Below are 53,438 nucleotides of genomic sequence, written 5' to 3'. Positions count from 1 at the left end.
TGTCGGTAGTTACCGCATTGTTGATTATCTTATCAGTAGTAACTGCATTTTCTTGAATTTTATCAGCACTAACTGAAACATCTTTCAGTTGTGGAGTTCCCACGGCATTGTCAACCAATTCTAAAGAATCAACTGAGTTATCCGCCATTTTAGCAATGGTGATTGCGTTGTCAGCGATATCTATTGTTGAAACTTCACCATTTTCAATATCTTCAGACTTAATAGATTCGTTAATAATTTCATCAGAACCAACGGCATCTACGTCAATCTCATCAGAACCAACGGCGTTGTTCGAAATCTTATCGGAATTAATTGCATTGTCTTGAATATGTAAGTTTTGGATCGATAAAGTTGAAATTTTATCACCTCCAATGGTGCTATCAGCAATTTCAGAAGAAGTTACTCCACCAGTTGCAATATCCACTGTATATGGATCTGCATTGGTACCCGAACCATTTCTAATAAGTGTTGCATCCGAAACATTTGTGATTTCGTTTCCTACTATCGTATCATTTAATAAGCCACCTATATAAATGGCGTTTCCGTTTGATATTTTAATAGAATCATTTCCGACGAAAGAAAGAAATTGTAATTCATTATCTGCTAAAGTATCATTGTCGGCATATCCAAGATAAATGGACGGCGAATGACTCAATTTTAAGGAATCATCTGAGTAAGATAGCGTTTGAAACGGAAATGAGGAAGACGTTGATAATTGTTCCCAAGCACTTCCATTCCAGAAGTAAAAACCAGAAGGAGATAAACCTCCGCTTCCTGTGTTGTAAATTAATAAACTAGTTTCTGGATTAGCAATAGTAGTTATATCATTAATACTATTTAGATTAACTCTTGGAATTAAAAGTCCCTTGTCGTTTGCAAAGATATCTAGTCTTGCAGATCCATGTGGGGAAGTTGTACCTATTCCTACCTGCGAATAGGAATTTTGTATGCCAAGAAATAGCGCAAGCATAATCGCTGCTAGTTGGAAAAATCTAAGATTGTGCATCATTTGTATTTTCTTTTCTCCTAAAATTCAAGCTGCAAATTTACATAAAAACTTCTGAAACTATCTGATTTGAAAGTGTTTCATCATAGCTATTTTAAAACTTAAACCTTTAGGAACTCTGTTTAATTTCTATTGCTAATGTAATTATTATAAAAAAAGATAAATCGCTTTATTCGATTATTAAATAAAGCGATTGTTGTAATAATAAGTGAGAAAATTCAACAACACACTATTTGCATGAAGTACACATAATAGTGTTTTTGTTTATTTTCCAAGTGTTTCCAATTAATTTTTGTTCGATTTTTTGTTTTTTGATATTATCTAATTCTATATATTTTAGATTTTTTAATGATTCGTCGAAATGCACTTTTTTGTCGTTCGGTAGATAAATTTTAAATTCAATGTTTTGTTTCCTGTTTTTATCACTTTTGGGAAAGTAATAATAAGGAGATAAAAATAAAGTATTATCAACAATTGAATAATCAAGTTTGATGTTGTTTGCGAATTTTTTTGCATTTGAAAGATTATTAGCCTTTGCTAAATACTTAATTTCATAAAAAGCTATACTATCATTGGAAGAGGAAATTGAAAGTGGAATATTTTTAACAATCATATCATTTTCCATCCCTAGTAGATCATTAGTACTATTTTGGTAATCTACAATCAAACTATCATTTTTGATCGTAATAAAGAGTAGGTCATCTAATTTTTGTTCGATAAGGTGTTTTTCTTTTATTGTGGTTTCAACTTGAGCAGTCTGTTCTTTTTGAATCAGTAAAAATATACTTGAAATCCCTATAATGACCCAGAATGTTGTTAAGCCAATTACCCAAGGAGACATTTTTGTTTTATAATTCCAAAAAGTCATTTTTATACCAGCAAATAACATAAGAATTAAAGGAATTATCACTAGAACAAAAATACCAAGTAAAAGAATCCAATTTGGTAATCCCCAAGTATTGTTATAGTCAAACTCGGCAAAGAAAAATGAATCTATCATATTAAAAATTCCACCGAAAATAAAAATAATCAGAGAGGTAACAATAGCGATACTTGCCAATATAATAAATATCATACCGATAATGGCAAGAAAAACTTTGATGATTCCAAGAAGTAGAGAACCTCCTTTGTTCACAGCCTTAGATGTCGAATTCTTAACATTGTTTCCAAAAGACTCGTAGTCGGCATTTCTTACTTTATCTCCAAGTTTATTGGCTTCATTATTAAATTTTTTGATACCATCTTGGACTGTCTTTTCTATATTGGAAACATTAACGGGCTTTCCCCGCATTCTCAGTTTATCACTTGAAGTGACTGCCTCTGGTACGATGATCCAAAGAATGAAATAAACAATGATTGGTGTTCCAAAAGAAATAAAGTTTAAAAAGATAAAAAGAAGCCTTGTAATTGTTACTTCAATCCCCAAATAATAGGAGAGTCCAGATGCAACTCCAGCAATCATTTGTTCCTCTGAATCTCTAAAAAGTTTCTTTTTATAAGATCTTTCTTCTTGTTTTTGTTGATGATGTGTATTATTTCTAGGGGCTTCTTTCTCTGTGAAATCTTCTTCTTCGTAAATTTCTTCAGGTTGCCCCATAACAGATATGACATAATCTACATCAGAATTATTGACAACTTGCCTAGTGTTTGTTAATTTTTCTGTAAATAGTTCAGCAATTCTGTTTTCGATGTCCGATATAATTTCTTCATTACCTGGAGTGTCCATAAAGGATTTTTTTAATAACACCAAATAATGCTGAAGCCTGTCATAAGCTTCTTCGTCTATATGGAAGAATATTCCTCCAAGATTTATATTGATTGTTTTGTTCATGGTTAAGATGGTTTTGAAGTAGTCAATTGAGAAACGGCGTTATTTAGTTCGTTCCATGTCGTTTCTAGCTCTTTCAAGAAAAGTTGTCCGTTCTCTGTTAAAGAATAATATTTTCTTGGCGGACCAGAAGTAGATTCTTCCCACCGATAATTGAGCAATCCTCCATTTTTTAATCTTGTAAGTAAAGGGTAAATGGTTCCCTCAACCACCAAAAGCTTGGCGTCTTTTAGCGATGAAAGTATTTCGGAAGCATAAGCATCTTGATTTCCTAAAATGGATAAGATGCAATACTCCAAAACTCCTTTTCTCATTTGGGCTTTTGTATTTGTTATCTTCATACGTAAAGTACTTGTTAATGCAAATATATAAACAAAAGATAGTAGTTTGCAAAACATAGTACTATATTTAATTTTTATTAAGAAAAATTAACAAAGTCAATGAAAAATATGTAAATTGCTAATCTATTGATTAATAGTCTCAGACATTTTTTAAGTATCAAATAAGAATAATATGAAAAAGCAATTATTAGTGATGAGTACCTGTTTGCTCATGTTTTCAGGAAGGGCACAAGTGGATACTTCCTATCAGTTTCTAGATATTAACAACCTCAAAATTCCGGTTTTCCCCACGGGAGAAATTTTTGGATCAGGTTCTTATTTAACAGTTAAATCTGAAATGCCAATTAACTCTGGGAAGAGTAGCAACTTTACAAGTTCTTTATGGCTAGGTGGCTTAGACGATGCAAATACTTTACATCTTGCAGCCAATACTTATCGTCAAGTAGGAGAGAGCGATTTTCAGGCAGGACCTAACACGGCTAACTATGTTCAGCCTACGCATCATCGGGTGTATAAAATAACGAAGGCTCAAATAGAGCATCATGCCAATAATTATAACCAGCCAGGATATAATATGATTGATGTAATCGCTAAATGGCCAGGACATGGAAATGGTTTTAGCCTTGGTTTAAATTTTCAAGCACCTTTTAAAGATAAAAACCAAAACGGAGTTTATGACCCTGCAAATGGTGACTTCCCAGAAATACGAGGAGACCAAGCGCTTTATGTAATGTATAATGATAATATCCCACATACAGAAAGTGGAGCTGAGATAATTCACGCACAAGTGAATGTGATGGTGTATGGATACGATACTTCTGATGTAACTCTCGATAATACCGTTTTTGTACATTATGATATTCATAATATGAGTACGGCAAATTATAAGGATTTTTATATTACCAGTTTTAATGACTTTGATTTAGGGTTTGGCTTTGATGATTATATAGGTACCGATTCAGCTTCTAATAGTGTATTTGTGTATAATGGTGATTCATTGGATGAAAGTTTATCAGGCTATGGGGACAATCCTCCAGTCTTTGGAATGACTTATCTGAATCATACATTGAATAATAGTATGTATTACAACAACAATTTTTCTAATTTTGGAAACCCTACAGACTCCAGTCATTATTATAATTACCAAAAAGCTTTGTTTAAGAACGATTCTACACAAATGCAGTTTACCCAAAGTGTAAAATACGCTTATGAAGAGAGTATTTTAACAGAAGCTCAAGCATTTACTACACCTGACGATAGGCGAATATTATCCAGTATATATATGCCCTCTTTAAAAGCTAGTGAATCTATTTGTTTAGATCTTGCTTATGTATTTGCTTATGATACAACAAATAATATTGCACAACAGAAAACATTGTTTAAAAATAGAGTAGCACAGGTGAAAAACTTCTATGATGATCAATATGATAATTGCCAAGATTTATCAGATCTAGATCCAAATTTAAACACGAATTTGTTTGATGAAAAAGCATTTGAATTATGGCAAAACAACTCTGAACTTTTTATAAAATCACCTAAAGAATTCAGAAGCATAAAAGTGATTAATGTTTTAGGGGAAACCGTATTTAATAAAAATGGAAATGTGAAAAGTATTTCTCTCAATCACTACCCAAAAGGAACCTATATTTTACAGGTAGAAACAATAGATGGTTTAATCGCTAACCAAAAATTTGTGTTAAAGTAATACCATTTTTGGTGTTGATTTCATGGTATATTGTTTTAAGTTGATGTAAACTCCAATATAAATCAATAACAAAAGTCCTTTTTAAAACTAAAGAGGGCTTTTGTTTTTTTCTGTCGGGAAAATATGCTTATTTGTGTAGGTGATGTTATTCTGGATTTTCCGTAAATACTCCAAGGCTTGTGGTCCTTTGCAAAACAATAAATCTAGAATCGATAAGTTTCCAATAAAATCATTTTTATCAAAAAAAACTTGTTGATAGAAGGGGAGCTTAAAGGTGTTTCGATTTTTAGGAAAAAAAGAAAAACGATAATCTTGTTCAATGTTTTTACTCTTCATGGGGATAAAATCCTCAGTAATTTTAATGGAGATTTTTAATCCTAATTTTTCAAACAACCATTTCAAAATCAAAAGATTCATTTCAAACAAATTTTCGTATTTATCTGAAAGCAATTGAGAGAATTCCTCTTGATAAAAATAAAAAAAAGGTGATGATTGATAAGCTGAAACCATGCTTTTTAGATGATCAGATTGCCAGTCTTCTTTATAGCTGATTTTTATTTGATCCACAGGGGTTCTACTATTTTTTTCAACAGGAACAGAGAGTGAAATGAGTCCTTGAGCTCCTGCAATTTCACATCTATTTCTATAAGATTTTCGAGAATAATGTTCCTTGCCTTCAAGGTGAATTTCTCGATGATTTATTGCCGCCAAAAAAAAAGCGATAGGAGGGAAGTATGCGGTGCTAAAAAGGTTCATGAGTAGTGATTTCGGAAATATACTTTTTGTGCAGAACGAAGAATTAATAATTCAGACAAAGCTTCTTCTATCTTTGTAAAAGACTTTTTTGCAAGGTGTTCACTCACTTGTTTTTCTGAGATATCTACACGATATAAAAAGTTATAAAGTTCAGATGAATGAGCAATCTTATTTTCAACAAAAAAATGGGTGATACATAATTGAATTTCTATCCAATTATTCACTTGTTCCTCTAGTTCTGTATTGAAATAAAGATGTATTTCCCTTCTTATTTGCTCCCAACATTGGGATAAAAAAACATCAGATTCTTTGAGTTCTTGGTGAATATAAGAAGGAAAATTTAAACTCATGAATTTCTACTAATAATTGATTGATTGAGCGCTATTAGGATCTCTTTGTAGTGTTCATCGATATCAAGTTTTCTTACCAAATCATTGGAATCTTGAAGAAGCTTAGAAGTCAATCCATCTACATATTCTGGAATTCCATATTTATTAAAAATGTTGATGACCGTTTCCACCTTCTTATGATCATTCATATCATGAGTGCGGTAGAGTTCTAATAAAGTGTTACGATCCTCTTCATTAGATTGTTCTAAGGCATAGAGATAAAGTGCCGTTTTTTTATTAGAAAGAATGTCTCCAGCTTTTTGTTTTCCTACTTCTTGATCACCATAAACATCAAGGAAATCGTCTCTGAGCTGGAAAGCCAAGCCTATTTTTGTCCCATAAGTTTCAATAGATTCAAGTTCAGATTCCTCCGCTTTCGCAACCATGGCACCTAGTTTCATAGAGGCAGCCAAGAGAACCGCTGTTTTGTTCTTGATCATTTCTAGGTAAGCATCAAGAGAGACAATTTCTAGCTTTTCGAAATCCATATCATCTTGCTGACCTTCGCAAACTTTTAGAGCAGTTGCATTAAAATAATTCAGGATTTCTTTTAGATTATTAACCTCCAATTTTAATAATTCTTGGTAAGCCATAATCATCATACTATCACCCGAAAGAATCGCCGTATTTAGATTCCATTTGGTATGCAGTGTTTCTTTTCCTCTTCTTAGTGGAGCTTCATCCATAATATCGTCATGGACTAAAGTGAAATTATGAAAAATCTCAATGGAGTGAGCGAGGGGTAAAACAGCATTTTTGTCAATCCCATAAGCTTCTCCAAACAACAGAGCCATACAAGGTCTGATACGTTTTCCTCCCAAGTTCATGATATAATCAATAGGAGCGTAGAGTGTTTCTGGTTGCTTTACAAAAGCATATTGAGTCAGTTGTTCTTTATAGAATTGGATATAGTCAACAAAAGTTTTTTTCATTTTTTTGAAATTATTTCAAGTTTGTTTTCTCTCTTTTTTCCATGGCAACATCTACAGACATGAGCATGGTGGGGAGTAAAATCAAATTGGCAATCATTGCAATTAGCAAGGCTATAGAAACCAACATTCCTAGGGCTACGGTTCCTCCAAAATCTGATGCCATAAAGATAATAAAACCGAAAAACAAAATAATCGAAGTATAAATCATCGATACGCCTGTTTCTCTTATGGCCGCAAGTGTGGCTGATTTTAAAGAGCGTCCTTTTACTTCAAGTGCTTGTTTAAATTTTGCCAAAAAGTGAATCGTATCATCTACCGAAATTCCAAAGGCAATACTAAAAACTAAAATGGTAGAAGGTTTAATCACAATACCTAAATACCCCATAAGACCTGCGGTAACCAGTAGCGGCATAAGATTCGGAATTAACGATACAATAACCATTCGCCAAGCTTTAAACATAACCGCCATAATAATAGAAATGATTATAATAGCTAATCCTAAGCTTTGGTATAAATTATTGACTAGATATTTGGTTCCCTTATAGTAAATTACCGAAGAGCCAGTCATGGTAAAATCATATTTATCTGAAGGAAAAATATGTTCAACTTCTTTCATTACTTCGGCTCTCAATTCATCCATTCTTTTGGTTCCAATGTCTTTCATTAACAAAGAAACTCTTGCAATTTGAAAATTGGAATCTACCAGTCCGTTTCTCCCAAAACTTTGATCTCCTTCAATTTGTTTTGCCGTATTTTTTATATCCGCAAGGATCCAGTTTTTCTCCGAAGAATTGGGTAATTCATAGAACTCTGGAAGACCATTAAAATAAGCTTGTTTGCTATACTTTAGGAAGTTTACAACAGAGCTGGTTTTTGAGAAATCTGGATAAGATTCTAGATGTTTTTGAAGTTGATCAATCCTTTTTAAAGTACTCGTTTTTAATACTCCGTTTTTCTTTTTGGTATCAATCATTATTTCTAGAGGAAGAACACCTTTCATGTGTTTTTCCACAAATTTCATGTCTTGATACATGGCAGACTCTTTAGGAATATCGTCTGTGAGCGTACCACTTGTTTGAATTTTACTAACTCCCACCAAACTCAAGAATAGTAAAAAAGCGGATGCAGCATAAATTCTTGTTCTTCTTTTTTGAACAATTCTTATCATCCAATCAATGATGATATTCATCCATTTTCTTTTAAGATGTCTTAGATGTCTCGTTTTTGGAGGCTTTAAATAAGAATAGAAAGAAGGAATGATTATTAAAGAAATAAAGAAAACCAAAATAATATTCAGGGAAGCTACAATCCCGAATTCTACCAATATATCAGAATCCGTTAAAATGAATGTGGCAAAACCTAAAGCGGTAGTCACATTGGTCATAAATGAGGCATTTCCTACCTTGGTAATTACTCTTACAAGGGCTTTTATTTTGTTTCCATGTTCTTTAAATTCATAATGATATTTGTTGAGTAAAAATACACAGTTGGGAACTCCAATGACAATAATTAGTGGTGGAATCATGGCTGTAAGGATGCTAATATCAAAGCCCATGAGAACCATAGAACCAGTACTCCAGATTACCCCAACACCTACTACGATCAACGAAAAGAATGTAGCGGTAAATGATCTAAAAAATAAAAACAAAATAAATCCAACAACCAGTACTGCTAGTCCGATGAAAATTCCAATCTCAGCCTTGATCTTTATGGCATTGATGATGCGGATAAACGGAGACCCTGTTTGGTGAACTTCAATTCCCGTTTTCTCTTCAAATTCTTCTACCAGCTTGATCATATTCAGCATGAGTTCTTCTCTGTAGTCTTGCTGAATGACATATCCGTGGATATTTACGGCGGTGGCGAATATGTTTGAATTGTCTTTAAAGACAATATCTCTATAAAAAGGAAGTGTTTTAAGATGAATAAATAAAGAATCTAATTCAGCTTGATTTTGTATATGATCAAATGGGTTATCAAATTCAAATACTTTTTGTTCTTTATTGTGCTTTAACTCTTGGATTTTATCAAATGATAGAACATTTTTAACGCCTTCCAATGCTTCAATTTCATCCACCATTTTTTTCCAATGGCGATATGTTTCATAATCTCGAATTTTTGCATCGTCAAATGCTAAAACAAAGATTTGAGCTTCACTTTGAAATTCATCCAAAAATTCTAAATAATCAACAACCGCGGGATCGGTCATTGCCAAGGGAGGTTTGAACTCCAAACTTGGTCTTAATTCTTGGGAAAGAAATCCCATCCCGATAGTGATTAGGAAAATGGCTGAAACCAAAAAAATCCTAAAGCGAAGAATAAAATTCGCAATTACGTGCCACATAGTATTTAATTCTGCAAGTCTTTTGACTTGTTTGTCTTTCGTTCTATTCTTTTTATCCCAAAAGAATACCATAAAAAAGGAAGGTATTGAGGTAGGGGAAAAGAAATTGATCTTTTCTAAATCTTTTACCACCAAATAAATTTCTAAGCAAGTTTTGAAATTTATTTGGTAAACAAATTCGGTGATTTACCCCAAAATACGCAATGGGCAAATCTACTAAAATTTGAAGACCTTTATGGAGCGAAATGTTTAAAATTTCTTGAAGTTTTTTGAGCGTAAAAACCGATCGATAATGGGGTTGTTTTTTTATGAAAAATGAATTTTTCTGTTGAAAAATCTATGAAAATTCTTCTCGAATTTCTTCTAGAATTCTCCTTAGTTTTTTAAGTTCCATAACCAGTTCGGCATTCTCAATGGTTTCTTGTTTGTGTTTGTTGAGCTTTGTTTTGGCTCCCGCCAAGGTATAACCTCTTTCTTTAACAAGGTGATGAATGATTTTTACAAATTTGATATCTCTTTCCTGGTAAACTCGATTTCCTTTTTTGTTTTTTTGAGGTTTAATAAAGTTCGGAAACTCTTTTTCCCAAAAACGCAAAAGCGAAGTATTGGATTGAATCATTTCCGCAACTTCGCTTATGCTATAATATTTTTTTTTAACTTCCAATGTCTTAGTCAAATGATTGATTTTCTTGAGAAGCTAATTTAAGCATTAAGTCGTATTCTTCAGGGCTTAAATCATTAAAATAATAATTGATAGGGTTTACCCGATCTCCATTTTTGAAAATCTCATAATGCAAGTGAGGTGCTGTGGAAAGTCCTGTGTTTCCTACAAAACCAATGATGTCACCACGCTTGATCTTTTGTCCTTTCTTTACCTTAAAACTTTGCATGTGAGCATAGAATGAGTCATAACCATAACCATGGGCAATTCTCACAGAATTTCCATATCCTCGACTAAGTCTTTTTATTTCTTTTACAACTCCGTCTCCTGTTGCATAAATAGGAGTTCCTCTCGGTGCTGTAAAATCCATTCCTTTATGGAATTTTCTCGTTTTATATACAGGGTGAATTCTCCATCCATAACCGGATGCCATTCTTGTTAAATCTTTATTATGAATTGGCTGAATGGCAGGAATTGCTGCAATCATTTCGCCTTTCTTTAAGGCTAGTTTTACAACCTCATCAAAAGATTTACTTTGCACATACATTTTTTTGGATACTTTGTCAATCTTCTTTTTGGTGTTTGTCAGTAAGTCTGAATACTCATAAGCTCCGAGTTTTTCATATCTTCTTGCTCCACCATATCCTGCGTTTCTTATTGAAGCATCTATTGGTTCAGCTTCAAAAATTAATCGATAGATATTGTCATCTCTTTCTTGAATATCACTCAAAACGGTGTTCATTTCTCCCACTTCTTTTTGCATGATTTCATATTGTAGTTGCATAAATGAGAGTTCTTGTGCGAGTTTTTTCTCTTTAGGCGAACCAACAAAGTAAAATATTCCAACAACAAAAAGCGTAGCCATAGCGGCACTTGCTCCAAAAAATCCTAAAAGTCTAAACCATTTTTGGCGACCATTTTTATGGATCTTTACATAAGCATCCGTTTTGCTGTCATAATAATACTTATCCTTTATCATAAATCGTTTTTTCTGTTAACTTTGCGAGCGTGGAAAAAAGCAAGAATTATTCTGTATAATTCATGAACTTTTAACCATCAGTTAACAAGTTTAGGCGACAAAGTTACGAACTTTTAAGTTTAATGAATGTTAAAAAGAGCTTGTGTAACAAATGATTAAATAACAAAACATCTAAAACGTCAGCTATATGATGCTTTCAGCCAAAGATATACGTGCAAAATATTTAGAATATTTTGAGGCAAAAGGGCACAAAATTGTCCCATCTGCTCCATTAGTTATTAAAAATGACCCCACTCTGATGTTTATCAATGCTGGGATGAATCCTTTTAAGGACATTTTTCTTGGAAATTCAGAAATAAAAAACCCAAGAATAGCCGATACGCAAAAATGTCTAAGAGTTTCGGGTAAGCACAATGATTTGGATGAAGTAGGTTATGATACCTACCATCACACGCTTTTTGAGATGCTCGGAAACTGGTCTTTTGGAGATTACTTTAAAGAAGAAGCAATTGAATGGGCTTGGGATTTGTTGACAAATGTATTTGCTTTATCAAAAGATCGGTTATACGTTACCGTGTTTGAGGGAGATCAAAAGGACGGGACAGCATTTGACCAAGAAGCCTATGATTTTTGGAAAAAATGGATTCCTGAAGATCGAATTATAAACGGGAACAAAAAAGACAATTTTTGGGAAATGGGAGAAGTGGGACCTTGTGGACCTTGTTCTGAAATTCATATTGACCTTCGTTCTGATAAAGAAAGAAAGGAAGTAGATGGAAAAGGTTTAGTGAATGAAGATCACCCGCAAGTTATCGAAATCTGGAACCTAGTATTCATGCAGTTTAATAGGAAAGCTAATGGTTCATTGGTGGATTTGCCGAATAAACACGTGGATACAGGGATGGGATTTGAAAGACTTGTAAGGGCTATTCAAAACAAAACTTCTAATTATGACACCGATGTTTTTATTCCTATTTTAAATAAAATAGAGGAAATATCAGGTTTTAAATACGGAAAAGAAGAAAAAATAGACATTGCAATGCGGGTAATCGCAGATCATTGTAGAGCCATTGCTTTTACAATCGCAGATGGACAATTGCCTTCAAATAATGGTGCTGGATATGTAATAAGAAGAATTTTGCGTCGTGCAGTTCGATATGGTTATACTTATTTGAATCTCAATGAAGCTTTTATTTATCAATTAGTAGAAGTTTTGGATCAAGAAATGGGAGCTTTTTTCCCAGAATTGAAGCAACAGCGCACTTTGGTTGAAAAGGTTATTAAAGAAGAAGAAACGACTTTCTTAAGAACCTTGTCTAAAGGAATACAATTATTAGATGAAGCTTTGGCGAAAGCTAAGGAAAAGACTTTAGATGGTAAAGAAGCATTTGTATTGTATGATACATTTGGGTTTCCAATAGATTTAACACAGCTTATTGCTCAAGAAAAAGGTTTTGAAGTAGATATGGAAGGTTTCCAGAAATATCTAAAAATCCAAAAAGACACTGCTAGAAACGCCACTGCAATTAGTACCGAAGACTGGATTGAAATCCTACCTGCACAAGAAACAGAATTTGTGGGTTATGACTCACTTACCAGTGAGTCTAAAATTCTTTCTTACCGAAAAACCATTCAGAAAAAGAAAGAAATTTATCAAATTGTATTAGATAAAACACCATTTTATGCCGAAGGAGGAGGGCAAGTAGGAGATAAAGGAATGTTAGTTTCAGATGAAGAAGAACTTCCTATTTTTGATACTAAAAAGGAAAACAATCTTTGGATACATTTTACGAATAAAGCACCAAAAAATCCGCAGGCAACTTTTAAAGCTGTGGTTCATGATTCAAAACGTCAAGCTACAGCTTGTAATCACACTGCAACCCACTTGTTACATTTAGCATTGAGGGAAGTTTTAGGAAGTCATGTGGAACAGAAAGGATCTCTTGTAAATGCAGATTATTTACGTTTTGATTTTTCTCATTTTTCTAAAGTTACAGAAGATGAACTTGAGCAAATAGAAGCAAAAGTAAATGAAATGATTCTTCAATCTTTGCCTTTGCAAGAAGATAGAACAGCTACTTTATTAGAAGCAAAAGCTCGTGGAGCAATGGCTCTTTTTGGAGAGAAATATGGAGATACCGTTCGTACGATTCAGTTTGGAGACTCTATTGAGCTGTGTGGAGGGATTCATGTGAAGAATTCAGCAGATATCATGTTGTTTAAAATTAAACTTGAAACTTCTGTAGCCGCTGGAGTAAGACGAATTGAAGCCATCTCTCAAACAACAGCTATCGCATTTTTGAATAAAGAAAAGAGTCTTTTAGATGAGCTAAGACAAAGCTTAAAGAACCCTAAAGATTTACTGAAAGCTGTAGTATCTCAACAAACAGAACTTTCGGCTTTGAGAAAAGAAGTTGAAGGACTAAAGAAGGAAAAAGCACAGCAATTAGAGCAAAGTATCAACGCAAGTGTTATAGAAAAAGATGGATATAAATTTTTGGCAGAAGTTGTAGATTTAGATCCAGCATCTATAAAATCTATGGCATTTTCATTGGAAAGAAAAAACGCACCCTTTTGTGGTCTTTTTGCATCAAAACAAGGAAATAAACCGAGCTTAACCATTGTGATCAGTAAAGATTTAGCTGCTGAAAAAGATTGGAATGCAGGAACTATGGTAAGAACACTTGGGAAACATATCCAAGGAGGTGGAGGAGGTCAGGCTCACTTTGCCACTGCAGGAGGTAAAAACCCAAATGGAATAGAAGATGCTCTTAAAGCATTTATAGAAATTGTGGAATAGGTATTTATCTACTAAAATAAAAGGAAAAAGACGGATTGCATGCAGTTCGTCTTTTTTTAGTGTTAAATTTTGATACGTAGGAAATATTCAAATGATAATTTGGTACATTTGGGTAAATTAATTTTAAAAATATAAAAAGTATGAAAAAAACAATCTTATCAATGGTCTTTGTTTTAGGAGTATTTTTCTCAGCAAATGCCCAACAAAGATCCACAACAAAATCAGATCTTAAACTTAGTTTACTAGCTCCTGAACTTATCTACGAAATGGAAATTGGTAAAGCAGCTTCTTTAAAGCTTGGAATTGGGTATGGTCTTATTGGTGAATACAGCAACAATAATGGGCAGGTTACTAAGAATACTTTACAGTCTCATGCGGTAATACAAGCCATGCCTCGTATTTTTACCACCCGTACAAAGAGAATGAGAATGGGTAAAAATATTGACCATTTTTCTGGAGGATATGTTGCATTTCCTTTGGATTATAGAATAGGGATTGGTTATAGTGTAGGTGTCGTTTATGGAACTCAAGGAATGCTTGGGTCTAGTAAATGGTTCTATGATTTGTTTATTGGTTTGGGTTATGCAGATTTAGATCTTGAAAAATCAAGCAATGTTACTGGAGCTTACCTTCCTAATGGAGTTAGCTTAGGTTTTATTTTTTAACAGAATTCAAGACCGGTGGGTTTAAAATATCCAACGATTACATATTAAAAAAGCTATGTTTTTGCGCAAAAAACATAGCTTTTTTTGTTTAAAAAAATGAATAAGATCACTACTGTTTAGAACTTTCTTTAAAAGCAGTAACGGTAAAACACTCAGGGTAAAAGACACTATCAGTTTGTTGATGTTCTTGGAGTATTTTATGATAAATACTGTTCTCTGGGTCTATAAATAAAGAGCCATCTTGATAGTAAATAATATGATCATATTCTTTGTTTGTCTTTTGTAAATGCCTCTTTACACCTTTCCAGCCATAAATAGGGAGGATGTCCGCTTTGTTTAAATGAGCTTCGCAACTGTCTAAGGATTGAAATATTTCCTTATCATAATAATAAGAAAAACCTATAAACGCCCAATGTGGATGTATGAGCACAAGGCTGTTGTCATTTTTATTTTGTAATTCTTTTACTTTCTCAACTGCATTTTTAACTTCTCTATAGAAAAATTGTTTAGAGTTAATTTCTAAAGATCTATAAAATAGTATCACCATTAAAAACCCTACAAAAATATTGATTAACTTAAAGTGAAATGATTTGAAAATTAGATAGACTAATGAGAGATAAAACCCGATACTGGTAAAGAGTAAATACCTAGCGTAGAACATGGGCATTTTGAATGAAATGGCAAACATCGCAAAATATGGAATAAGCCACCAAAGAAAGATAAACCCTACTGTTTTATCTAGTTTAACGATCTTCAATTTGAATAATACTATTCCACAAATTAAAGAAGATAACAATATGTATGTCATCCAATTTAAAGTGTGGTTATTATTGGTGAAGTCACGTAAAAGATATAGATAGTCCTTGTTTTTTGGAGGGCTCAAAACAGTACCTCCCGTAAAGTGAATAAAATGTTCATAGAAAACAATAACCATTGGTAGGAATAGTATACCTGTGATAACTAATGATTTTATTAATGTCCAAAAAAGCTTTTTATCTTTCCAAAACATGAAGCTCAATAGAAATTGAGTACCAATCATAAATAATCCAAAATAGTGACTATATAAAATGAGGAAATTGGATGCAATTAATATAAAAGTCCATTTTTTTCGATGTTGATAATGATCATTGGCAATTAGTTTCAAATAACTTAAGAGGCTTAAGCTCGTGCCAAAAGAAAGCATGGAATACGCTCGGGTTTCCATTCCGAAATAGAAATGAAGCGTAGAATAGATAAATACTAAACTCGCAATGATTCCTGTCCATGAATTTCTAAGATGTTTTCCTACCAAGAAAATAACACCTGCCGTAAGGGCGTTGAAAATAAGTGGTAAGGATCTGATAACTTCCACGTCATTTCCAAATATTTTCATCCAAAAATGAAGCAATAAAATAAACAAAGGTGGGTTAGGCTCACCAGAAATGGGTAGTTTAAGTATGTCTAACCAATTGTTTTGAGCCATGAAAATGGTAAAGGGTTCATCTACACAAATATCTCGAGTGTCGATATATTGATACTTGCTGATAAAAGCAATTAAAAAAATGGTAATAAAAAGTAAAATCGTTTTGAGATTTCTGAGATTTCGCATTTTATGTTTTTATTTGTCGCAAATATAATACTAGTCTTTTTCCTTACAATGAAAAAACCCCTTTTCTAACGTAGAAAAGAGGCTTGTAGTATATTTCGTTTTTGTATTAATACACAAATTTCTGGACAACTTTTTGACCATTTATTTCTGCTATTAGGAAATAAATTCCCTTTGATAGTCCATCCAATGAAATGGTGGTGTTTTGTGTCGTAAGAATTGTTTTCCCTTGAATATCAGTTATTTCAAAAAGAGCTTTTTCATTTGGTAAATGATGGATGCTTAATACATTGTCTTTAATCAATAATTCAATATTTTCTACTTCTTTTTCCTCTACAGAAAGTCCTTCATAGCCACAGTAGGGTAGTCCTGGGATTTGGATGTTTTCATAATCAATTAAGTCATCTTCATAAGCGCAAATTTGACGATTGAATTCATTCATTGGATAAACATCTGTAATATAAAACTCACTTGCTAAAAAGGGGAAAATAAAAGAGCTTGATCCAAGTAATATATTTGCTGAATCTTTCTTAGAATAGTTAAAGTTTTGATAATCTTCTTGGCTTACAGTAATATTTGGTAAATGATCTAATGAGTAATGATAAGAAGGAGTTAAAACGCCATCAAGGTCTTTTTGGTAAACAGAATCGATGGTGATTTTTAGTGTGTCAGTAAGGAGAACGATACTGTCTGGGTCGATGATATAATTATAATCGATATAAACGTTCCAAGAATAGCCTACAGGTGCATCAAAATCCATGATCTTCTGAAATGTATCCATTCCATTATTTCCAAAATAACTATAGATTTTTCCACCTTCTTGGTAGAAGTATTGGAGATTTGGGTAAACATTGGTGTGATGAGGATTAATATTTCCTATAAGTACTTTGCACAATTTTCCATTTTTTGTAATAGTGTCTGCTACTTCATAGAGATCGCTGGCATGGCAAAGGTCTTGGTTATTATTGGCGCATGGCGTACGGTAATTCACTGTCCATTCGGCATCTATTGGTCCGAACTCCATTTGCTGTGCCTGAGTGATTTGAAAAGCTCCTAAAAATAGGAGAAAAGATGTAAATGATAAAAGATTTTTCATAAAGAGATATTGATTTATTTATAACTATTTGACTGTCAAATATAAATAAAAAAATCCCAAAACAGATTATCTGTTTTGGGATTTAAAGTCAATATCAAAAAGGAAAACCTTAGTCTGCCAAGATGATAATTTTATTGTTATTCATTTCTAGAACGCCTCCTTTTACCTCAAAAGTTTCGGTTTTATTGTTGGCATCTATAACACGAATAGTACCTTCGTCTAGAGTAGATACAATAGGCATGTGGTTTGTAAGAATCTCAAAAGATCCTTTTTTACCTGGTACACGTACAGAGATAATTTCTCCTTTGTATAACTCAGCGTCTGGTTTAATAATCTCTAAAAACATAGTACTTCTTGCTTATATTATTCAGCCAACATTTCTTCTCCATGCTTGATAGCATCTGCGATAGATCCTTTCAAGTTGAAAGCTGCTTCAGGAAGGTGATCTAGCTCTCCATCCATAATCATGTTGAAACCTTTGATTGTATCTTTGATATCTACCAATACTCCTGGGATTCCTGTAAACTGCTCGGCTACGTGGAATGGCTGAGAAAGGAATCTTTGTACACGTCTTGCACGGTGTACAACAAGTTTATCTTCTTCAGATAATTCATCGATACCAAGAATGGCAATAATATCTTGAAGTTCTTTATAACGTTGTAGAATTTCTTTTACTTTTTGAGCACATCCGTAGTGTTCTTTTCCAAGTACTTCTTCAGAAAGAATTCTTGAAGTAGAATCCAATGGATCTACTGCTGGGTAAATACCAAGCTCTGCAATTTTACGAGACAATACTGTTGTTGCATCCAAGTGGGCAAACGTTGTTGCTGGTGCAGGGTCAGTAAGGTCATCCGCAGGTACATAAACGGCTTGTACAGAAGTAATCGATCCTCTTTTTGTTGAGGTGATTCTTTCCTGCATCGCACCCATTTCTGTAGCTAGTGTAGGCTGGTAACCTACGGCAGATGGCATACGTCCTAATAGGGCAGACATCTCAGAACCGGCTTGTGTAAATCGGAAGATATTATCTACGAAGAAAAGTACATCTTTTGGTCCGCTTGCATCGTCGTCTCCATCACGGTAGTACTCAGCAAGTGTAAGTCCAGAAAGGGCAACACGAGCACGAGCTCCTGGTGATTCGTTCATCTGTCCGAATACGAAAGTTGCTTTAGAATCTTTTAGTTTTTCTTTATCAACTTTAGAAAGATCCCATCCACCTTCTTCCATAGAGTGTAGGAAATCTTCACCATAAGTAATAATTCCTGATTCCAACATCTCACGAAGTAAATCGTTTCCTTCACGTGTTCTTTCTCCTACTCCTGCGAATACTGAAAGTCCACCGTGTCCTTTGGCAATGTTGTTAATCAATTCCTGAATTAATACGGTTTTACCTACTCCGGCACCACCAAATAATCCAATCTTTCCTCCTTTTGCGTAAGGCTCAATCAAGTCAATTACTTTAATTCCTGTAAAAAGAACCTCAGTTGATGTTGATAAGTCTTCAAACTTTGGCGCTTCACGGTGAATTGGAAGACCGCTTGTTTTGTCAAGGTTACCGATACCATCAATTGCATCTCCAACTACATTGAAAAGACGACCTTTGATCTCCTCTCCAATAGGCATTTTGATTGGCGCACCAGTGGTGGCTACTTCTTGCCCTCTTTTAAGACCATCTGTTGAGTCCATAGCAATGGCTCTTACAGAGTTTTGTCCGATGTGTTGTTGACATTCCAATACTACTTTAGAACCACCTTCGTTAGTGATTACAAGTGCATCGTAAATTTTTGGTAGTTCGACACCTTCGTTAAATTTGATGTCGATTACAGGTCCAATTACCTGTGCTATTTTTCCTACGTTTGTAGACATGTTTATACCGTTTTAAGCTAATATAACTGTACTGAAATTTGGTGCAAATGTATGTTTTTTTTCAGAGTTTTAGACGGAAATGTTTAATAAATATGAAAATATTTAATCTAGGTGGTTTAGAGTGTGTTTTAGATCGTTTTGTGCTGCTTTTTTATGAATCATTTTTTTTGTCAATCAACCCCTAGATCTTCAAGTGCCTTGAGCAATCCTAATGTACTATTTTCGCCAAATTTTTTAAAAATATTCTTTTTGTGAGCTACAATCGTATGATAGCTGAGTGCCAGTTTTTCTGAGATTTCTTTGCTTGTCATTCCGCTCTTAATCAATTCAATGACTTCCCATTCTCTATTAGATATTTTTATGTTTAATTGATTATGGGAGCGTTCATGAAGGTTTTTTTGAATCTGTGGACTTATAAATTTCTTGTTTTTGAGTACTTCGTTGATCGCGTTTTGAATTACTTTACTTTTGTCTTGGTTAGCAATAATTCCATCAAAAAGACTATAATCAATCATCGGGTTTAGTTTCGCGTGATCGTCCATAAAAAGAATCGTTTTGGTAAATACGCTTTTGTTGGTGATGAAGGCATTGATCTTCGTTTGTTGAAAATCTCGGTAATTAATAAAAACAATGCCAGGTTTGAGTAATTGTAAATCACTTTTCTGACTCGATTGTACTTTCTTAATGTTTTTTGAGCGATAGTAGTCATACACTAACATTTCTATTCCACTCTCAAAAAGCGTATCGGTACAGTAGGTGTAGAAATTTGTCATTATTCTTATTTAGACTGATTAAAAACAAAGGTAAAAAAATGATTCCTTTTTCTAAAGTAATTTGATAGAGAAAGTGGGATAGCCTTTAATTCCTTGGTCATTATAAAAATCTAAAAATTGTAATGCCCAATAGAGATTTTCTTGTGTTTTTACGATAAAAACAGTTTTAGAATCAACGCTGTATTTTGCTTCATCTATATTATAGTTTTTCCAATCGTGCCCTATAAAATCAATTGTGTTGCTGAAAATGAGAGATTCAGCTTGTTTTTCGGTAATTTCGTTAAAAGCGAAATTTTTAGTTTTGGAAAATTCTAAGAAGGAATTCTGTTTTAGAACACCATGAACTAAATATTCCAAATCTTGCTCAGAAAAATAAGTGAGATATCCTCCAAAGTATAAATCAAATTCTTCTAAATTTTTCCTAAAAGAACTTTGTTTTTGTAAATCAATAAAAAGATTTTGATCGAAAGAAAGCGAACTGAATATTTTGCCCCAATTGTTGTTTTGAAAATGAAATATTTGAATAGTATCATTGTTTTTGATGATCCTGTATACTTTACGATCTTGTTTTTTGCTATCTATATCTAGTCCGTGATAGAATATGAAGTTTGCCGTGTCATTTTTAGAGAAGTCTAAGAGTTTATCAAAAGTATTTTTCTCATAAAAATCGGATTTTAGTTGGACTGTATTTAGATTTTCCATTTGAAAAGTGTCTATGCATATCTGAAGGATGCTACAAGTTCTTCCTGAGTTGATTCTTAGATCCCCGTTGGGAGAAAACCATAAATCCCAATCAAATTTTGAGATAGAAATGGACTCACTTGGATTTTCGAGATCATAAAAAACTTGATTATCATAATTCTCGCCCAAAGAAATTTTTTGGATAATATTATCTGTTTGATAAATAGGTTTAGGAAGCTCTTCTTTAATACAAGAGAAAAAACTAAACGAAATGATTAACGAAACTATAAGGATTCTCATAATCTAAACTGTATTTTTACTTGAACTAATCGACCTCTAGCGATAAATTGATTTGAAGAACTATGAGCACTTCCTGTGGAATTCGCTAAGTTTTTTACATCTAAGATGTTTTGAAGCCAGAAAAAAGCCTTCCATCTTTTTTGAGAATTAAATTCGACTCCAGAATCCCACCAAGAGTAGGGTTCTTGGTTCACCAAGACTTCTGAATCTTTTTCTACACGCCATATTTTTTGAGTTCCATAATGCATGATATTGCTAAAAAATGCCCATTTTTCGTTGGCTTGATATCGAATATTTCCGCCTATTTGGATATTTCTATTCCAGTTATTTTTAGTTCTTCCAGGTTCTATAAACTGATCAAAAACCCAATTGTTTTTCAAACCAAGACTCCATTTTTTGTTTCTCCAATTGACTTCAAAATTGAATCCTGTTCCTCGGTATTCATGAAGATTGAAATAGGTGAATTCACCATCATTTTCTGTAGGAGCTAAACGAATTGGACTCAGAATATGATTGTAAAATGTTCCGTAACTTATTTTCCAATTCTGAAGATTATGGTGCATAGATGCTAAAAGGTGACTGGAGTTTTCGGGTTCAATATTTTTATTTCCAATGATATGATGATTGTTGTCAATAAATTCGAAAAATCGCTCTTTTAGACTGGCTATTCGATACCCTTTTGCAATACTAGCTTTTAACAAATGTTTTTTAGAGAAATTATGTCTCCATGCCAATGAAGGGATTAATGGAGTCCATTTTCCTGCAAAAATATTGGCTCTAAGCCCAAACAAGAATTGGTTTTTATCATTGAGGTTCCAACGATATTTTGAGAATAAACCAATAGCAGTTTGTATTTGTTCTTTGTTTAGAATTCTGTTTCCCAAAATACGCTCATATTGAAGGTCTCCTCCATATTCTAGTTTTTTCCAAGCACCTTGATATCGAACTAAAAAAGAGCCAAAATTAGTGGTGTCTGTAAGTCCTAGGATTGGTTTTTCTTGGAGGGTGTTCAAATCCGTCAAAACGCCTTTTCGAACTCGGTTATAAGATTGATAATTGGTCTGAACTTTAAAACTGTGCTGTTCATTATAGTCTCCATCTAGGATTATTTGCCCCAGCCATCTATCTGAAGATATTTTACTATCCCGAGCTTTTGAATAGGAGGGGGGAGCAAAGGGATAACCTCTTTTTAGGATGAATTCATTGTTGTATTGTCCTTGAATTTGCCAATGAATTTTATCTCCTTGATAGTCGTATTTTAATTTTGCTTGGTAGGTTTCTTTTGGTGCCCAAACTCGAAATCTTGAACTATCAGCAATTTCTTTAGAAAAACCAGAAAAGAAAGGATCAGAATCTGACCAACCATCAAAAAGAAAGCGCTGAAGATATAGATTGTAACTGTGTTTTCCTTTAGTTCTAAATCCATGTAGGGAGCTTTGATAAGTTCCCGTATTATCTATCAATTGATCAATTTTTAAACCCAAAGTATCTCTCTTATGTAGGTCTTTGGTAATAATATTTACCACACCACCCAATGCATTAGAGCCATACTCAATGGACGATGGACCTTTGATGAGTTCAATTTCCTGTTCTCCTTGCATGAGTAGTTGATCTAGGTCAATAAAACCATCTGAGCGACCGTTGAGTTCCACTCCATCGATAAGTATTTTGACATGTTCGCCAGACAATCCGTTTATAGAAAGTGAAGCACCCAAAACAGCATCTCTTTGGATACTTAAACCCGATTGCCATTTTAAGGCTTGTCCTGCATCTTGTGCACCATATTGTGCGATTTGTTTGGTAGGTATTTTTCCAATGTTTTTAATAACTTCCTCTGCTTTTCTCCCCGTCATTTGAGCACTTAGAATAATTTCTCCAAGTTTTTCTTCTTTAGGTTTCAATAAGATTTTTTGAGAAGGAACTTTTTGTTTGACCACCCAAATTTGTGTTGAAAACAAAATATGTGACACTTTTAGCGTGTCATTTTCTTGTATATTGGGAATGGTGATGGCTCCTTTTTCATTGGAAACATAATATCTTTTTCGATGCTTGATATGAGCATTTTCAACAGGTTCTTGAGCGGTAGTTAGAATGAAGAATTCTGTGTTTTGAGCCCAAAATAATTGAGAAATCAGTAAAAAGAAAAAAAGAAACTTAACTTTCATAGATGATTTTTTCTATTTCTTGTAAGAAACAAGTGGTTTCTAATGCCGAGTCGAGTTCTTGTAGCTCTTCGCCATTTAAGAAAAATGTAATTGACTCTATTGGATTCCAAAGAAAGGGAGGGTCTTGGTGTTTGATTTTTGGGAAATGCTCCTGAAGAAAGGATAATTCATTTTTGGATAATCGAATGTCGAGCCCGCGAAAATGTAAATGATACTTTTCGCAGCGCTCGCATTTGAATATTTTTACATAATGTCCTTCGTAATAGTTTTTCATATAATACCGTTTTCTTATTTCTCCCATATTTTTTTTCTTTTTGGCGTATTTCGTTGTTGAATATTCCCTTAATCTCTTCCCGAAAAGTCGGAATAAGCTCTGTAATTCAAATCCCCTTCAAAGGGGGAAAAGGGGGGTGTTGCGTCTTAATTCATGATCGAATAATATTTTTTTTAGTTTCTTTTTTCGGAGGTGTTTACTTTGTGTAACATCCCCCTTCCCCCCTTCAAAGGGGGATTATTTCAGTGAGTAGATCAACACCATAAGTGGTATATACTATTTCCGATTATGTATCGGTTTTACTATTCAGACATCATGTCTTTTACAATTCCTGTCCATCCTTCTAGTTCTGGGATTCTAGGCTTACGTTTTCCAAAGAATTGAACAATCATTTCTTTGTTTTCATCATAGGCTTCAATAGAATGAATAGGTCCGTCTTCAGAAGGTCTTACTACCGCAAAAAGACTATTGATTCCTTCCATATTAAGATGTAGGTTGAAATCTGGATCCATAATATTAATCCAAGGTCCTCTGTAGAGAATATTTTCTCCTAATCCGCTATGAATTTGAATAATACTCTTGTTTCCTGCAAAGACCATGATTTCCTGTTTGTTTTCAGAAAATTTCTCAAAAAGTGTTTTGATTGCTTCATTGTCCAGCTTTTTTGCAAAACCATCAGGGGCGTTTTCTACAGCTTGCTGTCTGTGGAGTTTATATTTTCTATAAAGACCGAAGAACTGATGAGTATCCGTAATTTCTTTCCACTCTTTTTGGAAGGCTAATTTATTTTCTTCGGTAAAATCGATATCCTCGTGAATGATCGCTTGAGGATTTTCGCCTACAAATGTCACTTCTTGTGTTTCGTTTTTGAAATCAGAAACTAATTGATCAAAAGATTCAATTTTTGATTCAGGTAAAAGAAAAACCTTGTGAATGGCAAGTCCTTTTTTATCAAAAAATTGAATGGATCTTTTGGTTCCTCTTTCAGTCTCTTGAACCACGGCTAAAGCAGAATTCCAAGATTGAGGAAAAATTCTCAAATCAATGTCTTTTCCTACAAATATGATGTGCCCGTGTTGTGCATTCATATTTTTATAAATACCCTTTCTTTCGTGTACGGCGTATTCATTTCTTGTGAGAGCCATTACTTTTCCTAGTTCTCGAAGTCTTCCTAAAATTCCTTCGAAGTCAGGATTTAATACAGTGGCAGCTTTTCCAATTTCTAAAGCCAATAAATCTAATTCTGAAACTTTTAAATCTTGGGCAGCTCTGTATAAGTATGCCTTTGGGTTTGCTTCTTTATAAGTAGCAAATTCATTAGATAATACTGTGGTGTTCATGTTTTTTTGTTTTAAATTGAACGTATGTCTGGTTGTTGTTTTTGTTTATAGAAACACTTTGCTGAAATACATCAAAAATGAGTGATTCATTCATGATGTTTTCTGTTGTGTTATAAGAAATCAGTTTTCCCTCTTTCAAAAGACCGATATAATCACAAAACTGACTGGCAAAATTGAGATCATGCATGATGATGATCACCGTAAAACCTTCTTTACTTTTTTCTTGGAGGTATTCCATTAGGAGAAACTGATAACGAATATCAAGATTGTTTAATGGTTCATCTAGAATGATAGAATATTGTTCCTCTTTGTGAACAAGTGCTTGCAAAATGGCTTTAGATATAAAAACCCTTTGCTGTTGTCCTCCAGATAAAGAATTGAGTGTTTTGTGTAAAATACTTTTAAGGTCTAAAGCTTCAACTAATTCTTGTTTTTTGTTTTGATACTGAGAAGTATTGAGATATTGCGAAAAACTTAAATCCAATAATTCATCTGCAGAAAGTAATAAGTTTTTTGAAAAAAATTGTCCAAAATAGCTTCGTGTTTTTGCAAGTTCTTCAGAAGAGAGTAAACGAATATTTTCCCCAAAAGAATGAATATTTCCTTTGTAGTCTACCAAATGTCCTGTCATGATTTTTGCAAGCGTAGATTTTCCAGAACCATTAGGTCCCAAAATACCAGTAATACTACTCGAAGGAATAGATAGCGATATTTCGTCAAGAATCATTTTCCCCTGAATAGAAAAAGAAATACCTTGTAGTAAATATGCGGGTAGAATACGACTCATAAAATCAATTTTTTGTTTTTGATAAGAATCCAAAGAAAATAAGGAGCTCCAAGAATCCCTGTGATCACTCCAATGGGTAATTCTGTTGGAAGAAGAAGGGTTCTTGCAAGAAAATCTGAAAGCACTAAAAAGAGCGCTCCAAGTAACATAAGAAAAGAGAAATTGTTACTCATTAAATCCCCTTTTAACAATCGTGCTACATGAGGGGCAATCAAAGCAATAAAGCCGATGACTCCTGTTTGAGAAACTAAAATTGCCGTGATAATTGCGATGAGGAAAATCATGAGATTTTTGAGTTTTTTTACAGAAACCCCCATGCTAAATGCTTCTTCTTCTCCTAAAATATAAGTGTCTAAGGCATCTTTCTTTGTGTATATCACGATGAGACTCAGGGCTAGGGTGATACCTGTTATTACAACATTATCCCACCCAACATTGGCAATAGATCCCATAGTCCAGAAAGTGATGTCTCTCAGTTCTTCATCATTGCTCATAAAAAGTATAAGACCTAAAAATGCAGCACTCCAAAGATTTAAAGCAACGCCACTTAATAAAAGAATAGGTGTAGAGGTTTGTCCGTTTTTCCTTCCTAATCGAAAAACAATAAAGCTTACAAGTAAAGCTCCAGAAAATGCTGCAATAATCATCCCAGTGGTTTTTGATATTTGGGAAGAAAGCAGAACAGTTCCTGATAAAAGAATGAACAAAGCAGCAAATAAGGAAGCTCCAGTAGAAATACCTAGAAGTGATGGCTCGGCCAAAGGATTTTTGAACAAACGTTGACTTAGAAAACCTGAAATAGCTAATAATATACCAACCAAAATAGCCATCACGAGTCTAGGTAATCTGATATTCAACAATACAGTTTTTTTCATTTCGAATAAAGGTGTTGAAGAATCTGGAGCAATTAAAATATCAATCCAGTCTGAGAAACCTAAAGACAGACCACCAAAACTCAGACTGGATACAGAAACAACAAGAAAAATTATCCACCAAAATAGGTTTTGCATCTGTTTTTATTTTGTTTTTTCTATAAGGGTTTGAATAGCCGTTGCTAATCGAGGTCCAAAAGAGCTGACTAAATTAGCATCCATACTAATCAACTGTTTTTTCTTTCCGGCTGTGGTAAACTGCATACCTTGTATTTTCCACACTTCTTCTTTAGATTTAAAATGTCTTAAGCTGTGGCTAAAGAAAAATACATAATCAGGATTGTACTCTATTAAAGATTCGGTATTGAGCGGTTTATAATCATTGATATTTTGAGCCACATTTTGAGATCCACTTAGCTCAATTAATTTTGAAACTGCGGTATTTCCTCCTGCTACAAGTAGCATTCTTGGTCCACGAGAGTAAATGAATAGAATTTTCTTTCCATTTTTCTTTAAGGATTGAATTTGTGCGAGTTCTTTTCGGAGTTTTGAGGCTTCTTTATGAGCAAGTTTTTCTTTGCCAAATGCTTTCCCAAAATCTAAGATGATTTGAATAGCTCCCTCTGTCGAGAGCTCTTGTTGGTACTCAAAAGTGGCTATTTTTAAACTTTCAAGTCTTTCAACGATTTTTTGGTTGAGTTTTCCTTCTGGAAAGGTTACCATATCTGGTTTTGTAGAAATGATGGCCTCTAAGGTAATTCCAGAAAGATGTCCCAATTGTGCTTTACTTTTGACACTTGCAGGGTAGGTACTAGTGATATCTACACCTACAATTTTGTCTTCTAACCCCAAGGTTGATAATAGCTCAGTAGAAATAGCTCCTATGGACACAATTTTTTCTTGTGCGTTTACACTCTGGCTTAGTAAACCCAAAAATAGAATGAAAGCCCAAATAATTCTTGTTGTTTTTTTCATGTTACTTAGTTTTAAAGTGCAACTTTAATGATATGTTGAGCTTGGTTTGTATTGGTGATTTTCAAGATATACACCCCTTTTTTAGGTAAATGGAGCGCGATATTATTTGTCTGAATTTGTTCCTGAGAAATCAATCGTCCTGTTTGATCAAAAATCTCCGCTTGAGTCATGGTGGTTTCAGAATCTAGAATAACTTGATTGTTCACTGTTGAAAACCATTGGATTGTTTGTTTTTGATCCATTTCTGAAACAGATACATTGTGTTTCTTTACTTTAAACTTTAGTTTTCCTGTTGAACTTCCTTCAAAGGCGGTGAAATATAAATGATAGAGATCTCCATTCTCAAGTTTTAACACATAACTCAAATCTTCAGTGAGGTCATAAGAAAAAGAACCCATATTGAAAGATTTCCAATCATAACCAATGGCATTTGCTGTTGAATCGAAATCCAATCCTGAGTAGGATACTTGATTCACGGGTGTGTTTTCTACTTTGGCTACCTTTATTCCTGGTTTTGTTCTCACTCCTGTAACTCCATAAGCAGTAGGGATCATTTCAATATATTTTCCAAACCAAAGTTGCCATTCTTCTTTTTTAGGTTCAATCTCTTTTGTTTCGTGATCTTTTATGCTGTAATAGGCGAAAAAAGCATCTGAATGATTCGTTTTTTGTACTGTTTTTTGATGTAAAGTATTACCTGTACCTATTTTTTCATATTGAAAATGATAGCTTCCACTTTGAAGTTTTTCAATAAATAATTTAAAGAAATCATCTCCAATTTTAGCGATATATACCTTGTCTCCAGAAACAATATGAGTAGCCATATCATAAGCTCCCCACCCAAAATTTGTTGGATTTCCGTTTCCAGCACCATTAAAAGCTCCTTTGTTCCAGTCTGAAGAACTGTTGTACACAGGCGACCATGTACTTATTCCGTTGGTGTCAACGGTTGCCCAGTCAGAATCGGCAAAGCTTGTTTCATACAATTTATCTCCTCTAGAGGAATTAAATCTTATCGTGGCTGATATTCCTCCTGTTCCAAAGGCAAGATTCCAATCTTTTCCTGCAATGTCTTCAGTTTCATCATTCGTGATGTCATAAAAGACTTCATCGGAATAACCAGATTTTAGTTCTACTTCTTTTTCTTCAAAGCTTTGTGCATTTGATAATAGGCTCGTGAGTGCCAAGATAGATAATATAGTTTGTTTCATCTTGTTTAGAATCGTTTTAAATAACAGGGCAAATGTCGAGTTTATTCTCTTTTATATCAATACCAAATATTTGGTATTTTTATTTAGAATGAATTAAAATAAAAAAATATTACCCAAAAAAGCTCCTAAATATAACTTAGGAGCTTAATCGTTTTTAGAAATTGTCCTTTCCTAAAATAGGATGTACAATTTTTAATACTATTCCTTTGTAGCGATTATTGATATATGAGTTTTCTGACAAAAACTTTTTTCTGTTCATTTTGGATTCTGATAAAATAAACACCAGGCAAATAGTGCGATAATGAAAAAGAATCATTTTGCCTGTTTAAATAGAGTTTTTGCCCTTTGTTGTTAAAAAGAGTGATACTCCAAGGGCTATTATTTTTATTGAATATTTGATAATTTCCGTTTCCTAAATGAACAAATGAGAAGGATTGTTCCCATTCATCAACAGAAATTTTTTGTAATTCGAAGTTCGCATGAGTGCTAAAGAATTCATCAATCCAATCTAAAATGTCTGAATAATTTACAGAATCTGCAATAATAAGTTTGTTATCTTGCATCCAAACTACACATTGATCATAAGTGTTTTGGAATTCCGTAAGATCATAAGTATAAATTTGATGATTTTGAATTGCAGTAAGCTCCTCGGCATCTGTTTTGAAGTTTTTTAGATCGAATACTTTATTAATTCCGTTAGGAATATCAATACTATAATCCATGTCATCTCCTGCTATTATTGGAATAATGGTATCTATTAATTGTTTTGCCATGAAAACTGAAAGATCTTGCCATTGTGTGGATAGAATGATTCCTAAATCTTTACCTTGTAGTTTCTGTGTCAGATTTAAACAATAATCATACTCGGTGGTATCAGAGATCGTATTTCCCCAAGTGGACATAGCAAGAAAACCTAGGCTATTAGTTTTTGAGGTGTCTAAAAGATCTTGATAGTTTTGAATAATACTTGGATCTAGCTGTGCATTAATTCCGAAAATGTTTTCAATATCTTCTTGACTAATGTTTTGAGGATTTCCTGTAGTATCAACTGCTGCATTGTTCCCAAACTGAACCATGGTATTATTTCCAAAGTTTATTTTGATTTTAAATTTCACTTTGTTAATGGGGTTTTCCCATAGTTGATCCACTATTTGTGCTTGCAAACTTGAAACAAAAATGAGCGAGATGATAAATGTGAATATTTTTGTTTTCATAATTTAGGTTTTTAAAAGGTCATTTTGAATTGCTTTCTTGATGAGTCCTGCTGTGTTTTTTGCAGAAAGCTTTTGCATGAGTCTTTTTCTGTGGCTTATGACTGTTGTGGGAGAAACAAAGAGTTTTTCTGCTATTTCCTGCATGGTGAGTTCTTCAGCAATGAGTAGAAGCACCTCGTTTTCTCTTTTAGAAAGTTTTATAGATTCTGAATTTACCGCTTTCTTGAGTTCTTTTTCTATATCAGTACAAAAGTATGATTCATTATTCAAAATGGTATTCAAAGCTTGTTCATAATCCTTCTTTTTGGCATCTTTTAATAAATAACCAGAAATTCCTATTTCTTTTAATTCCATTGTGATATGGTTTTTATTTAGCATAGAAACTACCATTATCTTTATTTCAGGAAACAATTCTTTTACTTCTTTAGAAAGACGAAGTCCCGAAATATTTGGCATATCAAGATCAGTCACCAAAATATCTACCTCATTATTTTTTATAAAAGGAATAACAAATTCTGGTTTTTCAAAGGTTCCAACAACTTCTATTTCATTTATTTCATTCAATACATTTGTTAATGCAGAAAGAAATAAAGGGTGGTCCTCAGCAATTACTATTTTGATCGTTTTTTTCATGCGCTAGGTATGGTTAAATGAATAATAGAAGAACGCCCTTTCATGCAGTCAAATTCAATAGAGCCTTTTAAAATCTCTACCCTTTTTTTCATGTTTTTAAGTCCAATTCCTAAGTAAGCTTGAGAAGGATTGAAGCCTATTCCGTCATCTTCAAAGGTTATATTGAGAATGTTTTCTTCAGAGGAAAATACAATTTCAATTTTATGGGCGTTGGCGTGTTTAATGGTGTTTTGAATGAGTTCTCTAAAAATTCCAAAAAGTTCTCTTTGTTGTAGATAATTTAGGTTTTTTAGATTACAGTCTGGTAAAATTTCCAAATCAAAATCAAGACCAGTACTTTTTTCAATATTTTCTAAATAAGTAGTGAGTACTTCCTCAAAAGTATTTTGGCTTTCGCCAAGAATCGTAAGGCTATAGCTGAGGTCTTTTACTTGATGATAAGCTTCGCTAAGAAGTTCTTGTAAATGTTGATCTTTCTGGTCGTTTAGTGAAAGCTTGATTGCTGCCAAATTTGCCCCAATATGATCGTGTAAATCTCTAGAAATACGTCTTTGTTCTTCTTTTTTAGCTTCAATATTGCTATTAATTATTTTGTATTCTTCTTCTCTTTCAGCTTGATTTAAGGCTAGTTCAAGTTCAGTGTTTTTAGCTTTTAGACTGAGCCATTTTAGTTCATTTTTCTTTTTGTTTAAAGACTTTTTGAATAGAACACTAAGAAGAATAGCTATAGAAATAATTGCCAATAGACTAATCAATAAGAGATTATTCTTTAGTTTTTCTTCATTTTTTAAGCTAGATTCGAGTTTTTTCTCTTGCTCTAGGATATCCATTTTGTATTCCGCCTCTTTTAATAGGCTGTTGATTTCATATTGATGACCTTGATAAATTTCAATATTTCTTTTGTTGAACAATTGTTTATTTATTTCATTAATTACCTTGTATTCTGTAGATGCTTTTTGGTACTGATCATGTTTCTCTAAGTATTGGGTATGTAGAGATCTTGCTTGTAATTCTGCTAGTAAATTGCCACTTTTTTGTGCATCTACAATGGTGTTTCTATAAACAGTAATCCAATTTTCAAAATGGTTTTCTTTTAATAAAAAATTGAGATATTCAATATAAATGCTAGTTGTTTCTTGTTTATACTCTTTGTTTTGATTTAAGTTTTGGAAAAGCTCACGGTATGCCTTGTATGCCATTTTGGATTTCCCATTCTTTGCGTAGAGTAAAGCCATGAGTCTTTTCTGCTGGAAATAAAACTCATTAGATTTATAATCAGAAGAGGTGTTCCCAATAAGAGTAAGATAGTTTTCAGCCTTTTTAAAATTATTTTTATAAATAAAAAGTTTAGCTAATTCTTGATAAACACTTAAAAGATGAGTTTGATTATTGTTGGTGTTGTTAAATTTTTTTTCAGCAACTTGAAATCCAGTTATCGCTTTTGAAATATCATGATGATAATTGAAGTGAATTCCAGCCAAGTTTTTTTCAAGAATGGCTTCTTGTTTGCTGTTTGGGCATTTTTTTACTAATTCTAACGCTTTTTTGTAAAATGAAATAGCTTGATTAAAATGGGAGCGTTGATTGTAAATATTTGCTGAGTTATTATAGCTTTTTACTAAACCTTCGCAATCCTCTATTTTTTGAAAATGCATTTTAGCATTGGAATTAGAAAGGAGAGCCTCTTGAAATTCCCCCAAATTTTTATAGGCAATACCTTGGATAATCAATGCATTTCCAATGGGTCTTCTTAATGAATCTGAAATGATTGTTTTCAGAGGGATTAACTCTGTTACTTGAATCGCTTCTTGATAATTTCCTTCGTTTTTGAGTTTTTTAGCTATGTGATATATTTTTTCAAGAGTAGCTTTATTCTGCGTTTTTGATAGTTCAGATATCTCATGCTTTGTGAAATATTTTCCAATATTTTTGTCACCCAAAGAATGCCCCGAATTTTGAGCAAAAATCGAAAAACACGTCAATATCGTGAGGGAAAGAAAGATTTTGAGATTAAACATATAAATAAGTCCTTCTATTTTCGCCAAGAAAATAGTTTATATTCTTTGAGTCACTAGCAAAAATAATCATCATATTCTAAATGAGTATTCCTCATTTTTGAGGATAAGCGAAATAGAGCCAATTAAACTGTGAAATTTAAAATAATTTTAGTCGCAATATGAATCAAGGATATGAAAAAATGTTCTGTATGAATGTACAAATACCTTTTTAAATAAGATCGATAACTACTGTTCTTTTAAACCATAATCCTCGCTTATAATCGAGTAGCTTAGTTTTAATTTTCCGAAACATTTTCAATAATTTTGTTGTTTCTAAATAGTCCTAAAAATATGAAAATACTCCTTTCTGCATTAGTTGTTGTAAGTATGTTGTCCTGCCAAAACAACAAAGAAAACTCAGGTGATAGCCATAAAAAACAAAGTGTTTTGACTGAGAAATCACCAATAGACTCTTTGAATACTTTGATCAAGCAACAACCCAATGAGTCTTTTCATTATTTTAGTAGAGCTAAGGCGTACTTAACTAAAAATAATTATGTACCAGCTATTGAAGATATCAAAAAAGCACTGTCAATAGACTCAACAAATATTTCATATCATTTAGAGTATGGAAATATGCTCATGCTGGTAAATAAGACAAGAGAAGCAAAAGAAATTTGGGAAAAATGTGCAGAACTTGAAGGAGATCATTCAAGTTGTAAGTTGAAATTAGCAGAACTCTATCTTTTTGTTCAAGATTATAAACAAGCAGTAACCTTTGCTAATGATGTTTTACGAGAAGATGCCACAAAAGATCTGGCATATTTTTATAAAGGAATCTCTTATGCAGAAATGGGAGACACAACTAAGGCACTTCAAAACTATCAACAAGCCTTGGAACATAATCCTGAAAATATTCAAATACTTGATGCTTTAGCAACTCTTTATGCGCATAAGAACAATTTGCTAGCAATAGACTATTATCGTTTGATACAAAAAAAACGCCCAAATCAATCCAAAGCATATTTTGATGAAGCCTATTTCCATCATCAAAGACAAGATTGGCAAAAAGCAATTAGTCTATATGAGAAAACTCTTCAAATAAATCAGAATCAAAAAGGCGTGTATTACAATCTTGGATATGTGTATTTTATGGTGGGAAACAACGAAATAGCTATTGATAATTTTAACAAAGCCATTGAACTAGATAATAATTATTTAGATGCATATTTTGCTCGTGGATATGTTTTTGAAATTTTAGGAAATAAAGCACAAGCAAAGAACGACTACAAAAAATGTATTTTGTTAAATGCAAAGCATAATCCAGCTCACATTGGTTTAGAGAGATTAAACGAATAAAATTCGTATCTTAGCCTTTTATCCAAACAAATTTAGATTATGTATAAAATTCTGTCTTATTTTTTTGTTTTTAGTGTAATTACCAGTTTCTATAGTTGTGATACAAACTCTGATATAGAAGAGCCACAGCCCAATCATAGTTTTAGAATGTCAGAAGGTAAGAATAAATTAGATATTGCTAGTTACGATGCATTTGTAACAAAGAATGACCAGGTGATAATTACCGCTTATTCCCCCAAATTATCAGAAGGAGAAAATACAGATTTGGATAAAACGAGCTATTTTAAAACCAATTTTATTTTTGCCTTAACATCTACAGAAACGGGAGAACATAGAATGACTTTGCATCCAACAAAAAATGTTTTTGATGCTCAGTTTTTTATTGATTCACTTTATTATACAGGAGATAATCAGCTCTATAAAAATACACGGTTTACACCAGAGTTAGATTCATTAGATGCTTTAAATTCCTTTGTATTCATTGATGAATTTGATAACGAACAGGAAACGCTATCTGGAATTTTAAAAGTAAGAGGTGTGCGTGTTGTAAGTGGAGTGATCTCTACACAATTCATTTATGAAGGTGAATTTAAAGATATTCCTTTTAGTCGTCAAGAATAATACCTGATACTTTCTCCTCAGTTTTTTTTATTTCTCTTAAACCTAAATTTACTTATGAAAAAAGTTATTTTTCCAGTGATTGCATTGTCAATTATCGCTTTGTCCTATCAGTTATTGAAGTCAGATAATGCAAAAGATTCTCAGCTTTCTGAAGAAGTAGTAGCAAGAATAAACAAGAAGAAAAAGAAAAAGAAAGGTAGAATTGTACTCGACGGACTTGCAGCCCCAAGTATGAAACATTCTGTTCTAAGAGCTGAGTATATTAGTAAGCTCGCAGATCCAAAAACAGGAAAAATACCTCAAGGGATTCGAGCAAAGGAATTGGCATTTGTAAATAATATGCCCATCTCAAATTCTGTGATTGATTTTGAACCAAGAGGTTATTTTAAGATTGGAGGAAGAACACGAGCTTTAGCGTTTGATGTAAATGATGAGAATACAATCATTGCTGGTGGAGTTTCAGGAGGAATTTTTAAATCTACGGATGGAGGTCAAACTTGGGTTAAAAAAACCATGGGAGATCAATTTCATGGTGTTACGTGTATTGTTCAAGACAAAAGGCCTGGGAAAACGAATAATTGGTACTTTGGTACTGGAGAAGGCTATGGAAATTCAGCATCTGCACCTAGTGCTTATTATTTTGGTAATGGAATGTACCATTCAGATGACAATGGAGAAACATGGAACGCGATAACTTCTACAAATTCTAATACTCCAAATACTTTCGACCTTAGTTGGGATGTTATGTGGAATATCGCATTGGACCAAAGCGTAGATAGTTTAACCATTCTTTATGGAGCATGTCATAGCTCTATATTTAGAAGTGAAGATGGAGGAAATACATGGAGTGCTACGACTTTAGCTTCTGGTGGAAATAGCTCTGCATATACCACCAATATTTTGGTAACACCTTCTGGAGTTACTTATGGAGTGCTTAATTCAGATGCACCTTCTAATAAAAGAGGAATTTGGAGATCAAATGATCATGGAAATACTTGGGAAAATATTTTGCCAGATAGTTTTCCTGGAGTTTATGAAAGAATTGTAATGGATTATAATCCACAAAATGAAAACCAAGTGTATTTCTTTGCTCAAACTCCAAATTTTGGAAAACATACCAATACATTTTTTGATGGAGAAGATTGGAATAGTCTATGGCTATATGAATATGACGAAAATGATACGAATTCTGTAAGTGGAACATGGACAGACTTATCGGATAATTTACCAGATGAAGGAACGAGCTTTGCAACATTATATACTCAAAATGCCTATGATATGGCTATAGCTGTACATCCTGATAGTGCTAATGTTGTGTTTATTGGAGGAACAAATTTATATCGTTCAACAGATGGATTCACTTCAGATCAAAATACCACAATGATAGGAGGGTATAAGCCCACAAGTATAGATACAAACTGGGATATTTATGAAAATCATCACCCAGATCAACACTTAATTGCATTTTCACCAACAAGTCATAAGTTTTATTCTGCAAACGATGGAGGAATCTTTACTACTACAGATGAATTTGCATCAAATGTAGTGTGGGATGATTTGAATAATGGATATTTTACTACCCAGCTTTATGCTGTGAGTGTAAATCAGAAGCAAGTAACAAACACCATTGTAGCTGGTTTTCAAGATAACGGAAACTTTGTAACACGTTCTGCAAATATTACAGACAAGTGGAATATGGCATATAATGGAGATGGAGGGTGGTCTTATGTAACCGAAGATGAAGATGATATTTACCTATCAATCCAAAGGGGTAAAGTAGCGAAGTTCACGCTTGATGCACAAGGAAATCAAGTGTCATTTAGAAGAATGGAACCTGCAGGTTTGGATCCAGATGATGGATTATTTATTCATCCATTTGCAGTAGATCCAGTTTCTGAAAATACCATGTATTATCCACACAAACATGACTTATACGTATATAATAATATATCAAGTATACAAGAAACAGGAGAAAAAACCCCATTAACTTCGGGATGGAATAAAGTAACAGGTTTCGATATCGCCAGTAATAAAAAGATGGTATCTATACATGTTACTAAGGCAAACCCAGGAAATGTTGTCTATATCGGAACAGATGAAAGAGCCGTTTTTAAAGTGGAGAATCCAAATTCTAATAATCCTATAATTACGGAGCTTCCTTATAAAGATATAAATAATAAAACGGCTTATTATAGCGGTTTTACAATTGATATTGCTTCAAACCCCGATAATGGAAATGAGTTGATTTTTGTGAATTCTAACTATACATCAAGAAGCTTGTTTTACACCAGTGATGGAGGAACAACTGTAGCGAAAATAGGAGGAAACTTAGAGGAAAACATTGATGGATCAGGAAATGGACCATCAATGAGAAGTGCTGAGATTTTGACTTTTTCAAATGGGGAAAAAATGTATCTAGCAGGATCAAGTGTTGGTTTATTTGGAACAGCTCATTTAAATGGAGACAGTACTAAATGGTATAGAGTAAGTCCAGAGATTATTGGAAACACAATTATTGAAAGAATCGTTTACCGAAAAGAAGATGGACTTCTATTAATAGCGACCCATGGAAATGGAATCTACTACGCAAACGTAAATAGTGTCTCAGATTTACTTTCAAATGAAGAGGTAATTGTCGATAAAATTAATACCAATAGTCCTAAAATTAAAATTACAGAAAACCCAGTAAAGGGTCGAATATTGAAATTTGAATTGCTCGATAAGAATTCTATTGACCAAGAAGTAGCATTGTCATTTTATTCAGAAGCGGGACATCTAGTGAAAAATTTGAAAATATTTTTAAATTCTTCAAATTCTGTTGATTTGAGTAGTTTTAAGGATGGAGTGTATTTTATGAGAGTTCAAAGTGAAGATTTAAACGAAAGTGTAAGATTTGTTATTTATTAACGATTAGTATTTGATGTTTTTTTTTAGTAAATCACTTGTGTAATAAAATTTTATTACTACATTTGCCGAGTAGTGTAGTCTGATTTAGCGATTAGACATTTTAAAAGATTAAGTAAAAATTAAAGAAATGAGAAAAAGTTTATTACTAACTTTTTTAGGATTGATGGGAGTTTCCGCTTCAGCACAAGTAGTTGGAGTTGGACCTATTGCGATTCATTTAAGTACTGCTGCAGATACTTTTTACACAAACTTTCAAGTGAATGCGGGTGTTAAAGTTACGGGGCATACAGATGCAATCTATTGGGTAGATACAGTTCAAGGTGATTTGAATACGACTGTTACAGGAGTTACTCAAAATTCTGAATGGGATAGTGTTATTTTAAAGCTGTCTGACAATATGCAATTTGATCTTTCACCAGGAGCTAATGCAGCTTTACATCCAAAAGTAAGAGGTGGATTATTCATTGGAACAAGTACGGAATTATTGAATAATGATAATGGAACAGTACATGACTTTCCATACGGTCAACAATATCGTTATGAAGAACAATTCATTCCAGGAAGAACACATCTGTTTACAAATAGTACAAAAGATGCAAGAAGAAACTCTCTGAGAGTAAAGATGGATACAACTGATGCAAGAAATGTATACTCTATTCACTTTTGGGATAACAAAACTGAATCTTATGTGACAGGTTTTGTAACTGGAGCCACAAATACTGCTGGACAATCAGGAACGATGCCTCTTCACACGGCTGTACCAGCAGCCAATTCTGGAGATAGTATTAAATCTTATGGTGGTACAAACGATATTACTTCTTATAATGCAGCCGATGATTCATATCAGCACCACATTTATGAAGACGGTTTGAATTTTGGTGACGGAGATGCTGTACCGAATGAACTAATTGCAAGTTCTCCAACATTTGATTCACTATTGAATGTTGATGGACGTGGATACGCCATTAGATACGGATCAAATGCTGTATCTTATGATGCAAATGCAACTAAAGTGGTTGATTCTGTCTATTCAGTAGATGGTTTCTTTGATGGAAATGTTGTTGTAAATGTAGACCAAACAAGTGACATTAATGGACGTTTCAGTGCATGGCACATGATTGGTAACCCTTATCGTCAAGCATTAAATGTTCTTTCTTTCATTGATAATAATACCACAATTGATGACAATGACGGATTCTATGGAGATAGTTATTTATTTGCAGAAGGAACAGTTTCTATCTATACAGATATAGATAAGTCATCTGCAACTACATTTAATCCTGGATTTGTTGTAATCAACAAGTCAGGAGATATAGTAGGGATCAATGATCAATTTACGGGAGCGTCACCATCGCCTTCATTAGATTTATTACACACAAGTACCACAACTGATGTGACTGCTGCTGAATTAACAACAGTAGCGCCAGGGCAAGCTTTCTTTATCTGGCACAGAAAAGGAAATGCAAATGTTACTTTCCAAAACAGCATGAGAGTTGATGCTACAGACGAGGTATTAACAAAAGAAGCACAGGAAGATAAGTTAATGATTTATGTAGATGCTTATCAAGTTCATGAAAACGAAAAATTGAATGTAGGTGACTGGGGTCAGTTAGCGATCACAATTGACGATGAAGTAAACCCAAGAGGTTATAACTTGATCTCAAATGTTACAGATTTTGAAATGAAAGATGTAACACCAGATAGATCAGTAAACATCTATACACAAGATAACCATAAAGATCAACAAGGAACAGCGCTTAGAGTTGTTAGACATAATATGGTAAATAAACTAATCCCAATGGGATTTGATTCTAGAGATGGAGATGCAGAATATGTATTCCACTTGAGTAAAGATTTAAATAACGATAAATACGATGTGTATGTTGTAGATAGAGCCTTAAATGTTGAAGCTAAAATTTCAGATGACGAAATGTATCGCTTTAGAACATTTGAACGTTCTGCACAACAAAATAGATTCTTCTTGAAGTTTAAGCATAAAGAGGATGAGAGTATTTCTTATGAACCTGAAGTGTATTTCGATGGTCAAAATATCACTGTTGATATTGAATCTTTAAATGCAGAAATTCAAGAAATGAGTATCATTGATGTAACAGGTAGATTAATTAAAAGATTTGAGCCAGGAACATTCAAGATGTTTTCAACTCAAGTTACTCTAAAACCAGGTGTTTACTTTGTAAGAACAAAAGTAAACGATAGCTTACACAGTTCGAAAATCGTAAAAAACTAAATTAAAACAAGTCATGAAAAAGTTCATACTAACCCTTACATTCAGCTTGTTTAGTCTAGCTGGACTAGTGGCACAACCAATGCCAAACACAAATCCAAATAACAACCCAGAAGGAACTCTTGGTAACTCAACGCAAATGTCTATTTCGACAATGAGTATTGATCAAAACCAATGGTTGATGATTATGGGTGTTATGGTGATTGCTGCTACAGTGTTTTATGTAGCAAATAAGAAAAAAGGATATAATTCTTAATCACACATACACACTACACACACTTAGGCGGTTGATTTTTCAATCGCCTTTTTTTTGTTCATAATTGTTTGAATTTTCTTTTGCTTTTCTTTAAATTGCTTACCAAACTAATTTTATGGAGAAAACAAAAATCCCCTTTCATTTAGCACTTCTGCCATTCCTAGTTCTAATTGTTCTACTAGCTTTAAATGTATTTCTATTTGCAGACAATTCATCTTATGGCTACAACCAAATTGCACTTCTTTTAAGCGGACTTATAGTTGCTGGAATTGGTGTAAAATATGGTTTTAGCTGGAAAGAAATTCAAAATGGAATTGTAGAAAACATTTCAACTTCTATGAAGGCCATTTTAATATTACTATTTATTGGAGCTTTAGCAGGTACTTGGTTGATTAGTGGAATTGTTCCTGCTATGATATACTATGGTTTGGATCTTCTTTCTCCAGAGTTTTTTCTTTTTGCTTCTTGTATAATCTGTGCTTTAATCTCTTTATCAACTGGTAGCTCTTGGTCAACCATCGGTACTGTAGGGATAGCCTTATTAGCTATTGGTAAGGTATTAGGTTTTCCTGAAGGTTGGATTGCAGGAGCCGTAATTTCTGGTGCTTATTTTGGAGATAAAATGTCGCCACTTTCAGATACCACAAACTTAGCGCCAGCTATGGCAGGTACGGATCTATTTACGCATATTAGGTATATGCTCTATACCACACTCCCTTCCATTGGAATCAGTTTAATTATATTTTTGGTATATGGTTTTACTCAAGACTATTCTGGACAAGTGGAGGGACTAGAAGCTGTTCAAACGGCAATTACTCAAAATTTTAAAATCCATATCGGACTATTTATCATTCCATTGTTTACGATTGCTCTTATCATAAAAAAAGTAGATGCTTTATTAGCTTTGTTCCTTGGTTCACTAGCAGGAGGCGTCTCGGCAGTTTTTTTTCAGCCTGAACTCATGACTCGTTTGGCAAGTCATTCTACTAATGCCTTTTTAGCTCAGTATGAAATGATTGTTGAGTCAATGGCAAATGGAGTAAAAATCCCTTCTGAGAATAAAATAGTTGCCGAGTTATTATCCTCTTCAGGAATGGCAGGAATGCTCAATACGGTATGGCTCATACTGTCCGCCATGTTTTTTAGTGGAACACTAGAGGCAACAGGAATTCTGAAGCAAATAAGTGAGAAAATATTGAGTGTTGTAAAGTCAAGATTTGGTTTAGTCTTTTCTACTGTTTCGTCATGCGTATTCTTTAATATCACTGCTTCAGATCAATATTTAGCGATAATAGTACCTGGGAAAATGTTTTCAAAAGCTTATCAAGATAAAGGTTTAGCACCAGAAAATTTGAGTAGATCTCTTGAAGATAGCGGAACGGTAACCTCCGTATTAGTACCTTGGAATACCTGTGGGGCTGCACAAGCAAATATTCTAGGAGTAGCCACAATTTTGTATTTACCTTATTGTTTTTTCAATTGGATTTCTCCATTGATGACTTTAACATTTGCTTTATTCAAAATAAAAATTAGAGAACTAAAAGAAACCAAAAATGCCAAAGATAATTCCCTTTAAAGGAGTCCGTCCTCCTAGAAATATTGCTCCTTTATTACCTTCAAGATCATTTATTGATTATACAGATAAGGAAATCAAAAATAGAATAAAGGACAATCCATATTCTTTTTTGCAAATTATAGAACCTGATTATCTTTCTTCAATAGAAGAAAAATTAAAAGGAATTGATAAATATCACGCTATTCATGATGCCTATGAAGGATTTAAGAATAACGGGTTTCTGCTAAAAGAAGAAAATGAAGCTATTTATGTTTATAGACAAAGTTATGAAGGCTTTTCATTTACAGGTTTTATCTTAGGAGTGAGTGTGGAGGATTATGTAAACGATCATATCAAAAAACACGAGGCAACTATACCAAAACGAGAAGAGATATTTGCAAATTATTTAAACATTTGTGGATTCAATGCAGAACCTGTTTTAATGAGTTATGAGTCTAATAACGACTTAGACTTTATTCTAAATGAAACATGTGAGAAATTACCTATTTTAGATCATAACACTACCGATATGATTCGGCATGAACTATGGGTGATAGAGGATAAAGAGGTGATTACTCGTTTACAAAAATCATTTGAAAAGATTGATTCATTTTATATAGCCGATGGGCATCATCGTTCTTCTTCGTCTGCAAAGGTTTATCAGGACTTTCATCAGGGAGAAACACATCCCTCAGCTCATTATATGGCCTATGTAATCCCAGAGACCCAACTTTCAATCTTCTCTTATGATAGAATAATAGAAATGGAGGCCAACTTGATAGAGGAGGACTTTATTGCACAACTTCAAGAACATTTTTGGGTAACTATTGCAGATTCTCATCAAAAAGTATTGGATGATAACTGCATTCAAATGTACTGGGGAAAAACATGGTATATTCTTCGTTTGAAGTTAGAAAATTATACCATAGAACAATATGTAGACGAATTAGATTCTCAAATCTTGAGCAATACAATTTTGCGTCCTATTTTGGGAATTTATGACGTTAAGAACGATAAAAGAGTGAAATTTGTACCTGGAAATACAGATTTTAGAGAAATCGAAAAAAGAATCGGTTCTGATAACAGTAAATTGGCATTTTGTTTAAAACCTGTAAAAATAAACCAACTGAAAACAGTGGCAGATAAAGGTTTAATTATGCCTGCAAAAAGTACTTTTATCGAACCAAAATTACGATCAGGATTAGTGATTTATGAGTATTAAAGAATCGCATGCTATTAATCAATCAATAGCAAATATCAAAAAAGAAATTGGTGAGCAAGTCACTCTTGTTGCTGTTTCGAAAACCAAACCCTCTGAGGATATTATGATTGCTTATGAAGGCGGTCAAAGAGTTTTTGGAGAGAATAAGGTACAAGAATTAAGAGAAAAGCACGAGCAATTGCCAAAAGATATTCAATGGCATTTGATAGGTCATTTGCAAACAAATAAGGTGAAATATATTGCCCCTTTTGTTAGTTTAATTCATTCTTTGGATTCCGAAAAACTCGCTAAAGAAATACAGAAACGAGCAGTGACCAATGAACGAGTAATCGATTGTTTGATTCAAATTCACTTGGCAGAGAATGAACTGTCAAAACATGGATTTAGTTTCCAAGAAGCACAATATTTCTTCGAAAAATCGTTAGAGCATTATCCGAATATTCGAATCAAAGGAATGATGGCAATGGGCTCATTAACATCTAATGAAGAGGTCACCAAACAGGAATTTAGAAAAATGAATACTTTCTTTCGAGAAATGAGATCAAAATTCCCTCAATTAGAGATTTTATCTATGGGAATGAGTGGAGATTACCTGTTGGCTATTGAAGAAGGTTCCAATATGATAAGGGTAGGATCAACCATTTTTGGAGCAAGAAACTATAAGATATGAGAAGAATACTACTGTTGAGCTTTATTTTCTGCATTGTCGGAATTTCTACCGCTCAAAATAGACGAGACAAAGATAAAAAACGACAAATACACCGTGTAAAGAAAACGCAATTTGGAATTCGTTCTGGTTTAAACTATTCGATGACAACTGGTAATGATATCATCGGTAATGAATCGAGAATAGCTTACCATTTTGGTGCTTATGTTCAGTTTCCTTTATCAAAGAAGAATAAAGATTTACTGATTGAAACAGGACTTTTCTATTCCCACAAAGGTTGGAATTTAGGATTTATTGTTCCTGATAAAATGAACGAATATATGGGAGCCGTAACTGGTTTAAACAAGTTAGACTACGGTCAGTCTTCTGCTAAGATGGAGTTTTTGGATATCCCAATCATTCTTAAAGATAATCAATCTGAGAAATTTGTACCATTTGGAGGACTGGAATTCTCCACTTTATTGAAAACCGATTTTGAATATGGTTATAAATATGTAGGAGAAGACGGGAAAGAAGTTTTTAAAACAGAAAGAACGCAACCCAAAGATAATCTTCAAACATTATTTATAGGAGTTATTATGGGAATGGAATACCATGTGAACCATTTTCTAAATCTTAATGCCTCTTTTAATTACCCACTTACAAACTTAGATAACAAGGGATTTTCAGATATTAAAATCTTAAATATTAAACTGGCAGTAGGTTTCACTTTCTAGTGAAAAAATCCATTTTCGGAAACTAATTTGTTACTTCCTTTGAGAATCTCGAATTTTACTTTATTAAATCCCCAAAATAACTTTATTTTGTAAGAATATTTTTGGGGATTTTTTTGTCTCCAATTTAAAGCGAATGTATGAACAACAATGATGTTCTCAAAAGACTGAGATATACCTTTAATTTTAGTGATCAGCAAATGATTTCTTTGTTTGAAGAAGCGGGTAAAACCGTGAATAGATCCGAAGTGTCAAATTGGTTAAAACCAGAAAAAGATGAGGAGTTTAAAATGCTTTATGATAAGGATTTGGCTTATTTCTTAAACGGATTTATTATGCTCAAAAGAGGGAAAGACCCGAATAGAGAAATGAAAGCAGAGTCCAAAATGAACAATAATTTAGTACTCAGAAAACTAAAGATTGCTTTAAATTATAAAGATACAGACATGTTGGAGGTATTAGATTTAGCAGATTTTAGAATGGGTAAAGGAGAACTCAATAACTTTTTTAGAGCACCGAGTCATCCCAAATTCATGAAATGTAAAGATCAAATTTTGAGAAACTTTTTAATGGGACTTCAGCTAAAACATCGACCAAAAGAACAGAACTAAAAGAACATGAGAGAAATTATAGAAAGAGCTTGGGATAACAGAGCATTACTCCAAGAAGAAGACGTACAAAATACCATCAGAGAAGTTGTAGAACAACTGGATAAAGGGCTTTTGAGAATTGCAGAACTAACAAATGATGGTTGGCAAGTGAATGAATGGGTGAAAAAGGCGGTGGTTATGTATTTTCCAATCCAAAAGATGGAGACGATAGAAGTAGAGCCTTTTGAATTTCATGATAAAATTCCTTTGAAAAAGAACTATGCCGAGCTTGGTGTGCGTGTGGTTCCTCATGCAATTGCACGTCATGGAGCATTTCTTGCCAAGGGAGTAATTATGATGCCTTCTTATGTAAATATTGGAGCTTACGTGGATTCTGGAACCATGGTGGATACATGGGCAACGGTAGGATCTTGTGCTCAAATAGGAAAAAATGTTCACCTTAGTGGCGGTGTAGGAATAGGAGGTGTATTAGAACCACTTCAAGCAGCTCCTGTAATTATAGAAGACGATGCTTTTATAGGATCAAGATCTATAGTGGTAGAAGGAGTTAGAATAGGAAAAGAAGCCGTTTTAGGGGCTAATGTAGTCTTAACCGCAAGTACCAAAATTATTGATGTTTCTGGAGACGAGCCAAAAGAGTATAAAGGGATCGTTCCTCCAAGATCAGTGGTTATTCCTGGTTCTTATACCAAGAAATTTCCTGCGGGAGAATTTCAAGTTCCTTGCGCATTGATTATCGGGCAAAGAAAAGAAAGTACCGATAAAAAAACCAGCCTTAATGATGCATTAAGAGATTATTCTGTTTCTGTTTAAAAAAAAATATCCAAATGATACAAAGAGTACAATCTGTTTACCTTTTGATGTCCATCTTTATGACATCACTTTTTGTTTTTGTTTTCCCTTACGCTAATTTAGTAGATGGAGGAAAAGCTTTTGCTCATGGAGATTATCTAATATTTGGAGCTCCTTTATTGAGTATGTTGGTGAGCTTAATAACAATTTTATTGTTCAAAAATCGTAAATTACAAATCAACCTTTGTAGTGTAAATCAAGTAATGGTTTTACTTTCTTTTGGAGGATTGGCATACGGTTTTGATAAAATAGGAGATCAATACGAAGGATTAGGTTTTGGAGTTTATGCCATTGCACTTTCCTTTATCCTGATCACTTTTGCAAAGAAAAATATTAAAAAGGACAAAGAATTAGTAGATTCTGTTGATCGAATTCGATAAATAACAACACATTATTTTGGCAAAAAAGAACACCCAAAAGACTCCTAAGGTTACGCCTTTGATGAAACAATACAATCAAATAAAGGCTAAATACCCCGATGCAGTATTGCTTTTTAGAGTTGGAGATTTTTACGAAACCTTTGGTAAAGATGCTATAGAGGCTTCTAAAATTTTAGGAATTGTACTCACCAAAAGATCCAATGGAGGTTCTAATGAAGAATTGGCAGGTTTTCCTCATCATTCACTCAATACCTATCTTCCTAAACTGGTAAGAGCAGGAAAGCGTGTGGCAATATGTGAACAACTTGAAGATCCTAAAAAGACCAAAAAAATTGTAAAAAGAGGCGTTACAGAACTTGTTACTCCAGGTGTTTCCTATAACGATCAAACCTATGATGCTAAAAATAATAACTATTTGGCATCTATTCATTTTTCGAAAGATCAAGCAGGGATTTCTTTTTTGGATATTAGTACTGGGGAGTTCTATGCTTCAGAGGGTTCATTAGAATATATTGATAAACTGGTGCAAAGTTTTCAACCCTCTGAGATCGTTTACCAAAAACAGTATAAGGAAACTTTTGAACATCTTCTTAAAGATCAATTTTATTCCTATAGAATGGAGGATTGGGCATTCACCTACGATTATGCCATTGATAAGTTACGTGCTCATTTTGGAATAAATTCTCTTAAAGGTTTTGGATTAGAAAAACAAAATCTGGCAATTACTGCAGCTGGAGCGATTCTACATTATTTAGAAGAAACCCAGCATCAAAAAAGTAAACATATCCAGAATATTCAAAGGATAGATTCCGATGATTTTCTTTGGATGGATCGTTTTACCATTAGAAATCTAGAGCTTTTTCATTCCCACAATCCCGATGCCATTACCTTAATTGATATTTTGGATCAATGTAAAGGTGTTATGGGGTCTAGGATGCTCAAGCGTTGGTTAGCATTTCCTTTAAAAGAAAAAACTGCCATAGAAAATAGACAAGAAGTTGTCGATTATTTTTTAGGGGATTTGGAAGTAAAAGAACAAGTTTGCCATAGTATACAGCAAATAGGGGATATAGAAAGATTGGCTTCTAAAATATCCACGGCAAGGATTTCGCCAAGAGAAATTATTTTGCTAAAAAACTCATTGAAACAAATGAGTCCCATTAAAACTCTTGCTGAAAATTCTACCAGTGATGCACTTAAAAAGCGTGCTTCAAACATACATTCTTGTGAAAAACTGATATCGGAAATCGAGCAGAAAATTGTGGAGGATGCTCCCGTAATGCTTGGTAAAGGTGTTGTTATTCAGCCAGGAGTTCATCCAGAATTAGATGAATATCGTCAAATTGCTGAAAATGCTCAAGAACATCTCAATCAAATATGCGAAAGAGAAGCCGAACGCACTCAAATAGCAAAATTAAAGATTGGTTATAATAATGTATTTGGATATTATCTAGAAGTAAGAAATACGCATAAAGCAAAAGTTCCTGAAGAATGGATTAGAAAACAGACTTTGGTTTCTGCTGAGCGTTATATTACGGAAGAACTCAAAGAGTTGGAGGCGAAGATTTTGGCTTCTCAAGCCAAAATTGAAGAGTTAGAAAAACAACTTTTTGATCAAGTATTGGTGTTTCTCTCCACTTATATTGATATTATCCAAAGAAATGCTTTAGCGATAGCTGAAATAGATGTTTTACTTTGTTTTGCAGATTTGGCTTCGCAAAACGAATATCAAAAGCCTAAAATTTCTGAGGAATATCATATCGATATTAAAGAAGGACGCCACCCGGTAATTGAAAAACATCTTCCTTTGGGAGAAACATATATCTCAAATAGTATTTTCTTGGATAGAGAAGAGCAGCAAATAATAATGATTACAGGACCAAATATGTCAGGTAAATCGGCATTATTGCGCCAAACAGCTCTTATAGTCCTAATGGCTCAAATAGGTTGTTTTGTACCCGCAGAATCTGCCGAAATAGGAGTGGTGGACAAAATTTTCACAAGAGTTGGAGCTTCTGATAATATTTCTCATGGAGAATCTACTTTTATGGTAGAAATGAATGAAACGGCTTCTATTTTGAATAATCTATCGGATAGAAGTTTAGTGCTTCTAGATGAAATAGGAAGAGGAACTTCTACTTATGATGGAATCTCTATTGCTTGGGCAATTGCGGAGTACCTTCATAAGCATTCCTCAAAGGCCAAAACACTTTTTGCAACGCATTACCATGAGTTAAACGAAATGAGTGAGCAGTTCGCAAGAATCAAAAATTACAATGTTGCGGTAAAAGAAGCAGATCAAAAAATTGTCTTTATCCGAAAACTAAAACCTGGAGGAAGTGAACACAGTTTTGGAATTCATGTAGCAAAGATGGCAGGAATGCCAAAATCTTTAATCAAAAGAGCCAATACGATATTGGCAGAACTAGAATCTTCGAGATCTAAAGAGGCAAACAAATCTTTATTATCCAATAATCAAAAAATGGAAAATGGGGTACAATTAAGCTTTTTTCAACTTGACGATCCCAGTTTGATGAACATTAAGGAGGAATTGGAAAATATTGACATTAATTCACTTACCCCCATTGAAGCCTTAATGAAACTCAATCAAATTAAAAAAATGATAGGTATGGATTGATTTTATTGAATTTTTCAATAGAATTTTGCAAAAACTATCTTATATTTGCAACCGCTCAATGAGAGTTGAGCGATTTGAAATAAGGATGCCTTGGTGGTGGAATTGGTAGACACGCAGGACTTAAAATCCTGTGACCATCGTGGTCGTACGGGTTCAAGTCCCGTCCAAGGTACAATAAAAAAACATTTGCAACGGCAAATGCCTGAGTGGTGGAATTGGTAGACACGCAGGACTTAAAATCCTGTGACCATCGTGGTCGTACGGGTTCAAGTCCCGTCTCAGGTACAACCCCAAGAACCTATACAAAGCGTATAGGTTCTTTTTTTGTGTCTAAAAACCACCAAAACAAGCTATTTAGTGCGTTTTAAAGGGTTTTTTGCGATATTTCATAAATCTAAAAGCTTGCCTAATGTTGCTATTTTAGAACTTTTAGAACTTTTTTTGTTACTATTTTGGTTACTAAAGTGATTTATACTATAAATTTGACCAAACTAAACTGCAACGCTATGTTTTATTTATTAACGAAAAAGAAAGCGAAATCAAGCATAAGTATTCGTAAGAGTATTAATAAGCAAAGATTCGTTTATTCAACTGGTATTTCCATTCAAGTAGACGAGTGGAATCCCGAAAGCTTCCGACCATTTCGCCAAAGAGGGAGAAATGACTTGGCGATTATTTCAAGAAAATTGGACGAAATGGAACATGCTATTGAAGATTTCATTTACCATGCTGAAATTGACAAAAAGAAAATAACCATACAAGATTTAAAGAGTCATTTAGATATTCAGTTTAAAAACAAACGATCCAAAACAGCAGATTTAAGATTTTACGACTTTGTCCAAGAATTTTTGATAGATGCTCCCAAAACTATAAATCCAAACACAAAACAAATCTATTCGGAAAATTTGATCAAGAAGTTCAAGCAGACAGCAAATAGAGTGAGTGAATTTGAGCGAGATTATAAGAGAAAGGTTCTGTTAAGTGATTTTGATATGGATACCTACAATGATCTGTACGCTTATTGGAGCCAAGACCAAGAGTATATGTATAATACTATTGGGGGATTTTTGAAAATTTGTAAACAACTATTAGGAATAGCAGATAAACATTATAAATACAAAGTTCATGTAGATTACAAGACAAAAGAGTTTACTTCAATGGAAGAGACTGCAGAAGCTATTGTGTTAAGTGAAGAGGAAATTGACATCGTTGCAAAATTGGATTTATCAAACGAACCCCACTTAATGAATTATCAAGGTTGGCTAATTATCGGTTTATGGACTGGTTTACGGGTGCAAGATTTATTGACCATTAATCTATCAGCAGAAGACAAGTATATTGAAGTATCTCCGCAGAAAACTAAGCATCATGATATATCTGTTGTAATACCTATACACCATCATATTAAAGCCTATTTGGAAGAACACGGAATGCCTAAAGTGGTATCGTCCCAAAAATTCAACAAATACATAAAGCAGATTTGCAAAATTGCTGGATTTACTGAGGAAATAAAAGGATCAAAAAAAATAGAAGTATCAAAAGGTGTTTGGCGTAAAAAGAAAGGATTTTATCCAAAATACGAACTTGTAACGTCTCACACCTGCAGAAGGTCATTTGCGACTAATATGTACTTGATGAATTTCCCTACCCTATCCATTATGAAAATTACGGGGCATACAACGGAGAAGAATTTTCTAAAATACATTAAAGTAACTCCAAAAGAACACGCAGAAAAATTGATGAAGCATTGGGAGTCTTACTATCAAAATAAATTCGACGATAATGTAGAAAATGAGTGATGTTTGATGATATTGTAAAAAAGCGACCCGAAAGCCGCTTTAAATGAGTTTTCAACGGAATAATCCTTGTTGAGAAATGAATTTATTCATTTCTCAATACAGTAAGACATGTTAAATAACTCTTCAAAAGTACAAAAAAATAGCTGAAGGTAAAAAAATAAGTAAACACTTAATAATATTTCCTTTTTTCTTTGTCATATATAAGTATATGATTATATTTGTGGTGTAATCATTTAAAACTAAACAACGATGACAACTTTACAACAACAAATCAACGAACTAAAAGCAGGAAGAACCTTGAAGCAACTTAAAGCAGAAGACAAGAAAACTTATTACAAAGTTCAAGGCTTATCTTCAAAGCTTTCAGAACAAAGAGCATTCGAAAAAGGTAATTTCATTAATAAAGAGCATTTAGTGGAGCTCAAGGGGCTTATTATTTGGCTAATGAAGAACAAGACCAATTACAAGGGATTTTTAAACCTAAAAGAAGCGATGACTTCTTTATTGAATAGGGTGGAAAATGAAAAAATCGTTTTCATAACAACTAAAGGAATCAAAGGAATAATTTCACGTTTAGCAATTTCGGAAGGACTTCAAAATACCGAAGATAATTTAAGAAAATACCACGATTTAGACCCAACAAAAGGATCTTATGATAGCCCTATTTTAGCAGATTTTCAACAACATAGGCTAGATGCTTTGATGTAGAGTAAAAGAATAAGTAAATAACAACATAAAACAAATAACATGAAAAACCTATTAGGAATATACAACCCAAAATTTACAAGCCCAAAATACTACTCATTTAAAGGAAGTAGGAAAGAAGTGTTAGAGCACTTGAGGCAAGAAGCTAAGAGAAAGCGTAGGGATAGCCGTTTAACGAAAGGTTTACCCGACAATGTTCATAGCATTGATGAAAATTTGCATCAAGCAAAATTAGTCACTATTGCTTCTTTTAAGATTAATGAAATGGGCTTAGAACAGTTGTTGGACCTTCTTAACCAACATGGCGAGCTAAAGTATGCCGTGGAGGAAATAGCAGTAGAGACAACCACTACCATTAAGGAGGTAAAGAAAGCACTTAATATTACGGATACGGATATTGCTTCATATTTTGGCTATTCCTCACTAGCATCGTACGCAAATGCTTCTAGGAAGAAATTCATAGAAAAAGGTATTATTCATATATTTGATAAAATAAATAACCAAAATGGCTAAAAATAAAGAATGGAGTGAAGTAGAGATAAACTATTTGCGTGAAAATTACGGAGAAACACCATTTTCTGAACTAAAAAAAGAGTTCGACAGATCGGATAATTCAATTCGACTAAAAGCTAAAGAGCTCGGTCTCACCAAGCGAAAAAATCAAGCTTGGACTAAAGAGGAATTAGAGTTTTTGAAATCTGATATGCCAATTTCGGAAATAGCAAGAAGAACTGGTAGAACATATTCAGCAGTAAATAAAAAACGTAATTTAATTAAAAAAAGAACCAAGCTTGAAAACTCTAAAAACCTAGATAAATACTTTGATTTTAGTCATATTGATGATGACATACCTATCCTTGATAGAAGTTCAAAATCATCTCAACATTTAGCTTTGCTATCAAATTTAGCAATAGGGCAAAGCTACCAGTATCCGACAGATGAACACCCAACAGTTAGGAATCAAATTAATTCATTTCCAAGCGGAAAATTTATAACCAAAAAATGGTCGGATAACACAAGAAGAGTATGGAGGGTTAAATGATCTACATATTAATCATACCTACACTACTAACTTTGACTTTCTATATCATTTGGGAAGTCAAAGCTTCTAAATCTGTAAGGCATAAAACTCTTCTTGGCTTAGAAGTTCCTATTATTGGTCAAATCGACCAATATGAAAATAATTTTTCCTTAAAAACAATAGGCGAACACGTGTATATTTTACACGATATCGAGGTAGTTGGAAAGATTTCATGGAAAGACTCCAAAAGGGTTAGGGAAGCCTTAAAACAGGGTAATACCCTTAGCATTTACAAAGATGAAATACTAAATAGTCCTTTTGTTCATATTCGTGTTTGGTTGGATAGAAAAAAGGATATTGACCTTATTTTGCATCCCTTATCGTAATGACTTTATCCAATGAAATTTCGACTATCTCCATTAAGGAGACCGAAGACGCACAAAATGGGATTTTATCGTTCATCTTTAGAAAAAACTGAGTATTTGAAGAGAAAGGATGTGTTTTTGAGTATTTCAATAAAGCGTTTGAAATATGCTTCTTCACAATCTCTAATTGCTTTGATAGATTTAATCCATAGAGCTTGGTACCGTTCTCCATTTTCATTAAATTGAGCATAAAGTGATTGTGAGCTCCATGTTTATCTGTACTGTACGTACTGTATGCATTACGAATGAAAAGCTCGTAACTCATCGAGAGTTTATACATTTCCGCATCCTTCATAATTCGGTATTTAGATCATTAGTTGGCATCTTACTTATATCTAGTTTTGTAATAGATTTTGACAAAGGGGATATTAATCCAAAACTTATTCTTTTTATATATTTAAATAAAACCGAATAAGAAACTTCAACAGTAACTGTGTTAACTGCTGTAATACCATCATTTAGTTTAATGGTTTTTTCAATTTCATCAAAATTCCTACCGAAATTTTTACTAATAAATAAAGCTTGGCAAGTGATAGAACTATTGCTGTGGTCATAGTTTGACTCATCGTGCCCGATTAATCCCAAAAAGTGATATTTAGAATAGTCAACACCTTTATCTGCACAAATTTTCTTTAGTTCATTTGGAAACTGGTCTACTTCAATAAAACCTTGAAAATCTCCATATTTCACATTAACTAAGTCTTTGATGCAGTTTAAATTAAATTTACGATTGTCCATATTTCAGTTCTTTTTATGCTTGTTAGCAATGTCTTTAGCATGATTTATTGCGAACTTGTACTTAGTGCCTTGAATTGCATCAATAGGCTCAATCTTAGCTTTTGCAATTCGTCTTTCAACCGCACTAATTTCCTCTATGGTAGGGTATAATTGGTCATCTTCTGGGCTTAAAAAAGCGATAACTTCCTCCATGTTTGTTAAGTTGTTAATTTGTTCTTGTCTCATAATATAGTTGTTTATAAATTATTTATCACTCAGTAATATCAGCCGATATCTGAACAGATTTACCAGTCAAATCAATATCTTTCTTGGTCACTAAAACCTCACCATTAAATTCGATTCGCATTTCATTTATTGCAACAGGATAGAAAAGAGTATCACCATTTATTATAATAGGATGACCTGTTGCAGTTTTAGCACTATTTCCTCTTATATTAAAAGTGTACTGACCTTCCTCCTTAACTGTAAATTTAGTTACAACATCATCAAATTCATATTCTTTTGTTTCTTCGTTCTTGGTCTTCTCTAAAACAACGGTTTTTGTTTTAT

General features: G+C 33.4%; 50 protein-coding genes and 2 tRNA genes (1 of these 52 cut by a window edge). 23 read left to right on the top strand and 29 right to left on the bottom strand.

Annotated features, from left to right (window positions below; translation table 11 throughout):
- The 3 genes from N4A45_10775 to N4A45_10765 all read right to left on the bottom strand — a co-directional run.
- On the bottom strand, nt 1-1,009 hold a 1,009-nt coding region (locus N4A45_10775), incomplete at its 3' end, for a hypothetical protein (protein ID MCT4665705.1).
- Between the two features lie 226 nt (nt 1,010-1,235).
- Complete coding sequence (locus tag N4A45_10770; GenBank protein ID MCT4665704.1) at nt 1,236-2,837, bottom strand: PspC domain-containing protein; 1,602 nt, start codon at nt 2,835-2,837, stop codon at nt 1,236-1,238.
- A gap of 2 nt (nt 2,838-2,839) precedes the next feature.
- A complete protein-coding gene (locus tag N4A45_10765) occupies nt 2,840-3,175 on the bottom strand; it encodes a PadR family transcriptional regulator (protein ID MCT4665703.1) in 336 nt (111 codons plus the stop codon).
- Nucleotides 3,176-3,347: 172 nt separating this feature from the next.
- On the opposite strand from N4A45_10765, the gene N4A45_10760 reads away from it, so the two are divergent.
- Complete coding sequence (locus N4A45_10760) at nt 3,348-4,880, top strand: T9SS type A sorting domain-containing protein (protein MCT4665702.1); 1,533 nt, start codon at nt 3,348-3,350, stop codon at nt 4,878-4,880.
- Nucleotides 4,881-4,967: 87 nt separating this feature from the next.
- On the opposite strand, the gene N4A45_10755 is transcribed toward N4A45_10760, so the two are convergent.
- The 6 genes from N4A45_10755 to N4A45_10730 all read right to left on the bottom strand — a co-directional run bounded on the left by N4A45_10755 (nt 4,968) and on the right by N4A45_10730 (nt 10,941).
- Nucleotides 4,968-5,636: a WbqC family protein gene (locus N4A45_10755; protein ID MCT4665701.1), complete on the bottom strand. Its 669-nt coding sequence runs from the start codon at nt 5,634-5,636 to the stop codon at nt 4,968-4,970.
- Nucleotides 5,633-5,986, bottom strand: a complete 354-nt coding sequence (locus N4A45_10750; protein MCT4665700.1) for a hypothetical protein — start codon at nt 5,984-5,986, stop codon at nt 5,633-5,635. Before N4A45_10750 ends, N4A45_10755 begins: the two co-directional genes overlap by 4 nt.
- Nucleotides 5,983-6,957: a polyprenyl synthetase family protein gene (locus tag N4A45_10745; GenBank protein ID MCT4665699.1), complete on the bottom strand. Its 975-nt coding sequence runs from the start codon at nt 6,955-6,957 to the stop codon at nt 5,983-5,985. Before N4A45_10745 ends, N4A45_10750 begins: the two co-directional genes overlap by 4 nt.
- A 10-nt stretch (nt 6,958-6,967) precedes the next feature.
- Complete coding sequence (locus tag N4A45_10740; GenBank protein MCT4665698.1) at nt 6,968-9,373, bottom strand: efflux RND transporter permease subunit; 2,406 nt, start codon at nt 9,371-9,373, stop codon at nt 6,968-6,970.
- Between the two features lie 265 nt (nt 9,374-9,638).
- Nucleotides 9,639-9,977 (bottom strand): MerR family transcriptional regulator, encoded by a 339-nt coding sequence (locus N4A45_10735; protein MCT4665697.1) that lies wholly within the window; start codon nt 9,975-9,977, stop codon nt 9,639-9,641.
- On the bottom strand, nt 9,970-10,941 hold the full coding sequence (locus N4A45_10730; GenBank protein ID MCT4665696.1) for a M23 family metallopeptidase: 972 nt from the start codon (nt 10,939-10,941) through the stop codon (nt 9,970-9,972). Before N4A45_10730 ends, N4A45_10735 begins: the two co-directional genes overlap by 8 nt.
- Before the next feature lie 187 nt (nt 10,942-11,128).
- On the opposite strand from N4A45_10730, the gene alaS reads away from it, so the two are divergent.
- Entirely contained in the window at nt 11,129-13,741 is a 2,613-nt protein-coding gene (alaS, locus tag N4A45_10725; GenBank protein ID MCT4665695.1) for an alanine--tRNA ligase, read from the top strand.
- 140 nt (nt 13,742-13,881) lie between these two features.
- A complete protein-coding gene (locus N4A45_10720) occupies nt 13,882-14,406 on the top strand; it encodes a DUF3575 domain-containing protein (protein MCT4665694.1) in 525 nt (174 codons plus the stop codon).
- Between the two features lie 109 nt (nt 14,407-14,515).
- Here N4A45_10720 and N4A45_10715 read toward each other — a convergent pair whose 3' ends face one another.
- From N4A45_10715 to N4A45_10640, 16 genes are all read right to left on the bottom strand, one after another.
- Nucleotides 14,516-15,994, bottom strand: coding sequence for a glycosyltransferase family 39 protein (locus N4A45_10715; GenBank protein MCT4665693.1), 1,479 nt, complete (start codon nt 15,992-15,994; stop codon nt 14,516-14,518).
- A gap of 106 nt (nt 15,995-16,100) precedes the next feature.
- Nucleotides 16,101-17,087 carry a T9SS type A sorting domain-containing protein gene (locus tag N4A45_10710; protein MCT4665692.1) on the bottom strand — a complete coding sequence of 329 codons (987 nt, stop codon included), beginning with the start codon at nt 17,085-17,087 and terminating at the stop codon, nt 16,101-16,103.
- A gap of 109 nt (nt 17,088-17,196) precedes the next feature.
- Nucleotides 17,197-17,433, bottom strand: coding sequence for an ATP synthase F1 subunit epsilon (gene atpC / locus N4A45_10705; protein MCT4665691.1), 237 nt, complete (start codon nt 17,431-17,433; stop codon nt 17,197-17,199).
- A gap of 17 nt (nt 17,434-17,450) precedes the next feature.
- Entirely contained in the window at nt 17,451-18,953 is a 1,503-nt protein-coding gene (atpD, locus tag N4A45_10700; GenBank protein ID MCT4665690.1) for a F0F1 ATP synthase subunit beta, read from the bottom strand.
- Between the two features lie 170 nt (nt 18,954-19,123).
- The gene (locus tag N4A45_10695; protein MCT4665689.1) at nt 19,124-19,726 is read right to left on the bottom strand and encodes a LuxR C-terminal-related transcriptional regulator; all 603 of its coding nucleotides are present in this window, start codon (nt 19,724-19,726) and stop codon (nt 19,124-19,126) included.
- A gap of 51 nt (nt 19,727-19,777) precedes the next feature.
- Nucleotides 19,778-20,707: an HmuY family protein gene (locus N4A45_10690; GenBank protein ID MCT4665688.1), complete on the bottom strand. Its 930-nt coding sequence runs from the start codon at nt 20,705-20,707 to the stop codon at nt 19,778-19,780.
- A complete protein-coding gene (locus N4A45_10685; GenBank protein MCT4665687.1) occupies nt 20,704-22,872 on the bottom strand; it encodes a TonB-dependent receptor plug domain-containing protein in 2,169 nt (722 codons plus the stop codon). Before N4A45_10685 ends, N4A45_10690 begins: the two co-directional genes overlap by 4 nt.
- Nucleotides 22,862-23,173 (bottom strand): hypothetical protein, encoded by a 312-nt coding sequence (locus tag N4A45_10680; protein ID MCT4665686.1) that lies wholly within the window; start codon nt 23,171-23,173, stop codon nt 22,862-22,864. Before N4A45_10680 ends, N4A45_10685 begins: the two co-directional genes overlap by 11 nt.
- A 275-nt stretch (nt 23,174-23,448) precedes the next feature.
- Nucleotides 23,449-24,486, bottom strand: a complete 1,038-nt coding sequence (locus tag N4A45_10675) for a hemin-degrading factor (protein MCT4665685.1) — start codon at nt 24,484-24,486, stop codon at nt 23,449-23,451.
- The gene (locus N4A45_10670) at nt 24,464-25,273 is read right to left on the bottom strand and encodes an ABC transporter ATP-binding protein (protein ID MCT4665684.1); all 810 of its coding nucleotides are present in this window, start codon (nt 25,271-25,273) and stop codon (nt 24,464-24,466) included. Before N4A45_10670 ends, N4A45_10675 begins: the two co-directional genes overlap by 23 nt.
- The gene (locus N4A45_10665; protein ID MCT4665683.1) at nt 25,270-26,283 is read right to left on the bottom strand and encodes an iron ABC transporter permease; all 1,014 of its coding nucleotides are present in this window, start codon (nt 26,281-26,283) and stop codon (nt 25,270-25,272) included. Before N4A45_10665 ends, N4A45_10670 begins: the two co-directional genes overlap by 4 nt.
- A gap of 6 nt (nt 26,284-26,289) precedes the next feature.
- The gene (locus tag N4A45_10660) at nt 26,290-27,120 is read right to left on the bottom strand and encodes an ABC transporter substrate-binding protein (protein ID MCT4665682.1); all 831 of its coding nucleotides are present in this window, start codon (nt 27,118-27,120) and stop codon (nt 26,290-26,292) included.
- Between the two features lie 11 nt (nt 27,121-27,131).
- On the bottom strand, nt 27,132-28,331 hold the full coding sequence (locus N4A45_10655; protein MCT4665681.1) for a T9SS type A sorting domain-containing protein: 1,200 nt from the start codon (nt 28,329-28,331) through the stop codon (nt 27,132-27,134).
- Between the two features lie 215 nt (nt 28,332-28,546).
- A complete protein-coding gene (locus N4A45_10650) occupies nt 28,547-29,545 on the bottom strand; it encodes a T9SS type A sorting domain-containing protein (protein MCT4665680.1) in 999 nt (332 codons plus the stop codon).
- A 3-nt stretch (nt 29,546-29,548) separates the two neighbouring features.
- A complete protein-coding gene (locus tag N4A45_10645) occupies nt 29,549-30,178 on the bottom strand; it encodes a response regulator transcription factor (GenBank protein ID MCT4665679.1) in 630 nt (209 codons plus the stop codon).
- Nucleotides 30,175-32,223, bottom strand: coding sequence for an ATP-binding protein (locus tag N4A45_10640; protein ID MCT4665678.1), 2,049 nt, complete (start codon nt 32,221-32,223; stop codon nt 30,175-30,177). Before N4A45_10640 ends, N4A45_10645 begins: the two co-directional genes overlap by 4 nt.
- 303 nt (nt 32,224-32,526) lie before the next feature.
- Here N4A45_10640 and N4A45_10635 point away from each other — a divergent pair, with 303 nt between their 5' ends.
- From N4A45_10635 to N4A45_10540, 20 genes are all read left to right on the top strand, one after another.
- Nucleotides 32,527-33,534 (top strand): tetratricopeptide repeat protein, encoded by a 1,008-nt coding sequence (locus N4A45_10635; protein ID MCT4665677.1) that lies wholly within the window; start codon nt 32,527-32,529, stop codon nt 33,532-33,534.
- A gap of 39 nt (nt 33,535-33,573) precedes the next feature.
- The gene (locus N4A45_10630; protein MCT4665676.1) at nt 33,574-34,155 is read left to right on the top strand and encodes a hypothetical protein; all 582 of its coding nucleotides are present in this window, start codon (nt 33,574-33,576) and stop codon (nt 34,153-34,155) included.
- A 54-nt stretch (nt 34,156-34,209) separates the two neighbouring features.
- Complete coding sequence (locus tag N4A45_10625) at nt 34,210-37,062, top strand: T9SS type A sorting domain-containing protein (protein MCT4665675.1); 2,853 nt, start codon at nt 34,210-34,212, stop codon at nt 37,060-37,062.
- A 127-nt stretch (nt 37,063-37,189) separates the two neighbouring features.
- Complete coding sequence (locus tag N4A45_10620; GenBank protein MCT4665674.1) at nt 37,190-39,310, top strand: T9SS type A sorting domain-containing protein; 2,121 nt, start codon at nt 37,190-37,192, stop codon at nt 39,308-39,310.
- Nucleotides 39,311-39,323: 13 nt separating this feature from the next.
- Nucleotides 39,324-39,563: a hypothetical protein gene (locus N4A45_10615; protein MCT4665673.1), complete on the top strand. Its 240-nt coding sequence runs from the start codon at nt 39,324-39,326 to the stop codon at nt 39,561-39,563.
- Nucleotides 39,564-39,678: 115 nt separating this feature from the next.
- A complete protein-coding gene (nhaC, locus tag N4A45_10610; protein ID MCT4665672.1) occupies nt 39,679-41,139 on the top strand; it encodes a Na+/H+ antiporter NhaC in 1,461 nt (486 codons plus the stop codon).
- A complete protein-coding gene (locus tag N4A45_10605) occupies nt 41,117-42,340 on the top strand; it encodes a DUF1015 domain-containing protein (GenBank protein ID MCT4665671.1) in 1,224 nt (407 codons plus the stop codon). The genes nhaC and N4A45_10605 overlap by 23 nt, the downstream gene beginning before the upstream one ends.
- Nucleotides 42,330-43,010 (top strand): YggS family pyridoxal phosphate-dependent enzyme, encoded by a 681-nt coding sequence (locus N4A45_10600; GenBank protein ID MCT4665670.1) that lies wholly within the window; start codon nt 42,330-42,332, stop codon nt 43,008-43,010. Before N4A45_10605 ends, N4A45_10600 begins: the two co-directional genes overlap by 11 nt.
- Entirely contained in the window at nt 43,007-43,723 is a 717-nt protein-coding gene (locus N4A45_10595; protein MCT4665669.1) for a PorT family protein, read from the top strand. The genes N4A45_10600 and N4A45_10595 overlap by 4 nt, the downstream gene beginning before the upstream one ends.
- 137 nt (nt 43,724-43,860) lie before the next feature.
- Nucleotides 43,861-44,331 carry a DUF1456 family protein gene (locus tag N4A45_10590; protein ID MCT4665668.1) on the top strand — a complete coding sequence of 157 codons (471 nt, stop codon included), beginning with the start codon at nt 43,861-43,863 and terminating at the stop codon, nt 44,329-44,331.
- Between the two features lie 6 nt (nt 44,332-44,337).
- Complete coding sequence (locus N4A45_10585) at nt 44,338-45,144, top strand: 2,3,4,5-tetrahydropyridine-2,6-dicarboxylate N-succinyltransferase (GenBank protein MCT4665667.1); 807 nt, start codon at nt 44,338-44,340, stop codon at nt 45,142-45,144.
- 14 nt (nt 45,145-45,158) lie between these two features.
- The gene (locus N4A45_10580) at nt 45,159-45,563 is read left to right on the top strand and encodes a DUF4293 domain-containing protein (protein ID MCT4665666.1); all 405 of its coding nucleotides are present in this window, start codon (nt 45,159-45,161) and stop codon (nt 45,561-45,563) included.
- A gap of 61 nt (nt 45,564-45,624) precedes the next feature.
- On the top strand, nt 45,625-48,201 hold the full coding sequence (mutS, locus tag N4A45_10575; GenBank protein ID MCT4665665.1) for a DNA mismatch repair protein MutS: 2,577 nt from the start codon (nt 45,625-45,627) through the stop codon (nt 48,199-48,201).
- Between the two features lie 87 nt (nt 48,202-48,288).
- A tRNA-Leu gene (locus tag N4A45_10570) sits at nt 48,289-48,373 on the top strand.
- Between the two features lie 28 nt (nt 48,374-48,401).
- Nucleotides 48,402-48,486 (top strand) — tRNA-Leu (locus N4A45_10565).
- Between the two features lie 221 nt (nt 48,487-48,707).
- The gene (locus N4A45_10560; GenBank protein ID MCT4665664.1) at nt 48,708-50,000 is read left to right on the top strand and encodes a tyrosine-type recombinase/integrase; all 1,293 of its coding nucleotides are present in this window, start codon (nt 48,708-48,710) and stop codon (nt 49,998-50,000) included.
- A gap of 249 nt (nt 50,001-50,249) precedes the next feature.
- Entirely contained in the window at nt 50,250-50,708 is a 459-nt protein-coding gene (locus tag N4A45_10555) for a hypothetical protein (GenBank protein MCT4665663.1), read from the top strand.
- Nucleotides 50,709-50,747: 39 nt separating this feature from the next.
- A complete protein-coding gene (locus tag N4A45_10550) occupies nt 50,748-51,218 on the top strand; it encodes a hypothetical protein (GenBank protein ID MCT4665662.1) in 471 nt (156 codons plus the stop codon).
- On the top strand, nt 51,211-51,747 hold the full coding sequence (locus N4A45_10545; protein ID MCT4665661.1) for a hypothetical protein: 537 nt from the start codon (nt 51,211-51,213) through the stop codon (nt 51,745-51,747). Before N4A45_10550 ends, N4A45_10545 begins: the two co-directional genes overlap by 8 nt.
- The gene (locus N4A45_10540; GenBank protein MCT4665660.1) at nt 51,744-52,112 is read left to right on the top strand and encodes a hypothetical protein; all 369 of its coding nucleotides are present in this window, start codon (nt 51,744-51,746) and stop codon (nt 52,110-52,112) included. The genes N4A45_10545 and N4A45_10540 overlap by 4 nt, the downstream gene beginning before the upstream one ends.
- Here N4A45_10540 and N4A45_10535 read toward each other — a convergent pair.
- The 4 genes in view from N4A45_10535 to N4A45_10520 are tightly spaced (at most 25 nt apart) and all read right to left on the bottom strand, a layout consistent with a single transcriptional unit that may run on beyond the window.
- On the bottom strand, nt 52,090-52,446 hold the full coding sequence (locus N4A45_10535; GenBank protein ID MCT4665659.1) for a hypothetical protein: 357 nt from the start codon (nt 52,444-52,446) through the stop codon (nt 52,090-52,092). The two genes, N4A45_10540 and N4A45_10535, sit on opposite strands and share 23 nt — an antisense overlap.
- The gene (locus N4A45_10530) at nt 52,443-52,889 is read right to left on the bottom strand and encodes a hypothetical protein (GenBank protein ID MCT4665658.1); all 447 of its coding nucleotides are present in this window, start codon (nt 52,887-52,889) and stop codon (nt 52,443-52,445) included. The genes N4A45_10535 and N4A45_10530 overlap by 4 nt, the downstream gene beginning before the upstream one ends.
- A 3-nt stretch (nt 52,890-52,892) precedes the next feature.
- Nucleotides 52,893-53,114 (bottom strand): hypothetical protein, encoded by a 222-nt coding sequence (locus N4A45_10525; GenBank protein ID MCT4665657.1) that lies wholly within the window; start codon nt 53,112-53,114, stop codon nt 52,893-52,895.
- A gap of 25 nt (nt 53,115-53,139) precedes the next feature.
- Nucleotides 53,140-53,438, bottom strand: the 3' portion of a protein-coding gene (locus N4A45_10520; GenBank protein MCT4665656.1) for a hypothetical protein. Its footprint extends 139 nt past the window's final position; only the last 299 of its 438 coding nucleotides appear in the window; its start codon lies beyond the right edge, outside the window — the gene reads right to left on this strand; its stop codon occupies nt 53,140-53,142.

Source organism: Flavobacteriales bacterium, assembly GCA_025210805.1.
In the GTDB taxonomy this organism is placed as follows: Bacteria; Bacteroidota; Bacteroidia; order Flavobacteriales; family CAJXXR01; genus JAOAQX01.
This window is presented reverse-complemented; position numbering and strand designations above follow the sequence as displayed.

Bases quoted from the DNA above. Each gene is read 5' to 3' on its own strand.
- N4A45_10760 (MCT4665702.1), top strand. From the start codon at position 3,348: ATGAAAAAGCAATTATTAGTGATGAGTACCTGTTTGCTCATGTTTTCA.
- N4A45_10555 (MCT4665663.1), top strand. From the start codon at position 50,250: ATGACAACTTTACAACAACAAATCAACGAACTAAAAGCAGGAAGAACC.
- N4A45_10710 (MCT4665692.1), bottom strand. From the start codon at position 17,087: ATGAAAAATCTTTTATCATTTACATCTTTTCTCCTATTTTTAGGAGCT.
- N4A45_10650 (MCT4665680.1), bottom strand. From the start codon at position 29,545: ATGAAAACAAAAATATTCACATTTATCATCTCGCTCATTTTTGTTTCA.
- N4A45_10680 (MCT4665686.1), bottom strand. From the start codon at position 23,173: ATGGGAGAAATAAGAAAACGGTATTATATGAAAAACTATTACGAAGGA.
- N4A45_10590 (MCT4665668.1), top strand. From the start codon at position 43,861: ATGAACAACAATGATGTTCTCAAAAGACTGAGATATACCTTTAATTTT.
- N4A45_10625 (MCT4665675.1), top strand. From the start codon at position 34,210: ATGAAAAAAGTTATTTTTCCAGTGATTGCATTGTCAATTATCGCTTTG.
- N4A45_10770 (MCT4665704.1), bottom strand. From the start codon at position 2,837: ATGAACAAAACAATCAATATAAATCTTGGAGGAATATTCTTCCATATA.
- N4A45_10745 (MCT4665699.1), bottom strand. From the start codon at position 6,957: ATGAAAAAAACTTTTGTTGACTATATCCAATTCTATAAAGAACAACTG.
- N4A45_10545 (MCT4665661.1), top strand. From the start codon at position 51,211: ATGGCTAAAAATAAAGAATGGAGTGAAGTAGAGATAAACTATTTGCGT.
- N4A45_10685 (MCT4665687.1), bottom strand. From the start codon at position 22,872: ATGAAAGTTAAGTTTCTTTTTTTCTTTTTACTGATTTCTCAATTATTT.
- N4A45_10695 (MCT4665689.1), bottom strand. From the start codon at position 19,726: ATGACAAATTTCTACACCTACTGTACCGATACGCTTTTTGAGAGTGGA.
- N4A45_10645 (MCT4665679.1), bottom strand. From the start codon at position 30,178: ATGAAAAAAACGATCAAAATAGTAATTGCTGAGGACCACCCTTTATTT.
- N4A45_10530 (MCT4665658.1), bottom strand. From the start codon at position 52,889: ATGGACAATCGTAAATTTAATTTAAACTGCATCAAAGACTTAGTTAAT.
- N4A45_10660 (MCT4665682.1), bottom strand. From the start codon at position 27,120: ATGAAAAAAACAACAAGAATTATTTGGGCTTTCATTCTATTTTTGGGT.
- N4A45_10750 (MCT4665700.1), bottom strand. From the start codon at position 5,986: ATGAGTTTAAATTTTCCTTCTTATATTCACCAAGAACTCAAAGAATCT.
- N4A45_10635 (MCT4665677.1), top strand. From the start codon at position 32,527: ATGAAAATACTCCTTTCTGCATTAGTTGTTGTAAGTATGTTGTCCTGC.
- N4A45_10720 (MCT4665694.1), top strand. From the start codon at position 13,882: ATGAAAAAAACAATCTTATCAATGGTCTTTGTTTTAGGAGTATTTTTC.
- N4A45_10755 (MCT4665701.1), bottom strand. From the start codon at position 5,636: ATGAACCTTTTTAGCACCGCATACTTCCCTCCTATCGCTTTTTTTTTG.
- N4A45_10550 (MCT4665662.1), top strand. From the start codon at position 50,748: ATGAAAAACCTATTAGGAATATACAACCCAAAATTTACAAGCCCAAAA.
- N4A45_10540 (MCT4665660.1), top strand. From the start codon at position 51,744: ATGATCTACATATTAATCATACCTACACTACTAACTTTGACTTTCTAT.
- atpC (MCT4665691.1), bottom strand. From the start codon at position 17,433: ATGTTTTTAGAGATTATTAAACCAGACGCTGAGTTATACAAAGGAGAA.
- N4A45_10715 (MCT4665693.1), bottom strand. From the start codon at position 15,994: ATGCGAAATCTCAGAAATCTCAAAACGATTTTACTTTTTATTACCATT.
- N4A45_10630 (MCT4665676.1), top strand. From the start codon at position 33,574: ATGTATAAAATTCTGTCTTATTTTTTTGTTTTTAGTGTAATTACCAGT.
- mutS (MCT4665665.1), top strand. From the start codon at position 45,625: ATGAAACAATACAATCAAATAAAGGCTAAATACCCCGATGCAGTATTG.
- N4A45_10615 (MCT4665673.1), top strand. From the start codon at position 39,324: ATGAAAAAGTTCATACTAACCCTTACATTCAGCTTGTTTAGTCTAGCT.
- N4A45_10560 (MCT4665664.1), top strand. From the start codon at position 48,708: ATGTTTTATTTATTAACGAAAAAGAAAGCGAAATCAAGCATAAGTATT.
- N4A45_10605 (MCT4665671.1), top strand. From the start codon at position 41,117: ATGCCAAAGATAATTCCCTTTAAAGGAGTCCGTCCTCCTAGAAATATT.
- N4A45_10585 (MCT4665667.1), top strand. From the start codon at position 44,338: ATGAGAGAAATTATAGAAAGAGCTTGGGATAACAGAGCATTACTCCAA.
- N4A45_10665 (MCT4665683.1), bottom strand. From the start codon at position 26,283: ATGCAAAACCTATTTTGGTGGATAATTTTTCTTGTTGTTTCTGTATCC.
- atpD (MCT4665690.1), bottom strand. From the start codon at position 18,953: ATGTCTACAAACGTAGGAAAAATAGCACAGGTAATTGGACCTGTAATC.
- N4A45_10730 (MCT4665696.1), bottom strand. From the start codon at position 10,941: ATGATAAAGGATAAGTATTATTATGACAGCAAAACGGATGCTTATGTA.
- N4A45_10525 (MCT4665657.1), bottom strand. From the start codon at position 53,114: ATGAGACAAGAACAAATTAACAACTTAACAAACATGGAGGAAGTTATC.
- N4A45_10765 (MCT4665703.1), bottom strand. From the start codon at position 3,175: ATGAAGATAACAAATACAAAAGCCCAAATGAGAAAAGGAGTTTTGGAG.
- nhaC (MCT4665672.1), top strand. From the start codon at position 39,679: ATGGAGAAAACAAAAATCCCCTTTCATTTAGCACTTCTGCCATTCCTA.
- N4A45_10580 (MCT4665666.1), top strand. From the start codon at position 45,159: ATGATACAAAGAGTACAATCTGTTTACCTTTTGATGTCCATCTTTATG.
- N4A45_10740 (MCT4665698.1), bottom strand. From the start codon at position 9,373: ATGGTATTCTTTTGGGATAAAAAGAATAGAACGAAAGACAAACAAGTC.
- alaS (MCT4665695.1), top strand. From the start codon at position 11,129: ATGATGCTTTCAGCCAAAGATATACGTGCAAAATATTTAGAATATTTT.
- N4A45_10595 (MCT4665669.1), top strand. From the start codon at position 43,007: ATGAGAAGAATACTACTGTTGAGCTTTATTTTCTGCATTGTCGGAATT.
- N4A45_10690 (MCT4665688.1), bottom strand. From the start codon at position 20,707: ATGAGAATCCTTATAGTTTCGTTAATCATTTCGTTTAGTTTTTTCTCT.
- N4A45_10675 (MCT4665685.1), bottom strand. From the start codon at position 24,486: ATGAACACCACAGTATTATCTAATGAATTTGCTACTTATAAAGAAGCA.
- N4A45_10600 (MCT4665670.1), top strand. From the start codon at position 42,330: ATGAGTATTAAAGAATCGCATGCTATTAATCAATCAATAGCAAATATC.
- N4A45_10670 (MCT4665684.1), bottom strand. From the start codon at position 25,273: ATGAGTCGTATTCTACCCGCATATTTACTACAAGGTATTTCTTTTTCT.
- N4A45_10655 (MCT4665681.1), bottom strand. From the start codon at position 28,331: ATGAAACAAACTATATTATCTATCTTGGCACTCACGAGCCTATTATCA.
- N4A45_10620 (MCT4665674.1), top strand. From the start codon at position 37,190: ATGAGAAAAAGTTTATTACTAACTTTTTTAGGATTGATGGGAGTTTCC.
- N4A45_10535 (MCT4665659.1), bottom strand. From the start codon at position 52,446: ATGAAGGATGCGGAAATGTATAAACTCTCGATGAGTTACGAGCTTTTC.